Origin of the sequence: Chlorogloeopsis sp. ULAP02, assembly GCF_038404745.2 — a bacterium.
Lineage (GTDB): Bacteria > Cyanobacteriota > Cyanobacteriia > Cyanobacteriales > Nostocaceae > Chlorogloeopsis.
In genome coordinates this window covers 1-57,671 of sequence record NZ_JAYKTT020000087.1, presented here as the reverse complement: position 1 = coordinate 57,671, position 57,671 = coordinate 1, and the positions used below count along the sequence as shown (strand labels likewise).

At 40.0% G+C, this 57,671-nt stretch carries 48 protein-coding genes and 2 pseudogenes (1 of these 50 running past the window's edge); 22 read left to right on the top strand and 28 right to left on the bottom strand.

Annotation, left to right across the window (positions count from 1 at the left end):
• Window positions 1-1,615: the 5' portion of an elongation factor G gene (locus U2718_RS31795; RefSeq protein WP_341993964.1), read on the bottom strand. 434 nt of this gene lie to the left of the window's left edge; 1,615 of the gene's 2,049 nt are visible here — the first part of the coding sequence; its start codon is at window positions 1,613-1,615; its stop codon lies beyond the left edge, outside the window.
• Window positions 1,616-2,227: 612 nt separating this feature from the next.
• On the opposite strand from U2718_RS31795, the gene U2718_RS31790 reads away from it, so the two are divergent.
• The 4 genes from U2718_RS31790 (at window position 2,228) to U2718_RS31775 (ending at window position 5,225) form a co-directional block, all read left to right on the top strand.
• The gene (locus U2718_RS31790) at window positions 2,228-3,193 is read left to right on the top strand and encodes a tetratricopeptide repeat protein (RefSeq protein ID WP_341993965.1); all 966 of its coding nucleotides are present in this window, start codon (window positions 2,228-2,230) and stop codon (window positions 3,191-3,193) included.
• Between the two features lie 90 nt (window positions 3,194-3,283).
• Window positions 3,284-3,823, top strand: coding sequence for a phosphate-starvation-inducible PsiE family protein (locus U2718_RS31785; RefSeq protein WP_341993966.1), 540 nt, complete (start codon window positions 3,284-3,286; stop codon window positions 3,821-3,823).
• 175 nt (window positions 3,824-3,998) lie between these two features.
• Entirely contained in the window at window positions 3,999-4,241 is a 243-nt protein-coding gene (locus U2718_RS31780) for a hypothetical protein (protein WP_341993967.1), read from the top strand.
• A gap of 543 nt (window positions 4,242-4,784) precedes the next feature.
• Window positions 4,785-5,225: a hypothetical protein gene (locus U2718_RS31775; protein ID WP_341993968.1), complete on the top strand. Its 441-nt coding sequence runs from the start codon at window positions 4,785-4,787 to the stop codon at window positions 5,223-5,225.
• An 83-nt stretch (window positions 5,226-5,308) separates the two neighbouring features.
• Here the strand turns inward: U2718_RS31775 and U2718_RS31770 are convergent, their stop codons facing one another.
• Window positions 5,309-5,743, bottom strand: coding sequence for a nuclear transport factor 2 family protein (locus U2718_RS31770; RefSeq protein WP_341993969.1), 435 nt, complete (start codon window positions 5,741-5,743; stop codon window positions 5,309-5,311).
• Between the two features lie 341 nt (window positions 5,744-6,084).
• Window positions 6,085-6,597 (bottom strand): orange carotenoid protein N-terminal domain-containing protein, encoded by a 513-nt coding sequence (locus U2718_RS31765; protein WP_341993970.1) that lies wholly within the window; start codon window positions 6,595-6,597, stop codon window positions 6,085-6,087.
• Between the two features lie 204 nt (window positions 6,598-6,801).
• Here U2718_RS31765 and queG point away from each other — a divergent pair, with 204 nt between their 5' ends.
• Entirely contained in the window at window positions 6,802-7,758 is a 957-nt protein-coding gene (gene queG, locus U2718_RS31760) for a tRNA epoxyqueuosine(34) reductase QueG (RefSeq protein WP_341993971.1), read from the top strand.
• Entirely contained in the window at window positions 7,755-8,390 is a 636-nt protein-coding gene (locus U2718_RS31755; RefSeq protein ID WP_341993972.1) for an HAD-IA family hydrolase, read from the top strand. The genes queG and U2718_RS31755 overlap by 4 nt, the downstream gene beginning before the upstream one ends.
• A gap of 156 nt (window positions 8,391-8,546) precedes the next feature.
• Here U2718_RS31755 and U2718_RS31750 read toward each other — a convergent pair whose 3' ends face one another.
• On the bottom strand, window positions 8,547-8,918 hold the full coding sequence (locus U2718_RS31750) for a hypothetical protein (protein ID WP_341993973.1): 372 nt from the start codon (window positions 8,916-8,918) through the stop codon (window positions 8,547-8,549).
• A 218-nt stretch (window positions 8,919-9,136) separates the two neighbouring features.
• Here U2718_RS31750 and U2718_RS31745 point away from each other — a divergent pair, with 218 nt between their 5' ends.
• Window positions 9,137-9,667 carry an orange carotenoid protein N-terminal domain-containing protein gene (locus U2718_RS31745; RefSeq protein WP_016872653.1) on the top strand — a complete coding sequence of 177 codons (531 nt, stop codon included), beginning with the start codon at window positions 9,137-9,139 and terminating at the stop codon, window positions 9,665-9,667.
• A 281-nt stretch (window positions 9,668-9,948) separates the two neighbouring features.
• Here U2718_RS31745 and U2718_RS31740 read toward each other — a convergent pair whose 3' ends face one another.
• Both U2718_RS31740 and U2718_RS31735 read right to left on the bottom strand, forming a co-directional pair.
• The gene (locus U2718_RS31740; protein WP_341993974.1) at window positions 9,949-10,350 is read right to left on the bottom strand and encodes a GNAT family N-acetyltransferase; all 402 of its coding nucleotides are present in this window, start codon (window positions 10,348-10,350) and stop codon (window positions 9,949-9,951) included.
• 66 nt (window positions 10,351-10,416) lie between these two features.
• Window positions 10,417-11,142, bottom strand: coding sequence for an ABC transporter ATP-binding protein (locus U2718_RS31735; protein ID WP_341993975.1), 726 nt, complete (start codon window positions 11,140-11,142; stop codon window positions 10,417-10,419).
• A gap of 189 nt (window positions 11,143-11,331) precedes the next feature.
• Between U2718_RS31735 and U2718_RS31730 the strand changes: the two genes are divergently transcribed.
• A complete protein-coding gene (locus U2718_RS31730; RefSeq protein ID WP_341993976.1) occupies window positions 11,332-11,514 on the top strand; it encodes a hypothetical protein in 183 nt (60 codons plus the stop codon).
• Between the two features lie 129 nt (window positions 11,515-11,643).
• Here U2718_RS31730 and U2718_RS31725 read toward each other — a convergent pair whose 3' ends face one another.
• Window positions 11,644-12,861: an ABC transporter permease gene (locus U2718_RS31725; protein WP_341993977.1), complete on the bottom strand. Its 1,218-nt coding sequence runs from the start codon at window positions 12,859-12,861 to the stop codon at window positions 11,644-11,646.
• Entirely contained in the window at window positions 12,858-14,363 is a 1,506-nt protein-coding gene (locus U2718_RS31720; protein WP_341993978.1) for an efflux RND transporter periplasmic adaptor subunit, read from the bottom strand. The genes U2718_RS31725 and U2718_RS31720 overlap by 4 nt, the downstream gene beginning before the upstream one ends.
• Before the next feature lie 340 nt (window positions 14,364-14,703).
• On the opposite strand from U2718_RS31720, the gene U2718_RS31715 reads away from it, so the two are divergent.
• Entirely contained in the window at window positions 14,704-15,594 is an 891-nt protein-coding gene (locus U2718_RS31715; RefSeq protein WP_341993979.1) for a tetratricopeptide repeat protein, read from the top strand.
• A 193-nt stretch (window positions 15,595-15,787) separates the two neighbouring features.
• Here U2718_RS31715 and U2718_RS31710 read toward each other — a convergent pair whose 3' ends face one another.
• Window positions 15,788-16,186 carry a response regulator gene (locus tag U2718_RS31710; RefSeq protein ID WP_289789859.1) on the bottom strand — a complete coding sequence of 133 codons (399 nt, stop codon included), beginning with the start codon at window positions 16,184-16,186 and terminating at the stop codon, window positions 15,788-15,790.
• 232 nt (window positions 16,187-16,418) lie between these two features.
• Between U2718_RS31710 and gyrA the strand changes: the two genes are divergently transcribed.
• A complete protein-coding gene (gene gyrA / locus U2718_RS31705; protein ID WP_341993980.1) occupies window positions 16,419-18,953 on the top strand; it encodes a DNA gyrase subunit A in 2,535 nt (844 codons plus the stop codon).
• A 438-nt stretch (window positions 18,954-19,391) separates the two neighbouring features.
• Here gyrA and U2718_RS31700 read toward each other — a convergent pair whose 3' ends face one another.
• Entirely contained in the window at window positions 19,392-20,096 is a 705-nt protein-coding gene (locus tag U2718_RS31700) for a hypothetical protein (RefSeq protein ID WP_341993981.1), read from the bottom strand.
• A 589-nt stretch (window positions 20,097-20,685) separates the two neighbouring features.
• On the opposite strand from U2718_RS31700, the gene U2718_RS31695 reads away from it, so the two are divergent.
• The gene (locus U2718_RS31695; RefSeq protein WP_016872644.1) at window positions 20,686-20,865 is read left to right on the top strand and encodes a chlorophyll a/b-binding protein; all 180 of its coding nucleotides are present in this window, start codon (window positions 20,686-20,688) and stop codon (window positions 20,863-20,865) included.
• 237 nt (window positions 20,866-21,102) lie between these two features.
• Here U2718_RS31695 and rpoD read toward each other — a convergent pair whose 3' ends face one another.
• Window positions 21,103-22,284: an RNA polymerase sigma factor RpoD gene (gene rpoD / locus U2718_RS31690; protein ID WP_289789862.1), complete on the bottom strand. Its 1,182-nt coding sequence runs from the start codon at window positions 22,282-22,284 to the stop codon at window positions 21,103-21,105.
• Window positions 22,285-24,242: 1,958 nt separating this feature from the next.
• Window positions 24,243-26,183 carry a DNA topoisomerase (ATP-hydrolyzing) subunit B gene (gyrB, locus tag U2718_RS31685; protein WP_341993982.1) on the bottom strand — a complete coding sequence of 647 codons (1,941 nt, stop codon included), beginning with the start codon at window positions 26,181-26,183 and terminating at the stop codon, window positions 24,243-24,245.
• Between the two features lie 332 nt (window positions 26,184-26,515).
• On the opposite strand from gyrB, the gene miaA reads away from it, so the two are divergent.
• The gene (miaA, locus tag U2718_RS31680) at window positions 26,516-27,478 is read left to right on the top strand and encodes a tRNA (adenosine(37)-N6)-dimethylallyltransferase MiaA (RefSeq protein ID WP_341993983.1); all 963 of its coding nucleotides are present in this window, start codon (window positions 26,516-26,518) and stop codon (window positions 27,476-27,478) included.
• Window positions 27,479-27,495: 17 nt separating this feature from the next.
• Entirely contained in the window at window positions 27,496-28,257 is a 762-nt protein-coding gene (locus U2718_RS31675) for a GDSL-type esterase/lipase family protein (protein ID WP_341993984.1), read from the top strand.
• 55 nt (window positions 28,258-28,312) lie between these two features.
• On the opposite strand, the gene U2718_RS31670 is transcribed toward U2718_RS31675, so the two are convergent.
• From U2718_RS31670 to U2718_RS31635, 8 genes and pseudogenes are all read right to left on the bottom strand, one after another.
• Window positions 28,313-29,062: a Uma2 family endonuclease gene (locus U2718_RS31670; protein ID WP_341993985.1), complete on the bottom strand. Its 750-nt coding sequence runs from the start codon at window positions 29,060-29,062 to the stop codon at window positions 28,313-28,315.
• 35 nt (window positions 29,063-29,097) lie between these two features.
• Window positions 29,098-29,808, bottom strand: a pseudogene (locus U2718_RS31665) (DevA family ABC transporter ATP-binding protein).
• Between the two features lie 167 nt (window positions 29,809-29,975).
• Window positions 29,976-31,139, bottom strand: coding sequence for an ABC transporter permease DevC (gene devC, locus U2718_RS31660; protein WP_341993986.1), 1,164 nt, complete (start codon window positions 31,137-31,139; stop codon window positions 29,976-29,978).
• Between the two features lie 230 nt (window positions 31,140-31,369).
• Window positions 31,370-31,576, bottom strand: a complete 207-nt coding sequence (locus tag U2718_RS31655; protein ID WP_341993987.1) for a hypothetical protein — start codon at window positions 31,574-31,576, stop codon at window positions 31,370-31,372.
• Window positions 31,557-31,976 (bottom strand): DUF6463 family protein, encoded by a 420-nt coding sequence (locus tag U2718_RS31650; RefSeq protein ID WP_341993988.1) that lies wholly within the window; start codon window positions 31,974-31,976, stop codon window positions 31,557-31,559. The genes U2718_RS31655 and U2718_RS31650 overlap by 20 nt, the downstream gene beginning before the upstream one ends.
• Window positions 31,977-32,041: 65 nt before the next feature.
• Complete coding sequence (locus U2718_RS31645; RefSeq protein WP_341993989.1) at window positions 32,042-33,328, bottom strand: ABC exporter membrane fusion protein; 1,287 nt, start codon at window positions 33,326-33,328, stop codon at window positions 32,042-32,044.
• A gap of 39 nt (window positions 33,329-33,367) precedes the next feature.
• Window positions 33,368-33,970, bottom strand: a complete 603-nt coding sequence (locus U2718_RS31640) for a TetR/AcrR family transcriptional regulator (protein ID WP_341993990.1) — start codon at window positions 33,968-33,970, stop codon at window positions 33,368-33,370.
• A gap of 71 nt (window positions 33,971-34,041) precedes the next feature.
• A pseudogene (locus U2718_RS31635) lies at window positions 34,042-34,371 on the bottom strand (Uma2 family endonuclease); the annotation flags it as partial.
• 157 nt (window positions 34,372-34,528) lie between these two features.
• Between U2718_RS31635 and glcD the strand changes: the two are divergent.
• The 4 genes from glcD to U2718_RS31615 all read left to right on the top strand — a co-directional run bounded on the left by glcD (window position 34,529) and on the right by U2718_RS31615 (window position 41,251).
• On the top strand, window positions 34,529-36,016 hold the full coding sequence (gene glcD / locus U2718_RS31630) for a glycolate oxidase subunit GlcD (RefSeq protein WP_341993991.1): 1,488 nt from the start codon (window positions 34,529-34,531) through the stop codon (window positions 36,014-36,016).
• Between the two features lie 757 nt (window positions 36,017-36,773).
• Entirely contained in the window at window positions 36,774-39,038 is a 2,265-nt protein-coding gene (locus U2718_RS31625; RefSeq protein WP_341993992.1) for a GAF domain-containing protein, read from the top strand.
• 258 nt (window positions 39,039-39,296) lie between these two features.
• Window positions 39,297-40,292: a peptidoglycan-binding protein gene (locus U2718_RS31620; RefSeq protein WP_341993993.1), complete on the top strand. Its 996-nt coding sequence runs from the start codon at window positions 39,297-39,299 to the stop codon at window positions 40,290-40,292.
• A gap of 410 nt (window positions 40,293-40,702) precedes the next feature.
• Window positions 40,703-41,251, top strand: a complete 549-nt coding sequence (locus U2718_RS31615; protein WP_341993994.1) for a DUF1349 domain-containing protein — start codon at window positions 40,703-40,705, stop codon at window positions 41,249-41,251.
• An 81-nt stretch (window positions 41,252-41,332) separates the two neighbouring features.
• Here U2718_RS31615 and U2718_RS31610 read toward each other — a convergent pair whose 3' ends face one another.
• Both U2718_RS31610 and U2718_RS31605 read right to left on the bottom strand, forming a co-directional pair.
• Window positions 41,333-41,959, bottom strand: a complete 627-nt coding sequence (locus tag U2718_RS31610; RefSeq protein ID WP_341993995.1) for a TenA family protein — start codon at window positions 41,957-41,959, stop codon at window positions 41,333-41,335.
• A gap of 357 nt (window positions 41,960-42,316) precedes the next feature.
• Window positions 42,317-43,087 carry a pentapeptide repeat-containing protein gene (locus U2718_RS31605; RefSeq protein WP_341993996.1) on the bottom strand — a complete coding sequence of 257 codons (771 nt, stop codon included), beginning with the start codon at window positions 43,085-43,087 and terminating at the stop codon, window positions 42,317-42,319.
• 1,049 nt (window positions 43,088-44,136) lie between these two features.
• On the opposite strand from U2718_RS31605, the gene U2718_RS31600 reads away from it, so the two are divergent.
• Window positions 44,137-44,835: a hypothetical protein gene (locus U2718_RS31600; protein WP_341993997.1), complete on the top strand. Its 699-nt coding sequence runs from the start codon at window positions 44,137-44,139 to the stop codon at window positions 44,833-44,835.
• 296 nt (window positions 44,836-45,131) lie between these two features.
• On the opposite strand, the gene U2718_RS31595 is transcribed toward U2718_RS31600, so the two are convergent.
• From U2718_RS31595 to U2718_RS31580, 4 genes are all read right to left on the bottom strand, one after another.
• Window positions 45,132-46,922 carry a glycosyltransferase family 2 protein gene (locus tag U2718_RS31595; protein WP_341993998.1) on the bottom strand — a complete coding sequence of 597 codons (1,791 nt, stop codon included), beginning with the start codon at window positions 46,920-46,922 and terminating at the stop codon, window positions 45,132-45,134.
• A 5-nt stretch (window positions 46,923-46,927) separates the two neighbouring features.
• Window positions 46,928-48,235 carry a glycosyltransferase gene (locus tag U2718_RS31590; RefSeq protein WP_341993999.1) on the bottom strand — a complete coding sequence of 436 codons (1,308 nt, stop codon included), beginning with the start codon at window positions 48,233-48,235 and terminating at the stop codon, window positions 46,928-46,930.
• Window positions 48,236-48,628: 393 nt separating this feature from the next.
• Window positions 48,629-49,597 carry a GDP-mannose 4,6-dehydratase gene (locus tag U2718_RS31585; RefSeq protein WP_341994000.1) on the bottom strand — a complete coding sequence of 323 codons (969 nt, stop codon included), beginning with the start codon at window positions 49,595-49,597 and terminating at the stop codon, window positions 48,629-48,631.
• 319 nt (window positions 49,598-49,916) lie between these two features.
• Window positions 49,917-50,276, bottom strand: coding sequence for a hypothetical protein (locus tag U2718_RS31580; protein ID WP_341994001.1), 360 nt, complete (start codon window positions 50,274-50,276; stop codon window positions 49,917-49,919).
• 232 nt (window positions 50,277-50,508) lie between these two features.
• On the opposite strand from U2718_RS31580, the gene U2718_RS31575 reads away from it, so the two are divergent.
• Window positions 50,509-50,688 (top strand): hypothetical protein, encoded by a 180-nt coding sequence (locus tag U2718_RS31575; protein ID WP_341994002.1) that lies wholly within the window; start codon window positions 50,509-50,511, stop codon window positions 50,686-50,688.
• Between the two features lie 298 nt (window positions 50,689-50,986).
• Here U2718_RS31575 and U2718_RS31570 read toward each other — a convergent pair whose 3' ends face one another.
• Window positions 50,987-53,065, bottom strand: coding sequence for a cation:proton antiporter (locus tag U2718_RS31570; protein WP_341994003.1), 2,079 nt, complete (start codon window positions 53,063-53,065; stop codon window positions 50,987-50,989).
• A gap of 856 nt (window positions 53,066-53,921) precedes the next feature.
• On the opposite strand from U2718_RS31570, the gene U2718_RS31565 reads away from it, so the two are divergent.
• The 3 genes from U2718_RS31565 (at window position 53,922) to U2718_RS31555 (ending at window position 57,477) form a co-directional block, all read left to right on the top strand.
• A complete protein-coding gene (locus tag U2718_RS31565) occupies window positions 53,922-55,868 on the top strand; it encodes an alpha-amylase family glycosyl hydrolase (protein WP_341994004.1) in 1,947 nt (648 codons plus the stop codon).
• A gap of 164 nt (window positions 55,869-56,032) precedes the next feature.
• The gene (locus U2718_RS31560; protein WP_341994005.1) at window positions 56,033-56,767 is read left to right on the top strand and encodes a glutathione peroxidase; all 735 of its coding nucleotides are present in this window, start codon (window positions 56,033-56,035) and stop codon (window positions 56,765-56,767) included.
• A gap of 338 nt (window positions 56,768-57,105) precedes the next feature.
• Window positions 57,106-57,477: a hypothetical protein gene (locus tag U2718_RS31555; protein WP_341994006.1), complete on the top strand. Its 372-nt coding sequence runs from the start codon at window positions 57,106-57,108 to the stop codon at window positions 57,475-57,477.
• Window positions 57,478-57,488: 11 nt separating this feature from the next.
• Here the strand turns inward: U2718_RS31555 and U2718_RS31550 are convergent.
• The coding region (locus U2718_RS31550; RefSeq protein WP_411813399.1) for a hypothetical protein at window positions 57,489-57,671 on the bottom strand (183 nt) is incomplete at its 5' end.

The window sequence follows — 57,671 nt, the reverse complement described above, 5'->3', positions numbered from 1 at the left end:
CAACAGGGAAACCCAAAGGCCCATGTGCTAAAAATTCTCGCACACCTGTTTCCACACCAGGAATGTACTGTCTGGGAACGACGCCGCCAACAATGGTTTCGTTGAAATTAAAACCTTCGCCGCGTCCTAAGGGTTTGATGTCGAGATAAACATCGCCAAACTGTCCGTGTCCGCCACTTTGGTGCTTGTAGCGCCCGTGAACCGATGAAGTTGCTTTGCGGATTGTTTCTTTGTAAGGTACTTGTGGCAAGTGAGTCGTCATCGGCAAGTTATACTTGCGACGCAGGCGATCTAGTGCCACTTGTAGGTGAATCTCGCCTTGTCCCCAGAGGATAACTTCGTGAGTGTCACCATGTTGTTCCCAAGCCAAAGATGGATCTTCTTCTAACAGCTTGGTGATGGCACTACTCAACTTCACTTCATCGTTGCGTTTTTCGGGAATAATGGCTAGGGCATAAACTGGTTCTAGTTGTTCGACTTTGGGTAATTGCACTGCTTGCGAGTTTGTCGAAAGTGTATCTCCAGTCTTGATGCCTTCCATTCGGCTTAAAGCAACAATTTCTCCAGCCCCAACTTGATTTACTTGTTGTAACTGTTGCCCCATGAGACGGTAAATACCGCCAGCACGAATGCCATTGAGGACTATGCCATCGGTTAATTTACCCTGCCAAACACGCACCAAAGATAGTTTGCCACCTTGAGGTGTGTAGTAAGTTTTTAATACCTGGGCTAAAGTGCTATTGTCTTTGATTTTACTTAAACGACGTTCTGCTGTTGTTTCTGGTTCGGGGGCTTCTCGTAATAAGGCTTCTAGTAAAGGTCTAACGCCATAATCTTGTTCGGCAACACCAAAGAATACTGGTACTACCAAATCTGCCCCTAATTCCATTTTTAAATCTTTAAGGATTTCCTCTTGGGGCGGTTCGATGTCTTCTAAAAGTTCTTCTAGTAAGTGATCGTCAAAGTTGGCTAGAGCTTCGAGCATTTCTGCCCTAGCGGTGTGTTCTTCTTCTTTAAGTTCTTCGGGAAACGGTACAGGATCAGCAGGTGCGCCTGAATGATAATGATAGGCCTGCTCAGTGACTAAATCGATAAAGCCAATTAGCTGCTCCCCTCCCATGATTGGGTATTGGTGCGCTACTAAAGGACGGCTAGAAACAGCTTTGAGGGCATGTAGTGTTTCTAGGACATGGATGTTTGCCCGATCCATTTTGTTGACAAAGACGAGGTGGGGAATTTCCCAATCGTCGAGGAATTTAAATAGGGGGGCAAGGGTGAGGACGCGATCGTTGATGGGTTCGCAAACAACAATTGCCGCATCGACTCCTATCAGGGCGTTGTAAGTTTCTTGAGCAAATTCTACACTTCCGGGACAGTCAATAAAGGTGAAGCGAGTGCCGTTATACTCGGTGCTAGCAGCGCTAACTTCCACACTCATTTGGCGATCGCGTGCTTCTTGAGCACTATCTCCTACGGTGTTAGCATCTTTGACACTGCCCTTGCGGGAAATAGCTCCTGTTACAAATAACAAACTTTCTAGTAAAGTCGTTTTCCCACTTAAATATGGGCCGACAATTGCAACATTTCGCGAACCCGAATTTACTTTTTCGTTCATAAAACCTCCCTTGCGGTTAGCCACATCTAGCCGCGTTATCCTTAATTGATGCAGGGATCAAAACGGTTATTTAACGAATTATCCCGTCTTTAATTTGACATTAACTCGCCTTTAACCAAGCCGCAAAAAATCGTATATTGTTGTAAGATTAAACTCGATAAAATTAAATTTTTACAAATTTTTATAGAAGAGATTTAAGTTTAATGAATAGATTTTAACTAAACTCAAATATTTGTAAATAAATTGTAATCTAAACTGTTGCGAAACAATAAATCTATGCAAGCATCACTATCAAGAAACAAGGCAGAAGGCAGAGAGAAGTTTGTAGACGCCGGAGGCGTCTTCCCGTAAGGGTGCGGAGGAAACCTCCGTTCAAAGCTTCGGAGAGGCAGAAAGAAAGAGGATTTGACTCATGCGTAGCGAGTTGTGATTGGCAACACTGGGGTTGCTCTTAAGGAAAAGATAGAAGGAAAATAAACAAGTGTTGTTTGCATTCATTACAGTTCAGTTTGACTATTCAAATTAAGATGCTCGATTAAAAATATCGTATTTTTGAACTGTTAAGTTTGATATTAGTAAGTAGCCCTTGCTGAACTGCGTACATCAGAACGGATGAAAAAAACTTTCTTTACCTACCTACGGAAGCCACTACGCGTCTACTGCCTTCTGCCCTCTGCCCTCTGCTTTCTGCCTTATTTTCAAATCAGCAGTCTTTTCTATTCATCTTCATCTTTCGCTTCTTCCCCTGCTCCACATCGCCCGTTGTTGGCCCAGAATAATTCTAAAAACGCTGTAGACTATTTAAACCAAGGATTGCAGTCTGTTCAAAGTGGGAAAGTAGAAGATGCGATCGCGGCTTTCTCAAAAGCAGCCCAGTTAGATCCCACTCTTGCCCCAGCTCACTATAATTTGGGATTAGCACTGCGACAATCAGGACAATTACAACCAGCCGCAGATGCATTTTATCGAGCTACTCAAGCCGATCCTAAGTTTGCTCTTGCCTACGCGAATTTAGGAGGAGCACTGTTAGAAGGAAGAAATCTCCAGCAAGCAAATGATTACTTGCAAAGAGCTTTAGAAATCGATCCCCAACTTGGAGTTGCTCATTACAACTTGGGTTTGGTAAGACAAGAGCAAAGAGATTGGGAAAAAGCGATCGCATCCTTTAAAAAAGCAATTGAATATAGCAAAAATGCACCTGAGCCAGCCTATCATCTGGGAATGTGTTACCTTCAGCAAGGCAAAATTAATCAAGCTAAAGATGCCTTTCAAAAAGCAGTAAAAATTAATCCCAAATATCCAGAAGCTCATTACAGTCTTGGCTCAGTTTTATATAACCAAGGTAAATTGCAAGATGCATTAGAAGCCTTCAGAAAATCAGCTCAAGCAAATTCTAGTTATCCCAACGCCTATTATGGTGCAGGGTTAGTTTTTATACAATTAAGACAATATGCAGACGCAACAAAAGTTTTACAGTCTGCTAGAGATTTATACAAAACTCAGAATCATCTTGAATGGGTAAGCAAAACTGAGCAATTATTACAACAGATACAAAATATGAATAACCAGCCTCGCTGAGGCACAATATTTCAGAATCAATCAAAATAGAAGGTGTTGGGTAAACTCGCTGGTGTGTTCAGAAATTGTCCCAGTACCAATGGAAAATTCATGAGAAAGCGTTCTAAAAGCCAATTTTTGTTATGCGATCGCTGGCTGAACCGACATTGGCTTGTCCGCAACATGGAGGCTTTCCAAGATTTAATCGTGATTGTCCTCTGTTTTAGTTTATTTGCTCTTATGTTTATGCAGTTGTGGGGAATATTTATTGCCCTTACACAACAATTTGACTATAAACTTGTGACTGCCAAAATCCTGTTCATCTTGATTTTGGTTGAGCTTTTTCGATTGTTAATGGTTTACTTACAGGAACACAGCATTGCTGTAGGCGTAGCCGTTGAGATAACAATTGTATCCGTGCTCCGAGAGGTGGTTGTTCACGGAGCATTAGAAATTTCTTGGATTAAGGCTGCATCAATTTGCGGCTTATTATTTATTTTGGGTGCGTTATTAATTGTATGTGCTAAAACACCACATATGGATTGCATGAGCGCGAACACCAAATTTTGCCCGATTGTCTATCTTGAAGAAAACCAAAAGCAAAAAGATTTTGAATTGGAGCATTCTCGTCAGTCTGAAGAGTTTGGTTGAATACCTGAAGATAGACAAAATATTACCTTCACGCTACAAATTAGCGCATCAAGACTCAGCATGATTTTTTCATGCCTACACTTTAGTTGTATTCTTGCATACGCTTTTCGACAGATGAATGCCTGTTTGAGGAAAGGTAGAAGAGAAGTAGAAAACTTAAAAGAGGGTAGAATCTATGACTCAAACTGCGGATAAACAGTCTCAAAATCCTATTAGCAACCTAGAGTATGACTTTCTCACCGTGTTGCAAAATAAAGGCGAAGCAATTAAAGCTTACGATAACTATATCCAAGATGCGCAGGAAGCTGGCTCTCAGCCTTGTGTAGAGTTGTTCCAAAAATTGCGTCAGTCTGATATTGAGCAAGCACAGGAAATTCGCCACCATCTTCAAGAAGTAATGCAGAAAGGTAAGATGTAACTTTGCGAATCATCACTAGTTAGTGTAAGCCTGGGATTAAGATTCCAGGCTTAATGTGTTATATGTTACTGATAATAATATTGGGTTAAGTACTGATCAAGAATTAAAGCTCTCCTCTATATTTATATATAAGAATATACCTAGATGTTTAAAAATAAAAGTTAACTACAGTTAGTATAAACTAACACTTTAAATTTCATCTTTTAAACTTAGTTAGAGCTTAAAATTCTTAGTCTTATGAAGAACTGTTAAGCAAAATAATAACATTTGCTAAATTTATTTGATTTATAGTTGAGAGTTATCACATATTAAATACAGTGATTAGCTCTTGCCAATTTTGCTGAAGCACAACTCCTAAAACAAAACAGCTTATATAGGAGCTTGCTTTCCAGTCATAAGACATTAGTTAAGGCATTAGCAGTGAATCAAAAAATTTAACTTGTCTTAATGGTGTTAGTTGTCATAATTACGACAGTGAACACTGTAAAAAGTGTCCAGCATTGATGTCACTTAAGTATTAAATAATAAGTTTAATTATTGCTTATGGAAGCCTTCTTTTGTTTGTCACCACGCTATCGCCTTGATGATGAACTACCTTGGCTAGAAGGAATAGATCCTAATCGTCAGTATTGGATTACGGTAAATGGAGACAAAAATCTAACAGTATCGCTTCCTGGGTTAACGGTTTCTTCCAAAAATGAATTGAAGCAAATTATCCAGCAATTTCGCTCGTTACAGCCAGGAGAGCAAATGACCTTGGCTAGAATTAATAAAACTTGCATAATTCGCTGTATTGCTTCTAATTGCTACGCTATAGAATCTGAAATTAATAATGCCCCTGTCTGGCATTTGTTCGATCAAGAAACTCTAAACAGTCTTTTAATGACTGCGCATCCTGATTGGCAGTGTGCTCCTAAAGACATTGAGTTAGGACGGAGATTACTAATGCAATCCTTTCAGCAAGTGGCAGCTAGTAAGAGTTAAGAATTGTTAGTGGTTAGTGGCTAGTGGCTAATAATTATTGGTTAGTGGTTAGTAGTTAATTCATTTAACTACTAATTTATTTTTTATCGCCGTAAATTTAGTAACTCGCGTGGAGAGGCTAGAAGTTTAATTTTGATGTAAAGAATTTGCTTTTGTTGGTTGAGGATAAACTGCCATAAAACGTTGACACCACACCAAGAAGTTTGCGCTTTGCCTGTTACTTGAATTTGTATCTGTCCATTTTCCCCATTTTCCAGAGTTTCGACTATTCCTTGGCGGGGATAAGCTTTAATATCTTGTGCTTCTTGCTTGAGGTAAGTAGCGATCACATCTTGTCCAATAATTCCAGATTCAAAAGGTGGATGCATAGTACCATCTTCTGCAAATAAAGCAGCAGTTGCATCAAATTCCCCTGCATTTAAGGATTGAAAATATTGCAGTACGGTTGGTTCGTTAATCCCCTCAATCGTGAAATCTCCTAAATCATCTACAGATTTTGACGATTGCGATGAAAGCATAATATAACTCCAGAATATTATATTTACATCAACTTACAGGTAACAGTCGATTTAAAGCTTGCTGCTGAAGATGTATTTTTTGTTGGTTGGTAGGGGAGGGTTTTGCTGATAATCTTGCCGTTCAAACTGAGAATTTGTCTTCTAAACCCGCCCGTACAGTGGTTAGTGGGTACAGACGCGATTAATCCCGTCTGTACAATAAGTGGTTAGTAGTTCTCCCCATTTCCTCTGCCCCTCCGCTCCTCTGCGTGAGATAAAAAATGCTCCTTATATTCTTTCCAGGAAATAGGAAAATATAAAGAGCAATTTGTGTTGGAAATAAGGGGAGTTTTACAAACTGATTAGTCAGCTAGTGGATCAACACCCATATCGGTAACAACCTTACGAAGAACGGTTATTTGTTGACCGAAATCTAGTTGCTTGAGTGTTTCCAATACCTGTACACCATCACGAGAGAGTTGATAGTTTGGTGGCATGGGTACAACAAAACCCTTAACCATCAGCTCGGATAATTCATACCAGAAAGCCAACTTGGTGTTAGCACTCAAAACACCATAGGAACGGGAAAACTGTGTATTTTTCTTGGCAGCCAAGTCGCGCATTACTTGTAACTGCTCTGCATGAGACATTTGCTTAATTTGATTTAATAAACCTTCGGCTAACTGTAAACGGGCAGCACCTGTGGCAGCGGGTGTAATCGAACGTCCCATTTCGGTGTAGGCATACCAAAGTACAGCCAGTTGATCGTCTACGCTCAAGCTGGTAAATACAGCTATAGTGGCTGCAACAGCGTCACTTTGGGTGCTGAAAGCACTAGAGAAAAAACTTTGAGTTGAATCAGCGGCGAATGTCATAATTTTGTCTCCACAGTCGATCTAGTTCAGTACGCTGGGAGTTACTGAGAGGATATTTTTTACTCCCGATTCAATCTTGCATTACTTCTTTACAAATTGCAAATAAATTTTACAAATACAATAGCCAAAAAAGAGCAAATGTATGCATTGAGAGAATAGTATATAATTTAGGTGCCGCTTTTCTGGCAAACTTTTATAAGATAAATGAATCAATTTTTGGGAACAAGCAGCAATGAGGTCAAACAAAAAGCCTTAGAACTGGGATTTCATAAGGTAGGAATAGCTGCTATAGGTGAAGTAGAAAATACAGAAAAGCAACGGTTGCAAGCATGGATAGCGCTGGGTTATCACGCTGACATGGAGTGGATGGCTTCCCCTAAGCGTCAAGATATTAAGTTGGTAATGAGTGAAGCGCGATCGCTAATCTGTGTTGCTCTCAACTACTACACATCTCATCAACGTCCGGAAGGCAAGGAGTATGGCAAAATTTCCCGTTATGCCTGGGGGCGAGATTATCACAAAGTTATGCACAAAAAACTAAAAGCGTTCTCTTGTTGGTTGCAAGGACTAAGTGGAGACATTCAAGCTCGTTATTATGCAGATACAGGGCCGATCCAAGATAAAGTATGGGCGCAACGAGCGGGTATTGGTTGGATTGCTAAAAATGGTAATGTGATTACGCGGGAATTTGGCTCTTGGGTATTTTTGGGAGAGATTTTGACAAATTTAGAATTAAACCCAGATACTCCTCATACAGAACATTGTGGTACCTGTACTCGTTGTATGCAAGCTTGTCCTACAGGTGCGATTACCCAGCCGTTTGTTGTTGATGCAAATCGCTGCATTGCCTATCACACGATTGAAAATCGACAGGAAAAATTGCCAGAAACAGTAACGCCTTACTTGCAAGGCTGGGTTGCTGGTTGCGATATCTGCCAAGACGTTTGTCCTTGGAATCAGCGTTTTGCGCGCATAACTGATGTGACAGAATTTCAACCGTATCCTGGGAATATTGCGCCTAAGCTGGTAGAATTAGCGCAAATCTCAGATCGGGAGTGGGATAAAAGATTTCCGGCATCAGCGTTGCGGCGAATTAAGCCAGAAATGTTACGACGGAATGCCCGCGCTAATCTAGACGCATTCTACTTAGTACAAGAATGATCCAAAAAGTAATTATTTTTGATTTTGATGGTACGATTGCTGACACAGTAGATGCGCTTGTAAATATTGCGAACCGTTTAGCCAAAGAGTTTGGCTATGTACAAATCACTCCAGAAGAACTAGCTCTGTTGAGAAACTTAACTTCTAGAGAAATTATAAGTTATTCAGGTATTTCTCTTTTTAAAATACCTTTTCTAGTTAAAAGAGTCAAAGGAGAATTAAAAAATAAAATACCGGAATTGAAACCAATTCCGGGAATCAAAGATGCATTGACAGCACTTAAAACTGAAGGTCATCGTTTAGGGATTATCACATCTAATTCCAAAGATAATGTGACAGATTTTCTAAAAATAAATGATTTAGAAGAGCTATTTGAATTTATTTATTCAGGAGTAACTATTTTTGGTAAAACAACTATTATTAATAATCTTCTTAGACAAAAACAAATAAAATCCGAAGAAGTTATTTACGTAGGAGATGAAACCAGAGATATAGAAGCATCAAAAAAAGCCAATATCAAGGTTATTGCAGTAACTTGGGGATTTAATTCGCCAGAAGTATTAGCCAAGCAGAACCCCTATTTTTTAATTCATCATCCCAGTGAACTGCTAGAAGTGATTAATAGTTGTTAATTGCTTCTAGTTAGGTTAACAGAATTAGGCAAGCGCTATACACAGCTTCTCTACTAAAACAATCCGGAAAAAGAACTCAGACAAGAGAAGTCAGAAGTCAGAAGCCAGAATATTCTGAGTTCTGCATTCTGAGTTCTTCTCAATTATTTTCCCAACTTACTTAGGTTGTCCTTTGTCTAAAGCTTGTTTTAATAAGTCATCATCAACTTTAGTTACACCTTGATCTCTTGAACCGCCAACCTCCTTAGCCATTTCTTGATAATCATCGGGATCGCCGGTTGGTTGTGCTTCTGTTTTCGTCTCTTGCGCTTCAGGCATTTGATATTCAGGCGCAGTTGCTGCTTCGGCTGCTTTTGCACCTTCGCCTGTGCGATCAATTTCACTAACACTAAATTGTTGTGCAGCTTGGTAATCTGCTTCCATGTCAACTTTTGGAGCTTTCTCTTCACCACTAGCTATATTTTCGGCAGCTAATTTAGCATCTTCAGTAGATGCTTGAGAAACATTAGGCTTAATTTCTTCTGGCATAATAAACCTCTCTAGTAATTTTTCTATCACTGCCGAGATTCTATCAAAGTGAACCTATACATCCTTGATACCCCTAGATAGATTCTTCACCTCTATTAACGGATAGATAAAAGCACCAAGATTAAATTTGCAAACCTCTTTCTAGGGGAGGGCGATTCATCTTCTTCAACTTTGTTACGCCTTAATGGGGACTGTAAAATTACTCAGGAAAAAAATTTATGACTACAGGTTACAATAAGTCTGCGCCTCAAGCCCTAAGCGAAGAAACTCAAAAAGCCGTAGAATCTTTTAACACATTGGATACTGATGCCAAACTAGCTTGGTTATATTTTGTTTATGAAAAAATGGGAGACTCTATCACTCCTGCTGCTCCGTCTGCGGCAGAACCAGAATTAGCACCAACATTACTTGCCGACTATTACAAATTATCTGATGAACAGCAATTACAAATTATGCGAGAAATTGTGAACTGTGAAAATACAGAACATTCTCGTGCCTATGGTGCTCTCAAGGAAAACAACCAGCTATTTATTTGGTATGCTTGGGCGGAAGCTATGGGAGATGATGTAGTTGATATGCCAGATGATTACAACGCTTCTGATGCAATTAATAATCTTCTTTCGCAAATAGAAAAAATGGATTTTGAAGAGCAAATGTCTGTATTGCGGACAGTTGTAGGTCAAATGGGATACAGTGATGTTAAGCCAATTGAAACGCAAGCAGAAACTGGTAAAACATCAAGTCTTTAAGATAGTAGTTAGTAGGGGCGGGTTTATTTTAGATATTTCGTGAGCTTGAGAGATTACTAATAAAACCCGCCCGTACAGTAGTTAGTAGATAGTTTTTTAACACCGATCGCTAACTACTACATAAAAGTGAGGATACTGCCATGTAACTCCTCTGACAAATTCGGTTCTTGTTTTATTTATTGATTTTATTAAGTACTCAAACAGAATTAATTATACATATTGTTTCTCTATTGCTTATTGCAAGAGTGCCTGTTTCCATAAGTGAATTTAATGTTGTTCAACTACTTATTCAACCATTTACCAACTACCATTTGCAGACAGGTTTCTTTTTCTGAAAAGCCAATTTTTTTGTAAAAGTTAATAGCATCATCCGTAAATAAACAGATATGCTGCCCTGGTAATTCTGCTAATAGAATTTCCATCATTGTGCTGGCAATTCCTTGATGGCGATAAGGTGTAAATGTCCATACATCGACTATATAACCATTACAAACACCATCAGATAAGACGCGGGCAGTTCCAACAATGCGATCGCCTGCATAAGCTATACAAGTCCGATAACTGTTAGCAAAGGATTCCTGCAGTTGTTTAGGACTTCTGCCATTATCGAAATTATCTTGACTGAGAGTTGCTTTCATCTCTTCCCAGTCAACATTTTCGAGATTGCGTTTGTAAGTTAGCATACGCACAAAAATAGCAACACCTAATATTGTAACACAAAATACTACAAAAATTGTAGTATATCAAACTTAGGATGCTGCCATCTGACTCAAGTCAGCCGGAGTCAAGTGAGAGTGTATAACTTCACCATCGCGAAACCAGATAATACGTTGAGTTTGGCGGGCAACATCTGGCTCGTGAGTTACCATTACCACTGTGATACCAGTAGCATTTAATTCGCCAAAGATATTTAATACTTCTTGGGTAGTACGCGAATCAAGAGCACCTGTAGGCTCATCCGCTAAGAGTAATACAGGACGGTTGACAATGGCACGGGCGATCGCTACTCTTTGTTGTTGTCCACCAGAAAGTTGAGTGGGTTTGTTGTGGAGGCGTTTTTCTAAGCCCACTCGCCTTAGTGCTTCAGTTGCGCGATCGTTTCTTTCTGAAGCTTTGACACTAGCATATACCATTGGCAACATCACATTTTCTAGGGCTGTAAGTTGCGGCAAAAGGTGGAATTGCTGAAAAACAAATCCGATTTTTTTGTTGCGGATGTGAGCCAATTCGGTATCGTCCATTTTTGCCACATCAACGCTATCCAGGTAATAATGTCCTGATGTGGGGCGATCCAAACAGCCAATGATATTCATGGCTGTAGATTTACCAGAACCAGATGCTCCCATAATCGAGCAATATTCACCCTGGTTGATAACGAGGCTGACATCGTTGAGTGCTTTTACTTCTGTTTCACCACTGCCGTAAATTTTGAAGATATTTTCTAGGCGAATGATTGATGATTTTTTATTTGTCATTTAGCTATTCTTTGGATAGGACAAGAGTAAACAAATTTTTAATATAAGTTTCTAGTTCTTAGCTTCAATGATGAAGCTCTAAACTCGAACATTGAAGCTTTGAACTCAAAGTTTCTTGTTCCAAGTGAGAAAGTTCTTGTTTCAAGTGAAAAATTTTATGTTCTGAACTTGGATACTGAAGCTCAAAGCTTGAAAAGTGAACTACTGAGGTTGGATGCTCATGTTACAGAGACGATCGCCCTATTCAAACTCAACATCCAATGCGTTCGCGTAGCGGCTCCCTCGGAGCACCCCCTGTTTTTACTTGAATGCAAAATGCGATCGCGTAGCGGCTCCTTGGGAGCATCGCTTGCATTCAAGACTATTGTTTAATTCACTCTTCGACACCCCACTTTCAAGACATATATCAATAAAGAAACATGCCGATGTTATAACGAAACGTGCCGATGCTCCTTAGTGAGGCTTCAGCGCTAAAGCGCTTACTACAAACCTTTCACAAAATTATGCACTTCTAAGAGCTACAATCGGATCGAGTTTGGCAGCGCGACGAGCAGGAACAACGCCAAAGAATAAACCAATAGCGCCAGAAACACCAACTGTCAGAGTAATTGCCATTACAGAAATGCCCGCCTCTAATGGTGTTAAGGCTCCTACCAACAAAATACCACCCACGCCAATCACCGTACCAACTAAGCCACCCGCAGCAGAGAGAATGATAGCTTCAATCATGAATTGAACCAGGATATCTTGCTCGGTTGCACCTATTGCCTTACGTAATCCAATTTCTTGAGTGCGTTCGGTAACAGAGACAAGCATGATATTCATAATGCCAATGCCACCGACAATCAAAGAAATAGCAGCGATCGCCGCCAACATAATTGTCAAAGCACCAGTAATTTGTCCGACAGTTTGCAAGGCATCTTTTTGAGAACGGATGCTAAAGTCGTCTTCACCTGTGATTTTATGTCGCAAGCGCAGTAAATTGGTTATTTGGAACTCTGCTGCATCTACACTATTAGAATCACGTGCGGAAGCAACGATGTAATCTAGGGCAATACCATAGGGAGAATTGCGCCCTACAAGTCGGTTGGCTGATGTTGTGATCGGGATTAATGCTGCTTCATCATAATTAGCACCCAAACTAGAGCCTTTCGCTTCTAGTACACCAATAACTTGAAAGCTACTATTTTTAATCCGCAACTGCTCTCCTACCGGATTTTGAGTACCAAACAGTCTCTGTGCCAAGTCTGCACCTAACACGGTAACTTGATTGTTGCGCTTTATGTCTATATCTGTGAAAAACCGCCCTTTCCCAGTTTCAAATTCCCTTACCATTGGGAAACTAGGGGTTGTACCAATGATGCTGACATTGGTATTACGGTTACGATATGTGACTACCTGTCTTGTGTTCAACTCTGGGGCAACTCCCACCACCGTTGGTACTTGAGTAGCAATTGCCTCAGCATCTGCTAATACTAAATTTTTTGGTACATCTCTGGTAATACGTTGAGTTTCCTGATTACCTGGAATAATAAATAGGACATTTGGCCCTAAAGATTCCAACTGTTTATTAACAAACTTTTGCCCTGCTTCGCCAACACCGATCATGGCAATTACTGAGGCATTACCAATGACAATACCCAGCATCGTCAGGGAGCTTCGTAACTTATTTGACAGCAGGGTTTTACCTGCCATTTGCAGACTTTCTAGTAAGTTCATGTTTGTGATTGTGCTTGTTCTCGCTTGTAGTTTGGAGGTGGATTGAGGAATATGCGATCGCCTGCGTTTACTCCTTCTAAAATTTGAGTTTGGTCTTTAATTTGCGCTCCTACCACCACCGAGCGAAACTGGGGTTGATTTTTGGCATCCGGTACCAAAACTCCAGTATTTCCTTTTTCAGTCACAATCGCTACAGTCGGTACTAATAAAGCATCATTTACCTGATCGCCCAAAAACGTCAAATCTAAATTTAACCCCGAACGCAGTTCTTGCTCGCCTGTATCTATAGCTATCCGTACCTGAAATAAAGTCACACCTTCTTCCTTGACGGCTTCAGGGGCAATCAGGCGCACACGCCCTTTAAAGACGCGATCGGGATAGGCATCTGTAGTAATTTCTACTGGTTGTCCCACTTTGATTCTGCCAATATCAGCTTCTGGGACTTGAGCTAGTACTTCTAAACCTTTTGCTAAGGCAACAATCGAACTAGAAGTAGCAGAGGCGCTCGAAGAAGCTGAAGTTGTAGGTGCTACATACGCGCCATCGTTGGCATATTTTTGCGTCACAATTCCGGTAAAGGGAGCGCGAATCAATGTATCTTCCAACCTCACCTGGGTGGCTTTTAACTGTGCCTGTGCCGCAGCTACAGCAGCTCGACGTTGAGCAACTACTTCAGAACGGGTGCCATTTTCTAGAAGTCGCAGTGCTGCCTCTGCCTCTGCAACAGCTGCTTCACGTTGAGCGATTTCTTCTGGACGCAAACCATTACGCAATCTTGCTAGTTCTTGTTTTGCAGCTTGCAGGCTGGCTTGAACTTGTTGAAGGTTGTCTTTGGCGTTACGTTCTTCCGTTAGAGCTTCATCAAGATAATCGCGAGATACCGCACCTTGAGATGCCGGATATTGTCTGCGCTGCACTCGTTGAGTTGCCAATTCTAAGCGAGATGTGGCTTGTTGCAATTGTGCCTGATATTGATTTACCTGAGCCTCGGCTTTAGCAATTTCTTCTTGACGACTTCCTGCCCGTGCTTCAGCGAGTTGTGCCTGGGCTTGAGCCAGTCGCGCTCTGGCTTGGGCAATTTCTTGGGGACGACTGCCAGCTTGAGCTTCAGCAAGTTGCGCTTGAGCTTGCTCTAGGTTGGCGCGGTATTGGAGGATTTGTGCCTGAATCTCTGCACTATCCATCACAGCAATAACTTGTCCTTGTTGGACGCGATCGCCTTGTTCAACTCTTAAGGAGGCAACAATTCCAGGCTGCTTAGGACTAATATTCACACTTTGAACTGGTACTACTCTACCACTGGCAGTTATTCGCAACGTGATGTTGTTTGCTTGTACAGGTACAGTAAGTGCCGCAATGTCTTCTTCACTTGCATCCCGATTTACAAGTGTATAGGTTGTAGCTGTACCAGTAACTAAGACACTGGCTGCCACTAGCCCAATTAGCCACCGAGAGGGATGCTTAATTTTACCAATTAGGGGAATTTCTAAATACGCAGTCATAACAGCAGCCTGTCAAAAATTTTTCGTTAGGGATAGTAAGGTTGAAATAGGGGAGAAAAATAAAAATTGTTTGCAAATATTTGCGCATAGCCAAGAATACTTAGCTTATTTGTGGAACTTTATTTAGTTATGTGAGTTCAATCTTGCTAGGGGAAAGATTATAAATAGTTAACTTATATTTTCTTAATTTTTTTTCATAGTAGCCTTTCCAACTAGTAATTTGCTTCACCTAAACGGGTGACTTTGGTTGTCAATTGCACAATTATTTCCTTTCCCACTAGAGCGCAGATCGTTTAAGCTAGCTGGAAGATTATTGAATTTGTGGTAGAGAGGCGATAGTGTGCCTAAACGAATTGGTTTGATTTCTCTTGTTGTTGTCTGTAGTTTGTGGAGTATCCCGAAAGCTACTCATGCACAGGCATTAATACCTCATACGTTGCAACTAGACACAGCCAAGTTGGAGCAACAGGGACTGAGTCTAGCACAGGAGGCAGCTCAACTGGCACAGTTTCAACAGTATGAAATGGCAATGCCGAGAGCGCGGCTGGCAGTTCAACTAGCTCCCAAGAGTGATAAAGTCTGGTTTCTCTTAGGCGGCTTATATTTACAAACCAAAAAGGTAGATGATGCGATCGCCGCCCTTAAAAAAGCACAATCTCTCAATCCCAAAAATGGCGATGTTCTTTTCGCTTTGGGTTCGGCTCACTTTCAGCAGCAAAAGTACCCAATCGCTGCTAATTATTTCCAAGAAGGTTTAAAGTTAAAACCTAATGATCCAGAGGGATTGTTTGATTTGGGTAATGCTTACTATATGTTGGGTCGATTACCAGATGCGATCGCCCAATACAACAAAGCTGTTTCCCAAGATAAAAAATTCTGGCCTGCCATTAACAACATTGGTTTAATCAAGTACGAGCAAGGCGATGTCCAAGGAGCAATTAAACAATGGCAAGCTGCACTCGCTATTGACAAGCAAGCGGCAGAACCTTTGTTGGCTCTAGCAGTAGCACTTTACACTCAAGGCGATCAAAAACAAGGGCTGGCAATGGGTGAAACAGCACTTCGCATTGATGATCGCTATGGTGATTTAGATTTTCTCAAACAAAATCTTTGGGGGCAACGCTTGCTATCTGATACCCAGAAATTCCTCCAATTACCTCGCATTCAAGCAGCCCTACAGCAAAGAGGAGCAAATCAATCTGCCCCCACTGCCCCACAACCTGCTCAGTAATTGGGTATTTGGCATCGGGGATTGGGTACTAGGTATTAAGATTTCTTTATTCCTAGTCCCTAGCCCCTAGCCCCTAATTTGCCACTTGCTCAAATATGCTATCTAGTAGTACATATATATTATTTAGACCAGAATAGATAGCCCATCGTTCAGGTGGGCAACTACATCTGGTTTGGGTTCTGAATTATTTCTGTTAGTCTTTAGGTAGCAATGCCACGATCTGTTCAACAAACTGTTGATGGTCAATCACAGGTTTGGAGATGTAGCCATCAGCGCCACTTTGTTTTAAAAAATTCTCGCGATCGCCCTCCATTGCGTGTGCAGTTACGAGAATAATTGGCAAGGAGGCAGTTTGAGGATCAGATTTCAACATTTGTGTAATTTTGATACCGTCAACTGACTTACCTTGAAAAACACTTCTTGACAGAGAAACATCCATTAAAATAATGTCTGCTTCCCCCGCTTGGGCAATTCTCATTACCTCTTCTACATTTTCGGTGTGTTTTACTTCCAGACCACCACGTTTGGTCAAAATTTTGGAAAAAACGCGAGCATTAATCAAGTCGTCTTCGACAATCAAAACAGTTTTCATGAGAATTTGACTTATAGGGGTGAGGGGGATAACCACCTGATCTAATCCAATACAGTTATATGCCTCCTTTTAGACAATCAATGTGTATCCCCGACATCAAGGATAATACTACTGCTTCTTATCCTATGACTATCAAGATTTTGTAAGGAGAGGCATTTCATCCGCTATGCTGTGGTTGCTGTAGTGTTCAGTAACGGCAAATTTTGTGTAGTGAAAATTTAGGGAAAAACTCATGGCAAAACAGTTAAACCTTCTCTCTACGGGACAGGTCATCTCCACAGCCTTGCATACTGAGATGCAACGGTCTTACCTTGAATATGCCATGAGTGTAATTGTCGGGCGGGCGTTACCTGATGTGCGTGATGGTTTAAAGCCTGTGCATCGGCGAATTTTATACGCTATGCACGAGCTAGGACTTACACCTGATCGCCCTTATCGAAAATGCGCCCGTGTTGTGGGAGACGTGCTGGGTAAATATCACCCCCACGGTGACCAAGCAGTTTACGATGCTTTGGTGAGGCTAGTGCAAGAATTTTCTAGCCGTTATCCCTTACTGGCAGGACATGGCAATTTCGGTAGTGTGGATAATGATCCACCAGCGGCAATGCGTTACACAGAAACGCGCCTCGCACCGATTACTCACGAGGGAATGCTGGCAGAAATCGGTGAAGAAACGGTGGAATTTATCGGCAACTTCGATAATTCCCAGCAAGAGCCCACTGTATTGCCAGCACAGCTACCATTTTTGTTGCTAAATGGTTGTGCCGGTATTGCTGTGGGTATGGCGACAAATATTCCACCCCATAATCTTGGCGAAGTTGTAGATGGGTTAATTGCTTTAATAGATCAACCCGACTTGCCAGATGAAAAGTTAATGAAGTTAATTCCAGGGCCTGATTTTCCTACAGGTGGTGAGATTGTCGGTGATGCTGGAATTCGTGAGGCTTACACAACAGGAAAAGGCAGTATTGTCCTGCGCGGAGTCGCCCAAGTCGAGGAAGTTTTGGGTGGCAGAGGTAGCAAGCGACGGACGGCAATTATAGTCACAGAATTACCTTTTCAAGTGAATAAGGCTGGCTGGATTGAGAAAGTAGCAGATTTGGTGAATCAAAGTCGCTTGCAAGGAATTGCTGATATTCGCGATGAGAGCGATCGCCAGGGGATGCGTGTAGTCATAGAACTAAAACGCGATGCTAACCCTCAAGATATTCTCCAGCAACTCTATCACCAAACTGCTTTACAGACGAATTTTGGGGCAATTCTCTTGGCGTTGGTGAATGGACTACCAGTTCAGTTGACTCTACGCCAATTGTTGCAAGAGTTCTTAAATTTCCGAGAACAGACGCTTTCACGCCGCTATTCTTATGAGTTGGGTAAGGCAGAAAATCGTTTGCACTTAGTGGAAGGTTTATTGAAAGCTTTGTCTTGCATTGATGAGGTGATTGAAATTTTGCGGCGAGCTAGTGATGGCAGTACAGCAAAAATTAACTTGCAAAGTCGTTTGGATTTGAGCGAAGTACAAGCAGATGCAATTCTAGCGATGCCACTACGACGTCTCACAAGTTTGGAACAGCAAAATTTACAGCAAGAGTATGAGCAATTGCAGGAGCAAATTGCTACTTTGAGACGCTTACTAAGTGACAGAAAGGAATTACTAAAAGCCTTAAAAAAAGACTTGCGTACCCAAAAGCGCAAGTATGGTGATGAACGTCGCACTAAAATAATAGTTGTCACTCAAGAGGAGACAAAAGCACAAGCAGACAAGGGAACAAAAAGACAAGGAGACAAAGAGCAAGAGAATTCAAAATTCCAAATCCAAAGTCCAAAACCAGAAACGCCTCCAGAAGAAGTGATTTTGGAATTCACTCAACGAGGCTATGTGCGCCGTACTCAGCCAAATGGCAGAAAATCGAAGACTGATAACGGTTTGTCGGATAATGACTTTGTCCTCCAGACTACATTGACAGATACAGAAAAAGATTTATTGGTACTTACCAGTGGTGGTAAAGTTTACCCCGTAAAAGTTGGAGATATCCCCCCCACTACTGGGCGATCGCCACGGGGAACACCACTGATTACATTGCTTACAAACACTGCCCAAGAAGCTACAGAAGCAGTAGTTAGCCGCTTTTTGCTTCCAGAAGATCCAGAAACTGCTGATATTATTCTACTTACCAAACAAGGAAGAATTAAGCGTTTATCTCTGGTGGAGTTTACTAATTTAAGCCGTCGTGGAATTACAATTTTGAAACTCAAAGAAGACGACGAATTATTGTTAAGCCAATTTACATCAATAGGTAAGCAAGTAATTTTAGCTAGTTCTGGTGGAAGACTGTTGCGATTTGGGGTGAATGATGAGCAGCTACCAATTATGGGTCGTACTGCTATGGGACTGCAAGCTTTACGCCTACGTCAGCAAGAAGAGATAGTTGGTGGTGTGACTTTTGATGTTGAAGAAAATTTATTATTAGTGACACAATTGGGATACGCCAAACGTTTCCCAGTCAAGTCTGTGCGTCTAGCTAACCGGGGTGATATCGGTACTCAGACCTTAAAATTTGCTAGTAAAACTGATTATCTAGCTGGAATGGTTTTGGCAAAACCAGGTACTGAAGTAGCGCTAGTAACCAATCATCAACGAGTACTGCGGCTTTCAGTAAATACAGTGCCTAACTTAAGCAGAGATAGTATGGGTGAAAATATGCTTAAACTTAATCGCGACGAAAAAATTATCACCGTTGCCGAACTGGGAATAGAAAGCAATTGATGGTTAAATCTAAAGCAAAAAACTTTGGGTAACTAAAGGCGCTTGTTCAATAGCGCCTCAATTTGCTAAGTTACAGGAATTATACCAATTCTCCAAATTAAAGGCTACACATAGTTTATAGTAGCGCTTAAGCGCAATTACAAACCTTTTTCCATCTGTAGCCAAAATTTAGGGAAATCGTATTCCCACTAGTTACGGAATAATAAACCACAGAGAAGCCAGTGCGTTGGGCGGCTAACCTCCGGGAAGCTGCTACGCGTCTAGTGCTGACTTGTAGCAACTGGCGCAACGCAGGGAACACGGAGTCAAGAGGATTTTAGAGGGATTTTGTCTAAGTTCTAAGTTAATTTGCTAAACTTTAGCAAGATATTGGTCAAGCGGTTACATCCGCAACATTTTGAGGTAAAGGTAATCTAAGGATTAATTTGTTTGGCTTTACTAAAATCTATTATCTTTTGTAGTTTCAATTCTCAGTATACGTTTAAGTTGTTCTGCACAAGTGACCGCGAAGTAAGTGAGCCAACTAACTATTCCCAAAAACTTTAAGCCATCTTCCACTAGGTATTGGTCTTCATTTTCAAGCCAACCTCCAAATGGAAGTGAATCAAAAATTGCTGAGAATCCAAAAAAGCCTAAAGCAAGAACGAGCAAGATAAAGTTGGTCTTCAAGATAACTTTTCTAAACTTGATTAGGTAAAAAGAAATAATTATTCCATATCCAAGTAAGACGAACTTTTCAGAAATATTAAGACGATGTGGAAACATTCCTTCATGTAAAAGGAAGAGATCATCTAATAACAAAATAGATGTAAGGCAGCCAGAAAAAAGAAAAAAACGACTAAATTCTTTATTGTTTTTTGTTTGTTGGAGTAACTTAAAGCTGAACCAAGGAATAACCACAGCAGCACACCACATTAATATCCCTAAGTTGGAAATTGCTCCCCAATAAGATGGTGCGTTAGCAATTGCCAATGGATCTCGTGTCAGGGTTGATATCGGTATTTTGGTTTGCAATTTTAAAATTGCAAACAGAATAAGTACTGGCACGTATATCAATAGCATGATTGATAGTAATGCTTTGAATTGAGTAAATCTAAGCTGTATCGCGTGCATTTCATCCTGCTGCTCACTGTTTTTTAACATCAACTCTCACCTTTGTTTACTTTTTTAGGCAGCACCAAAAATATGTGTCGATTTGACACATTCATCCTCTGAACTTGTGTGAGATAACCCCTTGTAATTTACGAATACATTGGATTAAAAAGTTCAGTTAATAAAAGATTAAGGTTAAATTATGCCGAGATTAATTTGAAGTTAATGAAATTCTAGTAAATTTATCGATAAGTACGTGTCTATTTTTTGTGTTGTATTAATTAATACATAAAATTATAAATTATAATCAATTATTGATAATATTTTTGTTATTAAAGACTTGTTTTGTTGTAGCTATTAAACTATCAATAGCCTTAGGATATCGCTCTTTTGAGATTTTTCACAGTCATCAATTCTAGAAAACTTATCAACTATTTTTCTATTTGCCTATGGAATTAATGCAAATCTCTCTCAATTGTTAGATAATAGTGAGAGTTCAGCCTTTGACTTCTCTCTACATAGAAATCATAAGTAAATGTTATACAAAAATCTCAAATAAAAGTTGCACTTCTTAAAATAGTTGTTATATTAATTAACAAAAGCTTGCAAAACTTAGTAAATTTATTTTGGAGTACTACCCATGCAAGACACAACAAAGATTACTGCCCCTGTAACAGATGATCGTAATGCTTGGCGTTGGGGCTTTACCCCACAGGCAGAAATTTGGAATGGTCGTTTGGCTATGATCGGCTTCTTAGCCGCTGCTTTGATTGAATTATTTTCTGGTCAAGGCTTTTTACACTTCTGGGGTATTCTGTAGTATCAAGCCCAGTTGAACCTTATTCAATTCGGGCTGAGGCGAGGAAGCGCAGAGCTTTTCTGATCAGCGATAGGCGTACATGACGACTCCGAAAAGCCGATCCTTAAAACGATAAATATAAATGGATAAATAATAAAGCCTGGGATTGTTAATTCACCCCAGGTTTTTACCGTACTTGGTTATTTATTTGTCATTGACTGTGGATAATATGGTTAGCTAATGACCCAAAATTAATGACTAGCGGATATATTCTTTGAGAACGCTATTGCGATTAGGGTGACGTAACTTACGCAGTGCCTTCGCTTCAATTTGACGGATGCGTTCGCGGGTGACATTGAAAATTTGTCCTATTTCTTCCAATGTTTTCATCCGCCCGTCGTCCAAACCGTAGCGCAGTCGCAGAACATCACGTTCACGAGGGCTAAGGCTGTCGAGGACTTTTTCCAAATCTTCCCGCAATAGATTTTTGGAAACTTGATCTTCTGGGGTTTCGCCATCAGACTCAATAAAATCGCCCAGTCGAGAATCCTCTTCTTTCCCTATGGGCGTTTCTAATGAAATTGGTAACTGGGCTGATTTAGCAATAAACCTCAGTTTCTCGATCGTCATTTCCATTCTTGTAGCAATTTCTTCCTCAGTGGGTTTACGTCCCATTTCTTGAGAAAGCAGTTTGGTAGTCTTCTTAATTCTAGAGATGGTTTCGTAGAGGTGGACGGGAAGGCGAATTGTGCGAGATTGATCGGCGATCGCTCTGGTAATTGCCTGACGAATCCACCATGTAGCGTATGTAGAAAACTTATAACCTTTCTCGTGATCAAACTTTTCGGCGGCACGAATCAAACCGAGGCTACCTTCTTGAATCAAGTCTTGGAAAGATAAACCACGATTCATATACTTCTTGGCAATTGAAACTACAAGTCGCAGGTTCGATTGCACCATTTTGTCTTTCGCTCGACGCCCAATATGTAGACGATGGCGAAATTGTGGCAGCGGCATTTTTGCTGCTTCAGCCCATTCACTATATTGAGGTTCGCGATCTAACTGCTGTTGCAGGCGATCGCGTACTCGCTCTAATTCCAATAAGTCTGCAATTTTTCGTGCCAGTTCAATTTCTTCGTCAGCTCTGAGCAGGCGGATTCGACCGATTTCCTGCAAGTAAAGGCGAATCGAATCTTCAGTGTAATGCTTTTTCTTGCTTTGTGACCGACGACGCGATTTTGCGGCTTTCCCAGACTTAGCGTCGTCCTCATCAGACTGAGGTTCTAAAAATTCTTCGTCGAGCTCGCCTTCATCGCTGATCAGCAAGTCCTCTTCTACTTCATCATCCAGCAAGAGTTCTTCTAACAGTTCAGGCTGATTCATCTCAATTTCTAGGTCAGGCTGATAAATGTTGTCGAGTACGTTGTTAGCCTGGTTCATGCCGCGTTCCTCATGCTCCTTGCAGAATCAATTACTCAAGATATTTTTGTTGCTTTTATTTAAGCGAGATGTTGCCTTTTTTATAAAAGGCTTTTTAGCTAATTTAGCTAAAAATTTTCCGGAAGTTTAACCCCTTTTTTGGAAGGACACTGATATAGACCCCGGTAAAAGACTTAAAAATGAGTGCTTGGTAAGTAATAAATGTTTAGTTTATGTGTTTCTCTGCCACCGCAGTACCCACCAAGTTAAATTCTCATTTTAGTAAATGCCATTGTGTTGCTAATCAACACATTTTTTAACTGAACTTATCTAAATAAGACTCATCTTGCTAAAAAATTTACAACTCCATAAGAATAAATCTGACTGTTGGAAGATTTTTGTGTAAAGACTGTTCCGATTGTAGCCTGTTTCACAAAAATTGCACTGCTTTTGTGTTTTTTCCATAGACTAATTAGGTAAGGTAAAAGCTGTTGTAGCAAAAACGCACTGAGAACGGTACTGATACGTTTGAATTTTCTCCAAATCTTGTTGTAACTCTCGCTGTATCATCATTACTTTAAAAGATAAGTAAAGTTACTTGTATTTGTTCTCATGTGCTAACTACAACATTCTAAAACAAGGCATTTCATGTTAGTTAACTCTACCGACTATAGCGTACTTATTTTTACATTTACTTCATAAAGTACTGACTTTAGATTTTGTTTCATCTGCTAGTAACAGTTATCTTCATATTATTTTGAGTGGCGTGGCGTAAACATTAATTTCCAAATTTGCGAATTGTAGTACTTTCATAAAGGCACCCTAGCTTTACAAAGGCCAGTCACCTAGATTGAAAGTAAAGGCTTGGCAGGAGAGGCTAGAAGACCAAAATTGATTGGATGCAATTGATGCGGTGTTTATCGCTAGTTAGAACACTGCTAAAATTTCCACCCTTTGCAACTTGACAAACTGTTTTTATTGTATATACCGATATTTTAATCAATTCAGACAGGATTTGACAGCCAAGACTATCGATATTAGCCCAGTGAAAGCAAAATTGCATAGAATTAATGCAAAATATACACTCCCATGAGTCAGGGTTTAGATAAATAAGTTTTATAGAAAGCAACTAAAGCAAATTGGATGATTAGCAGTTAAGTGCATACACGAGCAACTGGGATTTGATAAATTTTGAAATCTTGTTAGGCAAAGATGAATTTTGACTGAGTGTGGTGAGCATATTTTATATAATGTACTTTTTTAAGCTCAATATAGTCTATCAGTATAGAGGTCGAGCTAAATTGGACTGATTAGAAATCGTTGTTCTTGTACTCATCAAAACCACAGCACAAATATGAGCGGTGAAAAGCAAGATCACGTCACTCCGTCAAAACTAAAGCTCTTGTCCTCACCCAATCGTAGTTACCGAGTTGTAGTGGGAAAAACAAAAATACGTTGCTGTTGACTGAAATACTAAAACTTTTAAAATACTTATTAGATACTCGATGATTGATAATTTCTAATTGTTTGTAAACAGAAAACAGTATTCATTAAAGACCAGTTTGTGAGGTATAAATTATATCTCAGGTTAAATATAAATTTAATATTTTATGATTGTTAAACAATTTAAGTTAAGTAACTGACGTTTATGAGCGTACATAAATAAAGAGGATAAAATAGTAATATTTATTACAAGTAATGCTTAGAGTGACTGTTAATATTCAATACTGTTAAATTTTTGCAGTTGCCTGCATTCTTGATAAGAAATCATAAACTTATCTAAGAGGCGCTTTTTGTCAGATAATGTTGAATTTTAGTCTTGAAATTTTACAAAAACAACAAAATCCTGGTGATTTGTCTTCTGAGATTAAATTGGCCATGCTGCAATTTTTAGAATTATTGGTAATGGGTAATAGGTTTTCACCCATTGCCCATTTATTTTTGTCCACAACTAACCTGGTGGATCATTTGAGATGTATTTAAATGTCTAGATCTGTGAGATCGAGTTTAGAACCATAGGTTTCAATAAATTCACGACGGGGTGCCACGCGATCGCCCATCAAAATTGTGAAAATGCGATCGGCTTCGGCTGCATCTTCAATTTCCACTTGCTTAAGGGTACGGGTTTCTGGGTTCATAGTAGTTTCCCAGAGTTGATCAGGCATCATTTCACCCAAACCTTTGAATCGCTGAATGGTGTAGTTGGCGTTTTCAGGAAACTCGTGTCGAATCAGGTTGTCTTTTTCGCGATCGCTGTAGCAATAATAATGATTGCGTCCTCGCTCTATTTTATAGAGTGGTGGGCAAGCGATGTAGACGTAGCCTTGTTCGATGAGTGCTCGTTGATAACGATAAAAGAAAGTTAACAACAAGGTGCGAATGTGTGCTCCATCCACATCAGCGTCAGTCATAATCACAATTCGGTGGTAGCGCAGTTGGGAAGCATCGAATTCTTCACCTTTGACACCCAAACCCAGGGCAGTGATTAGAGACTGGATTTCATTGTTTTTATAGATTTTAGCATCGTCAGTTTTTTCGATATTGAGGATTTTACCGCGCAAGGGGAGGATGGCTTGGAAGCGGCGATCGCGTCCTTGCTTGGCACTTCCACCTGCGGAGTCGCCTTCCACCAGGAAAATTTCTGATTCTTTAGGGTCTCTGGTACTGCAATCTGCTAATTTACCGGGTAGTGGCGAAGATTCCAAAACTGACTTACGGCGCACTAATTCTCGCGCGTGACGGGCAGCTTCTGCCGCTTTAAAGGCTTGGATGGCTTTATCTAAAATGGCATCGGCAATAGGGGGGCGAAATTCTAGATATTCGGTGAGAGCTTCTCCTACTAAAGAATCAACGATTCCCCGAACTTCGGTGTTACCAAGTTTAGTTTTAGTTTGCCCTTCAAATTCTGGATCTGGGACTTTGACAGAAATGACGCCAGTCAAGCCTTCGCGAACGTGTTCGCCACTGAGGTTAGGTTCGTTTTCTTTTATTTTGTTACGCTTGCGGGCGATCGCATTTAGAGTACGCGTCAGAACTGCCTTCAAACCTTCTAAGTGCGTACCGCCATCCACCGTGCGAATATTATTAGCAAAACCCAATACATTATCTGTATAGGCATCAGTACACCACTGCAATGACACTTCGACTTGAACGTTGTTACGTTCTCCCTGCACGTAAATAATTTCTTCATGCAGTGGTTGCTTATCGGCATTCATATAAGCAATATATTCGCGAATACCACCCTTGTATTCGTAGGTTTCTACTTTAGGCTGATCGCTTTTTAGTAATTCCAAGCGGTAGTCAGTAAAAGTAATTTTGACACCCGCATTGAGATACGCTAATTCCCGCAAACGGCTTGCTAAAGTAACATAGTCAAACTCAATACCAGTAGTAAAAATTTGGGTATCTGGTTTGAAATTGACAGAAGTGCCACTGCGATTCTCTTTGTAGGGTTTTGCTGTCAGTTCGGTGACGGGAACACCTCGTTCGTAACGCTGGGCATGAACCTTCTTATCTCGCCAAACCTTGACTTCTACCCACTCTGATAAAGCATTGACAACGGAAATACCAACCCCGTGCAGTCCTCCAGAAACTTTATAGCCGCCGCCGCCAAATTTACCCCCAGCGTGCAGTACGGTTAATACAGTTTCCAATGCCGATTTTCCTGTTTGTGGGTGAATATCAGTAGGAATACCTCGACCATCATCTGTTACAGTAACAGAACCGTCGGCGTTGAGATCCACCTCCACATGGGTACAGTATCCCGCCAAAGCCTCATCAATCGAGTTGTCCACCACCTCGTACACCAAATGGTGAAGTCCTCGCGGCCCTGTGGAACCAATATACATCCCCGGTCGTTTGCGGACGGGTTCCAGACCTTCCAGAACTTGAATCTGTTCGGCACTGTAACTACTCGTCATGTAAATTCTCCTGATAAGTGGGGGTGAAAATCGCCAAAAGGCGAAAAAGTCTAAAACACTCCAAGATTCTAACACAAAAGCCTTATAGGCGACTTTAGAGCAGTTTGATGAGAAATTCAAATAGGGGTTCCAACCCCTATGCAGAGAGTGGGGACAAGGGGACAACAAAGCAGAGGAGCTTCAGGGGCAGAGGAGAGGGGGAGAAAAATCAACCACTAACCACTAACCACTAACTACTGTACGGGCGGGTTTAAAAGAGAAATTGTCGGTTTGAGCCGAAAAACAATCAAAAAAACCGCTCCTACTAACCAATGACTAGTGACCAATGACCAATGACTAAATTAATTGTGATTTGTGGTGCAACAGCAACAGGTAAGTCGGGTTTAGCATTAACTATAGCAATGCAACTAGGTACTGTAATTCTGAGTGCAGATTCTCGTCAAGTATACAGAGAGTTTAATATTGGCACAGCTAAACCAACCGCAGCCGAACAGAAATTAGTACCCCACTATTTGATTGATATATGCGATCCCAAAGAAATTATGACGGTAGCAGATTATCAGGAGCGGGCGCAAGCATTAATATCAGGACAAGGGGACAGGGAGACGCGGGGACAAGAGGACAATGAGAATAATTCTCTCCCCCTCTCCCCCTCTCCCCCTCCCCCCCTTCTCTTAGTGGGTGGTACTGGCTTGTATATACGCTCGATTACGCAAGGAATGAAAATTCCCAGGGTAGCACCTCAAAAAGAATTGCGATCGCAACTCGAATCTCTGTGCCAAGTTCAGCTGTATGCCATGCTACAACAAGTTGACTCTGTTGCAGCCCAAAAAATTCATCCACATGATTCAGTCAGAACTTTAAGAGCATTAGAAGTCTTTTATGTTACTGGTCGTCCAATTTCTGAGCAACAAGGAGAAAATCCTCCCAAGTATCCAATTTTGCAAATTGGTTTAGATTGTGACTCCGCTCATCTCACCCGTCGCATAGCCCAGCGTAACGAACAGATGATGGCAGATGGCTTGGTAAGTGAAGTTGAGTATTTATGCCAAAAATATGGTGCCGACTTGCCTTTGCTTAACACTTTAGGATATCAAGAGATAAAACAATATTTAGTAGGAAATATTTCTTTGGATAAAGCTAAAGAATTAACAGTTTTGCATACGCGCCAATTTGCCAAACGGCAGTGTACTTGGTTTCGTGCCTACTCACAAATTGAGTGGTTTGACGTAGAAAGTCCAGATTTATTAGACAAAGTATGGCTGCGAATTTGGAAATTTATTAATAATTCTTAAAATGTCGAATTGTAAATATGAATAATCAAATCATGTTTTTATTGTGGATTTCTGCCATTATTAATATTTTATGTTTTATTATTGGCGGTTTAATTTTCCTTAAAAAAGACAATTATTACTATTTGTTCTTGAAAACATTAAAATTTTTGAATCTTCAAAAAAATCTCTATCTTGATTATCCTGCCTACTATTGGCATAAGAAGAGTCAATTTGAATTATTGCCTCGATCTGAATCTGAAATTATTATGTTGGGAGACAGTATCACGGATGAAGGTGAATGGATAGAGTTATTGGGAAATATCAATGTCAAAAATAGAGGTATTTCTGGTGATACGATAGAGAGAATATTATATCGCCTCAGTATAATTATATCATCACAGCCTAAACAAATATTCTTAATGATAGGAATTAATGATTTAATAAATAGCCGTAAATCCGTTACAGAGATTTTAGAAAGATATCAGGAAATTTTAAAAGAGTTTCAAGAAAAGACGCCATATACAGAAATTTTTATTCAAAGTGTGTTGCCTGTTAATAATAAAATTTATATATATTGGCAAGATAATAAAAATGTTATCAATCTTAACTTAGGGTTGCAAAAGCTTGCTCAAAACTTTCATTACCAGTATATAGATTTATTTTCTCAACTTTTAGATTCTGAAAACCAATTAAATGCGAAATATACAGTTGATGGTTTACATTTAAATGGTAGCGCATACTTAATTTGGAAGTCAGCAATTGAAAAATATGTAGCTGCTTCCGAAATACAAAAAAGCTGAAAATTTATATTTGTAATCTTACACTGATTTGATTAGCGCTTTATCTAAAAATTTTCTACAGTCCATCTGGATCTATTCCCATAGCACGCAGTCGTTCTGCTAGTAATTGAGCGTGTTGTTCTGCAATTTGCGCACGCTGTTCAGCCATCTCGGCACGTTGTTTTTGCTGTTCAGCACGTTGTTGAGCTACTTCAGCACGTTCATCTCCTGTTGGGAGAACACTACCATCTTGATAGCACCAGCGCAACCAAATATCCTGTCTGCTTTCAAATTCTCCCTGCCAGAGAGTTAACCCTAAACCAACTTGCTCTAACCAAGTTTCTAGTGTTTCAAAGTATCTCGCCCCCCGAAGTTCATAAATGCGTAACTGCTGCTCTCCTAATTGTCGAGTTGGATCATAGACTACGTAGTAACTAATCCGCATTTGTTCATAAATTCTCATTTTGCTTCCTAGTTCATCACTCTCTTTGTTGGAAACAATTTCGATTGCAACTTCTGGAGTTTTGCCAAATTCCCAAAGCATATAGCAACGGTTTTGCTTTTCCCACCAGTTCTCAGGCACTTGCACATTCAGACTCAAGAAGACGTCTGGCACAATAGGGGATTGTTTGTAAATGTAGTAGATGCCGACATTTGCTGCTGCTAAGAAAATCTGATTTTGTAAAGAACTATAAAGGGAGCTAACTAAGAGACGTTGTTGTTTTTCAGAAGCAAAATTATCCACTGGTGTGTCATCTTCAGTTACTAACCGATTAGCATCAGGTATATAGAAATTGTCATCATTGATTATAAGTTGCTCAACCATGAGTTTATTTACCTCTTGAGAGCTTGATTTTTACGTTAGTTGACTGAGTTCAAAACATCTGCATCTACACTATCATTTTTAAGATGACCATCTTCCATGTAGATAATGCGATCGCCTATATCTAAAATCCGGTTATCGTGGGTAACCATTAAGATAGTACAACCCTGTTCTTTTGCTAATTTGTGCATCAATTCCACTACATCTCGTCCAGATTTTTTATCGAGTGCAGCAGTTGGTTCATCTGCTAAAACAATTTTGGGATGACTTACTAAAGCACGAGCGATCGCTACTCGTTGTTTCTGTCCACCTGATAAGTTTTTGGCATAATAATTGACGTGATCACCTAAACCAACTTGTTCTAAAATAGCTGTGGCTTTGGCATCTAAATCTTCATCTAAAATTTCTTCATGAAGTTCTAACGACATTCGGACATTTTGCTTTGCTGTCAAAAATGTCATGAGGTTATGCGCCTGAAATATATAGCCAATCTGACGGCGAATTTCTGTTAATTGTCTCTTTTTAGCTCCACACATTTGTTGCCCTAGTATCTTCAAGCTACCTTCTTGTGCAGAACGTAAGCCACCCATTAAAGTTAATAATGTAGTTTTACCAGAGCCAGATGGCCCAGTTAAAATTACAATTTCTCCTCAATAAATATCTAAGTTGATATCAAATAATACTTGCTTACGCAGCGAACCTTGCCCAAAATAATGATTGAGATTTTGGATAGAAATAATGGGTTCCATATTGATTGTTAATTGTTATTTGTTAATTGTTGATAGTCGTTAACTATTAAATAGGTGGTTTTCCTCCTGCCTCCTGCCTTGAAAGAGGGTTTAGGGGTGTAGGGGAAAGAATCCTTTTCCATACTTGGTGGTGTACGAAGTTCATCGAGACTGCCTTCTACTTAGCCTCAAAACATATCTGCTGGATCGGCGGCTCTAAGTTTTCGCAGAGCGATTGCTCCCGAAGCGCTGCACATAATCATCGTCAACAGCAAGACAAAAATTGCACGATTGAGTTTCATGCCAATTGGTATTAATGTCGCAGCGTAGGTAATTTGGTAAAGCCCGACAGATAAAAGCACTCCAGGGATAAAGCCTAATGCCGCTAGTAATAAAGCTTCTTGCATGAGCATAGTCATGAGATAGCGATCGCTATATCCCATCGCTTTTAATGTGGCGTATTCTGGCAGGTGATCGGAAACGTCAGCGTAGAGAATCTGGTAAACAATCACAATCCCAACGATAAATCCTACCGCTGCTCCCATTCCGAAGATAAAACCAATCCCTTGATTACTCCAGTAATCTATTTCTGTTTGGGCAAATTCTTGAGGAGTTAATACTTTGACATCATTTGGCAAAGCTCTTGTGAGTTGCGATCGCACAGCTTGCACATCTGTACCTGGCTCCAAATTAATCAGCCCAACTTCAATTTGATTTGGCTTGCGTTCTGGAAATAGCTTGAGAAAAGTAGAATCGCTGCTGATAATGTTACCATCAGCACCAAAAGATACGCCTAGCTGAAATAAGCCTACCGTTTGTACAGTTTGACTATTTACTTCAGCTTCCACACTGCCATGTTGCTTTACTAAATCAGGGATAGCGCCGTATTCTGGGCGAGAAGCAAGATCAAATAGTACCCGATCCAGTAACTGAAGTTGCCCTAGATTTTTATTTACCTCTGGGTTATCAAATGGTGGGTTTGCCGGATCTATCCCCCATACTAAAATACTCCGAGTCATGCGAGTTTCAGGATTGCGCCACTGGGCAACGTTGATGTACAAAGGACGAACTGATTTAACGTCATCGTAAGCTAAGGTTTGCTGTAACCTTTCTCTAGGAAAGCTTTTGACAGAAATCAAAGATTGAAATTGGGGATTAATTAAAACTAAATCCGCTTGCAGATTTTGATGAGCTTGGGTTGCACTATCTAGCAGCGCGTCTAGTAGCCCCATCTGTACAAACATCAGCATATCCGCAAAAGCGATTCCCGCTAACGCCACTGCCAAGCGTGTTTTTTCTTTCTTTAGCTGGAGCCATGCCAACGGGGTGCGGCGAAATAGTTTGCGAAGCATGATAACACCTGTTTGACGAAATGAAAATTTATATCGAACGTTCGTTATTGATGCAGACATATTAAACATCTTGCAAAAATCGACATTGCGCTCTCCAGATGAACACAGATACACAGTGATGAATTATCTGTGTTTATCTGTGTCCATCTGTGGTTGAATTTTTTTAATAGACTTTTGTAAAAGGTTTAATTTGCGATCGCTCAAGTTGTACAAGATTAGAAGTCATAATTTCACCACAGCAAATCATTGAGAAATTGGTAAACACGTACAAAGTCAATCCTTGTCATTGCCAGCATGAACCGTACTTTTTCTCTATCCTGTTGAATTCCACCAGAGTAAATAATTTTGCAACCAGTAATAACTAAAGTTATCCAAGGATAGGTTCTGCGGAGCAGCCGAAACCAGATAAAGGAAGTTCTACAAGACTGAATTTTCATGTATTTCTTCCCTGGTTTTAGTCAATCGAGTGCTAACTTTTTGCGATTCAATGAGTATGAGAACTGCTGGCATAATTAAAAGCCAGAAACCAGAAATCGGCTCAATCACTATTCCAACCACAGAAAATCCTAAAAGATTCCAACCGAGAAAAGCTGGTGGGCTGCTTCCCTGAGCTTCTGCCCAACAACATAGCTGTCCTAAAATAAAAAGTAGTGGACTAATCATCATGAACCAAAAGGCATCTTCTCGGTCAAAATAAGGAGAAAGTGGATTAGGAGCAGTTGTATTGAATACCCCATTGCGAACTATCTCTGAAAGGGGTTCAGTAAAAAGACAGATACCAACTAGGATATGAATGATGCTAATGGTGATTAAAAGATATCCGCTGACTTTAAACATCTCAAACCTCCTTTGATAGATTGCAGATATATCAAACATTCGTTATAAATTACAGCAAAAAAACTTTACAACTCAATTGCTGTTTGCACCTGCAAGTTGGTGAGAGCAGTAACTTGCTTGCCATCTTCAGGGTTGAGGCGAATTCTCACTTCTACAACACGGCGATCTAAATTTTCTCCTGGTTGATTGCTGAAGACATTCTGTCTATTCACCTGCAAGCCAATTTCGGAAACTTTTCCCTGCAATTCTCCTGAAAATGCTTGACTGGTAATTACTGCTTGCTGCCCTAGTTTAATTTTGCCGATGTCAGTTTGATAAACTTCCGCCACTACTGCCATCTGCTGAGTTTGCCCCAAATCCGCAACGCCTACATCAGCAATTTTTTCTCCGGCTCGCGTGTGAATTTTGAGAATTTGCCCGGCGATCGGGGCGCGGATGTAAGCTTGTTCGAGATTAGTTTTTGCTTGTTGTAGTGCCGCTTTAGCATTGTCTACTTCTGCCTGGGCTGCCTGTACATCTACCGGGCGAACTTCAGCAATTTGGTTAAGAGTCGCTCTCGCAGAGTTTAATTCTTCTTGGCGAGATGTTTGAATGCGTCTAAGGTTTGCTCTGGCTTCGGCAAGTTGTTGCTGTCGCGATGATTGGATGCGTTTGAGGTTTGCTTGGGCTTCGTTAAATTGTTCCTGTGCAGTTTGTAAACTCAGGCGTTTGCTATCTCTCAATGATGCTGAAAGCGCACCTTCTTGATACAGTTTTTCGTGGCGTTGGTATTCCATAGTGGCATTTCGCAATTCTGCTGCTAACCGCGCGATCGCTGCTTGTTGGGCTTGAATTTCTGTCTTTTGTTCTGCTGCTAATCTGGCGATTGCTGCTTGTTGTGCCTCTATTTCTGTTTGTCTTTCGGCTTGCAAGCGGCTAATGTTTGCTTGTTGTGCCTGAATTTCTCCAGTTTTGGCTCCAGCTTTTACCTGTGCTAATTTTGCTTGAGCCACTTTTACCTGCTCTTTTGCCTGCACTACGCCATCTTGCAAGCGTTTTTGCGAATCCAAAATTGCTACTACCTGCCCCGCTTGTATATTATCGCCCTGTTTGACAAGTATTTTAGCCACGCGATCGCCATCCAATGCTAAAGGTGCAGACAGGCGAATCACTTCCCCTTCTGGCTCCAAACGCCCAAGGGCTGCAACTTTTCTTACTGGAGGCAGTGTTTCTGGGCTTGGAGACTCAGACTTACCAGCTAAGTCAAATCGAGAGATGCCATATAAAGCGATCGCTCCGGTAATTGCAGCAGCAGTTAATATCAAGCCAATAAGTCGCCTAGTTAAAGATTTTGAGATGGATTGTTCAGCCATATGTGTTGTTTACTTAAATTAGAAAAAGGGGGATGTATATCATTTATTTTTCCCATTCTCAGAACCTGCTTGAGCTTGAGTGTTGAGATAAGCTGTTAACATTTTTGCTAGCAGTTCACTCTGCTCGCGATAAGAAATAGCATCACCCTCAAACATTCGCGCCGAGATCAAGCCGTTGAGAAAACAATAAACAAAGTTAACTAACGCTTTGTCTTCAATTTCCAAATACTCTGTTAAAGCCTGTTTAGTATCTTTTGAGGCTTTCTTAATACTCGGATTCTTCAAAATTTCAGTTCGCTCTTGCTGCTGATAAAAGTCAAACATCAGCAAAGTTTGTTTAAAAAAATAGTCTTCATTCTTGGTTGCAAAATTCATTAAAGCTTCGATGCGCTCTGGTAAAGCTTTGGCATCTCTAGCCCCAGCTAGAAAGTTGAGAATATCTTGCTGTGTCAGTTCTTCGATTAACTGAAAAAACAAAGCTTCCTTGCTAGGAAAGTAATGATATAACGTACCTGTAGAAACACTGAGTCCTTGGGCTATCTCTCGCATAGTGATTGCGGCATAGCCCTTTTGGGCGAACAAGTCAAAGCATTTCATTAACAACTCTTTGCGGTATTGCTCATGATCAACTATCTTGGGCATTACAAAATTTATTTATATCGAACGGTAGTTATATTTTATCTTAATAGAGAGAAACAATTCTTTAGATTTTTTTATAGAGTATCTAAATCTATTCCCATCGCACGCAATCGTTCTGCTAGTAGTAGAGCGCGCCCTTCGGCTTGTTCGGCACGTTGTAGGGCTTGTTCCTTTTCCAAGCGTTCTTGATCAGCGCGTTCATCCCCAGTTGCTAACACAGTGCCATCTTGATAGCACCAACGCAACCACCCATCCTGCCTACCTTCAAATTCTCCTTGCCATAGAGTCAAACCGAATCCGAGTTGCTCTCACCAGGCTTGTTGTGTTTCAAAATAACGCCTTCCCCGAATTTCATAAACCCGCAGTACTTGCTCTCCTAATTGCTGGGTGGGATCGTAGACTAACTAGATATTATCCTTAAAGGTATAGAGGCGATCGCTATTGGATGTTAAATTAAACAGCACGTCTAAAGAAGCTTGGGTGTAATAAAAATATTCCTCGTACACCCCTACCGCCGCTACGAAAAATTAGAATATCTTCTTGCAACTATAAGAATTACCTATGCTTATCCAAGATACACAAAAACGTAATTGGCAACCCATTATTAAAGAATTCGAGGCTGTACTTGGCAAAAATGGTGTAGTACAACGCCGCGAAGAACTTATCACCTATGAATGCGATGGATTAACCAGCTATCGCCAGCGCCCAGCAGTGGCGGTATTACCCAGAACTACAGAACAAGTGGCGGCGGTAGTAAAGATATGCAATAAATATTCTGTCCCCTTTATTGCTCGTGGTTCTGGTACTGGTTTGTCGGGTGGTGCTTTGCCGATTGAAGATAGCGTTTTAATAGTTACTTCTTTAATGCGGCAAATACTTGATATAGATTTAGAAAATCAGCGTGTGATTGTTCAACCAGGGGTAATTAATAGTTGGGTAACACAAACTGTGAGTGGTGCTGGTTTTTATTATGCTCCTGATCCTTCTAGTCAAATTATCTGTTCTGTAGGTGGCAATGTTGCTGAAAACTCTGGGGGAGTACATTGTCTCAAATATGGTGTTACCACAAACCACGTATTGGGATTAAAAATAGTTACTCCTAAAGGCGACATCTTAGACTTGGGTGGAGAAATCCCCGAAATGCCTGGTTATGATTTGACGGGTATATTTGTTGGTTCGGAAGGTACGCTGGGGATTGCTACAGAAATTACGCTCCGAATTCTCAAAAGTGCAGAATCAATCTGTGTTTTACTGGCAGATTTTACAAGTATTGAAACGGCAGGAGCGAGTGTTTCTGACATCATCAGTGCGGGAATTATTCCTGGTGGGATGGAAATCATGGATAATCTCAGCATCAACGCCGTGGAAGATGTCACAGCCTTAAATTGTTATCCTCGCGATGCAGTCGCAATTCTGTTAGTAGAAATTGATGGTTTGGAAGTAGAAGTTGTGGCAAATAAACAAAGGGTAGCAGAGATTTGTAAACAGAATGGAGCACGTAATATTACATCTGCAAGCGATCCTGAACAACGACTGAAGCTATGGAAAGGACGCAAAGCAGCCTTTGCCGCCGCTGGGCATTTAAGCCCTGATTATTATGTACAAGATGGGGTAATTCCTCGTACTCAGTTACCCTATGTACTGCAAGAAATTGAGACATTAAGTCAGAAATATGGTTATCGTATCGCTAATGTGTTTCACGCCGGCGATGGCAATCTTCACCCGCTGGTTCTTTATGATAATTCTGTTCCAGGTGCATTAGAAACAGTGGAAGAATTAGGCGGAGAAATTCTTAAATTATGTGTAAAAGTTGGTGGCAGTATTTCTGGTGAGCATGGCATCGGTGCAGATAAAAAATGCTATATGCCAGAGATGTTCACAGCAGCAGATTTAGAAACTATGAAATGGGTACGGCAAGTGTTTAATCCTCAGGGTTTAGCGAATCCCGAAAAGATTTTCCCGACTCCGCGCACTTGTGGAGAAGCTGCAAGAGCTATGGGTGAGGCTGCTAAGAAGTTTGAAGCGATAGAAGGGATGGAGCGTTTTTAACAGCCTGATGGGAACAGGGAACTCTTAACAGGGAAATAAATATTTTGATCACGAGCGTTGTTGGCATTTGCCCGTGAGAGTCTAGCTTGGTGTGGAGGCAGTTCCTTTTTCATGCTTGGCGATGAAGTTTTGTCGTTGGAATTGCTTACTCTGACACCATTAAAAAATAATTGCGACAGATGAATTTACCGAACCCTGATACAGAAGGCTATTTCTAATCCAAAATCCAAGATGGTATGACTTGTTAAGGGAATTGCTTTACTGCACTTAGTTCTGTACTCTAAGAAAAGTAGCCTACCTTCCCTTGAAGCTGCACTCTGGACATCTACGCATCTACACAACAAGTGTGACAATTTCTACGTTTAGCTCCCTGATTGGGAATGTTATGTAGGACGATAGGCTCACTTAAACAATTACGTGTCCTTAAGTTATAACCTTATGAAGATTTATGAAATTTATCTACGTCATCAAATTTTGATAATTTTTTGTGCAAAGATTTTAAGACAATATTGAAAATCATTGATATGGCGTTTTGACTGAGCTGCAAATGTGGCATAGCTTTTAATTGGCAGGACTAATTAAACTTACCCCCATAGGTTTTACTAGCTTTCCAACTAGAAGCACACATTATTCAATTCAGCATCAATCAACGCTAAAAATACTTTGCCTTAGGCGCTAAAAAGTATCTACCACAACTTATATATATGTATGAGAGAGCGCCTAGTAGACTCAGCTACCATACCCCAGGGACTCTCGCATGAATATTAATCCATCTGAATCTACCACAGAGTTGGCACAGCCGTCTTGTCATCATTTTCAGATCAATACAGATATAGAAAATAAGAATCATCAGCAGTTTCTTTGCAACATTTGCAATTGTGTGCAGGCATCTGTATTTGTGATTGATGTTCTGGAGGATGGTAACTTTCGGTATTTAGGGATCAATCCAACTCATGAGCGTTGGATAGGCATGAGTTCAGAGGAACTGCAAGGTAAAGCACTGGAGGAGGTGCTTTCACCAATAGATGCGGCGAAGGCGCGTCAGCACTATGCAGATTGCGTACGCTTTGGTAAAACTATTTCCTACGAAGAATGCTTGGAATTTCAAGGAATTCCTACATGGTGGAGTACAACTTTGACTCCTTTATGGGATGAAAGTTCACGTATTTACCGCTTGATTGGCACTAGTACTAATATTAGCGATGCCTCACGGCAAGCCGCTACGCGTCTACGCAAACAATCAGAAGAAGCACTCCGCCGTCATAGCGAGCGGGAAAAGCTATTAGGAACAATCACCAAAGGGATTCGCGACTCTTTAGATTTTGATGCCATGCTCAATCAGATAGTCACGGAGCTACGGCGATTTTTGATGAGCGATCGCGTGTTGATTTATTGCTTCCAGAATGATAGTAATGGAGTCATAATTGCAGAATCTACAATTGCTTCCAGTAGTCCGCTGGTGGGGATCAATCTTCAAGTTAGCTGTTTTATTGAAAGATACTTAGAGTCCTACAAGCGTGGTTGTATTCAAATTGTTGAGGATATATATGCAGCAGGATTGCATCCTTGTCAAATTGATGTTCTGGCTTCTTTGCAAGTAAGAGCTAATTTAGTAGTGCCAATTATGTTTCAGCAAGATTTATGGGGATTATTAATTGCCCAGCACTGCTGTGAACCACGACAATGGCAGCAAACAGAAATCGATTTGTTAGAGCAATTAGCAACTCAAATTGGAATTGCCGCCCAACAAGCAAAATTGTATCGGCAAGTACAAGCTTTGCAAGCTCAGTTGAAATTGCAACAGCAAACTCTACAAGTTCAAGGCTTGATGCAACGCTTGAATGAGCAAATTCGTGACAATCTGGATATAGATCGAATTTTAGAAACAGCTACACAGGAGTTGGGACGAATATTGCAAGCTGATCGCTGCCAAATTGAACTATATAATGCTAGTAAAACCCTGGCGACTGTTGCCCAGGAATACACCACCACTCCTCCTTTGTGCCAAGGAGCAGTTAGAGTGATTGAAGATTTTCCAGAACTGTATCAGCCACTGTTGCAAAAACAATCCTTGCAATTTGGGAAAATTATGCGGGATTGGAATCCAAGGTTAGTTGTAATCACACAGTTAGCTTGTCCAATTTTTGATATACAAGGACTAACGGGAAATATCTGGCTGACTAGGGCAACAGAAAAAGAGTTTGAGGCATGGGAAGTGAATTTGGTGCAGCAAATCGCAAATCAATGTGCGATCGCTATTTGTCAATCTCGTCTTTGCCAACAAGCTAAGACACGGTTAACAGACATTGAAACCCTCGAAAATCTCAAACACGAATTCCTCAGAACCCTTTCTCATGAACTGCGAACACCAATTACAAGCATTTGCCTTGCTGTTCAAACACTAGATAGCATCATCAAACAAGAAAATATATTAGATACAGAGCTAGTATCGCAGCTTTTACAGATTCTCCAAAGTGAGTGTGGGCGAGAAAGCAAATTGATTAATGATCTGTTGACGCTTACATATCTAGAAGCCGAAATCGAACCTTTAACTTTAATCGCAATCGATTTACAATCCTGGCTTCCTCCTATTGTTGAATCCTTTCGAGAACTTACCGCCTGCCACCAACAAAACTTAATTTTGGATATCACTGGTGAGCTTCCTCCCCTAGAAACTGATATTACAGACTTAGAACGTATTATCACAGAACTGTTAAATAACGCCTGCAAATATACGCCTGCTGGTGGTTCTATTATTATTTCTGCTTCTGCTGTAGGGGATACCGTACAGATTAGCGTTACTAATTATGGCATTGGAATAGCAACCAACGAACTTTCACGCATTTTTGAGCCTTTTTACCGGATTCCCCAGAATGAGCCGTGGAAACACACAGGTGCAGGAATGGGATTGGCATTAGTACAGAAGCTGGTAAAACATTTAAAAGCTTCAATTTGTGTAGAAAGTCAAGAAGCTTTTACTACTTTCACTCTCAGTTTACCCAGAGAAATTAAAGTATCATAAATAATTGTCTAGTAAATATACTGTTAATTATAGTGTAAATTATAGACTTAGTTACGAGTCAGCAACTATAAAGGATGCTGAATAGATTTATACATTGTATTTGATGATGTAGCAGTCTGATTTCAGATCTCAAACTAGCAAACCAATTAAAAATTAGTAATTAGCAATTGTCTACACATGGAAAATATTAATTTTTCCCCTTTATCTCAAGTATCTAAAACCCAATTTGACTGCAAATTTATAACTAAGCAGCACATTTTGTCTGTAGCAGTTACCATAACAGTTTTTAATTTCGCAGGGCAAGCATTGGCACTGCAACGAGGAGATAGCAGTTCGGAAGTTAGCAACCTTCAAAGATGTTTACAAAGCTTAGGGTACTTTCAAGGGCCGATCAATGGTAATTTTGGTGTATTGACTGAAGAGGCTGTCAAAAACTTTCAGCGAGCAAATAACATAGGTACGACAGGAAAAGTAGGGTTGCAAACTCAACAAGCCTTACAATATGTGTGCCAAAATGGACAGTCTCGTCAAAGCTATACTTTCACTAATACTGGTGATCGCTTTACCTCTTATCTTAGTGAAGGTGATGCTGGGCCAGAGGTGTCAGAATTGCAAAGAAAATTACAACAATTGGGCTATTTTCGGGGAAATCCTACTGGCTATTTTGGTAGTACAACTACAAATGCTGTAATTCTTTTCCAGCAACATAACCAACTCACGCCTAGTGGTGTTGCCGACGCACAAACCTTGGCAAAAATATCCAGAACAATGGGAATTTCTAATTCTGGTTGTTCAATAAATAACGGTTATATATGTCTGGGTGAGAAGAGTTCGAGAGTATCAGCGGTGCAACAACGTCTACGCCAGCTAGGATTTTTTACAGATCAGATTACAGGTTATTATGGTGCGACAACAAAAAATGCCGTGGCGCAATTCCAGCGAGATGCTGGGATGTATTCAACTGGAAACGTAGATTTTTCAACTTGGCAAAGATTAGGATTAAGTACAAATAACCCCACTGTAATTCAAAATCCTACGCCTGCGAATCGGAATCGGTATGTAGTCATCGTGCCAATTCGTAGGGCTGATACTCTTCCTAGAGTGCGTCATTACATTCCCAAAGCTTTTGTAGCTAAATCTAAATTGGGAAATTATGTAAATGCTGGAACATTTCGCGATCGCTCTGAAGCAGAAAAGCATTCTCAATTTTTACGTGAACTCGGTTTTGATGCTCGCGTAGAATATTTCCAATAAAAGTTTGAGTTCTACCAATTTTGGATTTTGGATTAGAAATAGCCTTCTGTATCAGGGTTCGGTAAATTCATCTGTCGCAATTATTTTTTTAATGGTGTTAGAGTAAGCAATTCCAACGACAAAACTTCATCGCCAAGCATGAAAAAGGAACTACCTCCACACCAAGCTAGACTCTCACGGGCAAATGCCCACAACGCTCGTGATCAAAATATTTATTTCCCGGTTCCCTATTCCCTATTCTCTGTTCTCTGCTATACATAGGCGAGTTGTTCGCTTTTGTAACGAAAAAACCTTAATCACCTGTTTGGGTGAAGTTTTCTCATAGCTAATTTTCCTAAATGAATATACTACTTGTAGAGTAAAAATCGAGAATCTATTTTGTGCAATTTGACCGAGGGGAGGGTCGGATTATGCTGATGAGATGGTACAATGAACCACCAAGTTGGGAGCAACAAGAAGACTTGATTGTAGTAACTTCTGGAGCTAATACAGATTTTTGGCGTAGATCTGATTGCGGTTATATCCGTGATAATGGTAATTTCTACTATCAAGAAGTTAAGGGAGATTTTACTGCACGAGTCAAAATTAGCAATCAGTATCAAAATTTACACGGTCAAGCAGGACTCATGATTAGAGTCGATGAGAAAACTTGGTTGAAATCTAACATTGAATTTGTAGACGGGATGCATTTTGTGAGTACAGTAATCACAAACGAGGAATCCAATTGGTCAGTTGTGCCATTATTAGATAAATCTCCTTCATTGTGGTTGTGTTTACACCGCAGAGGTAACAGCATAGAGGTGCAATATTCACTAGATGAAGAAAGTTACACTATTCTCACCACAGCACACTTAACTGAAGAGGAAGCAGTGCAGGTAGGATTAGTATGTGCATCTCCGGAAAATGAAGGCTGTCAAATAACGTTTCAAAATTTTCAGATTGAAGCAATAAAAGAGTAAACAGGTTAGGAGAAACTGTCTTAAAAACAGAGCAAGGGAGAGTAAGAGAGAATTTTTCTGTTTATCTGTTCTCCCTATTTTCTATGCCTTTACTTCCCATGCTGCTTGAAAAAAATCTCGCTCACACAACATGGCATAACGGTAAGTCGAATCAATCAAGGTAGAAGCAGTTGCGTAGCGTTCAACTAAACTTTCTAATTCCTGTGCCAATGACTGAAAATCACCGCCACTGTAAGCACGAATCCAGTCTGCATACTGATGATTGGGAATACCATCTTGAGCTAATTCTTCTCCTAAAAAGGCATAAAGACGCATACAAGGAGACATCGCCGCAGCAGTTAAGCCTACATCTTTTCCCCAAGCAGTAGCTAACAAAAAGTCTGTATAACGACGGGTAGCGGCTCCTATTTCCACAGAATGCAAATTAACATTCCACTTAGCTGCGTAGCTTTCATGTAGCCATAGTTCTTGCAGCACACCTCCAGCTAAATAATGAAATGTATTAAAACCTTGCCAGTCTGGAGCTTTAGCAGCAGCGATACTGTAGGCACGGGCAAAGGCTTCTAGAAAAAATGCATCTTGTCCTACATAATAAGCAAATTTATAGGTTGCTAGAGTACCATTTGCAATACCTTGGACAAAGGGATGTACTAGACAAGCTTGTGCTAGTTCTTGATTTGCTTCCCACAATTGGTTAGAAATAGTCATTAGTTAGTGGTTAGTAGTTAGTGGTGAGCCAGCACTGCGAAGAGAAGTCGGAGCGGCGGCTTCCGCCGTAAGCGAAGCTCCTCCGGAGGAGGCTCTGAACTTCGGGGAGGATAACACGAGCGCAGGTGACTGGCATAGACGCCCGGTAGACAGGCGTAGCCTGGCTTCTCGGAGAGTAGGCGGCTTCTCGTAGAGTACCCGGAGAGTTAATAGGGGCGGGTTTGATAAATAATTTTTCACTGAAACCAACAATCTATCTTCTCAACCCGCCCGTACAGTAATTAATTGTCTCCTTGTCTTCCCCTCCCCGCGTCTTTGCGTCTCCGTGTCTTTCCATCCTCCACTCTCCCCCTCTTCCTAAAAGGGTGTTAACTGAAGAAACAGTGAAGTAATTCCTCCCAAAAAGTCCATAAAATTTGGTTTACCACGATCTACTTGGGCTGTTTGGGGTGTTTGCAGTTCTTTCATAAAAGCTTGTGCGGTTTGTATGCCCTCGCTATTTTTTTGGCTGGTAAATAATTTTTCGGCAGTCTGGGCGTCTTGAAAAGCGCCTTGTCTGTCAAATAGTTGGTAGCGGGCAACACCGCGAGCTAGGTAAACGATAGCATAGTCTGGTTTGATAGCGATCGCTTGCTCAAAATAATCGATGGCTTGTTGGTGGTTACCTTTTTGTGCTTCAGCGACACCCCAAGCATAGAAATCTTCTGATTTGGCAATTTGTAATGGTACGCCCAAGGCACCTTGTAAATTAGCGCTACTGAGATTCACACCAGTCATTTCTGCATTTACTAAATAAGTACTTCTCAAATCTGTACCCACTAGAGTCGCCCCATTCAACTTTGCTCCACTTAAATTGGCACCAAATAATCCTGCACCGCTTAAGTTGGTGCTACTTAAGTCAGCACCACTGAGGTTTGCACGGCTGAGGTTTGCACCTGCAAGATTAGCTCCTCTCAAATTCGCATTACTCAAGTCAGCCATTACTAAACCAGCACCACTGAGATCACAATCACGACATTGTTTGTTTGCTAGCAACTGCCTGATATGTTCTGAGTTTGCAGCTACAGCTGTTTGTATAGTGCTGATTGTAGTTAGAACTGCGGCTATAGCTATAATTTTGTTTTCCATAATCGGTGTAGTAATATCTGCGCTTTCTACTTAAGAATTAACTTACTTGTAGACACATTTATACCTCAAGTTGATTTTTCTGGCATCAATTTTTGAGGCACTACTGCTCAACGCAATGTCCTTTCTATAACAGAAGGGATAAGAATTTTTATCAGTGGTGCTGTACTACAAGTTCATCAGCCACTAATCTAGATTTGATAGTCTCTATTGCTACTTACATCAATAAATAATGGATAACGACTTGGTTCTTTTTTTGATCGGCATTATTGTTCTTGTGCTGTATCTTGTTTTTTCAGCTTTAACTGAGATGGGTACTAAACTTCCTTGGAAAAAGTAGCTGCTGTTTGGGAAACATAGGTAATTTTCAGGATTGTAATCTGCAAGTAAAGACACGAAATTACCTCCGGAAAATCTTGTGGTGTAGACGTCTCTACACCTTTTTTTCGTAAATACATTACATATTATGTTGAGAATTGTTTTCTCAATTCATGACTTTATAGATAAAAAACTGGCATTGTCAATTTTGCACTTTGCACAGTAGTGGTATGATTTTATTTAATTGTGAACTACATCTATAATTTATTGCTACTATTTCATCCTTACAATTAGCAAGATAAAATTCTTTTATTTTCCGCAAGTATGTTAGTTAATTTATTCTTAAATAGAAAAATCTTTATTTTTAAATAAAAAATATAGTCCAAAACAGGACAGAGTAAAAAACTGTAAATATTTTGTGTCGAAATCTATCTTTTTTTTCATAAAAAATAGCAAATAAAATCAGTAGAAATACTATTATTTATGCTTTGATAATATGTATTAGACATTAAACAATACATCAACTAATTAGAGTGGGAACAGAGCTAAAGCAGTAATCTAGTTTATTTAAAACTATTCTGTTATAAATTCCTCTGCTCTTTAAAAAGCCAATCTACAAATAGTTTTTTCTAACATCAGTTATCTGGGTAAATTACAGATAAAATATCAACTTTACTCAGAAATTATTGGCTTTGCAATTTATATATTCAATCCAAAAAACTGGAGGTACTTCAATGGGTTATTTAACTACACTAAATAACTTCAATAAAGTTATAGCTTTTAGTGCATTTTTCTCTGTAATTTCTTGTTTTGTTCCTAAGTCTGTTTCAGCTACATCCTACTTAAATTATACTTTTGTTGCCAATCAGGGAAAAAGTACCTTTACTTTTGTTCTCAACACTTCTGTAAAAGATTTACAGTCCTCATCTGAAAGAGGCTTTTATCCGAGAGCTATTATTAAAGCTCAATATGTATGTGCAGAGGAAGTCAATGATTTATGTCCTGGTACTATTAAGTTCAAACCAGGTAGTATTAAAGCTTCTCGAATATCTGAATCTGACATAACCAGACAAGGAAATGAATCACTTGATTCTAGCTGGGTTGGAGGTACTAAATATCACGTTAGCCTACAAGAAATAGGCACTTCAACTAAGCTGCAATTTATCGTTTATAGCAACTATAAGGATGAAATAGGTGATTTACCTAGCAGTGGATTCAATGGACTTGTATCAATTGCGGTAAATCATGAAGACTTTACACCTGCGTCGCAAGGCTTAATAGTCAATGCTGCTCCAGAAAGTACTCCAGAAGATACGACATCTAATCTCTTAGGTGTTGGAGCTATAGGTACAGTATTGTTCTTAAAACGCAGAAACACTTCTAAAAAATCCGCTCAAACTAAACCTAACTCTCTTGAGAAAATACAACAATAGGGTGCGTTGAAGTAGCGCATAACGCACCGTACAATTGTGGTGCGTTATGCGATTTCTCTAAATTTTGGTTACAGATGGAAAAAGGTTTGTAATTGCGCTTCCGTGCTACTAGAAACTATGTATAGCCTTTATTTGGAGAATTGGTGTTACGCTCTTAAATCTTTGCATAGCCGTGACACAACGGCAATAAAATTTTTACCTCCCCTACTTAATTAACCTTAACCTTTCTAAGAGGAGGGTGGGGTAATGTACTGTTATGAAATGCGCTGTAAATAAAGTCTGTTTCTGTTTTTTTACTAAAAAAGCTCAAAATTAGCTGTTTTTAAGGATAGATTTTGATTATAGTACGGGTCTATCTCTAAGCTTTCAAAGTAATTCTTCCATTTATTATTTAATTGATACCATTCTCCTGGTCTTAACCCTTTTTGTCTACTAGCTGATTCATAATGTATTAATTGGGCATAGGGAGTTACTACATTACGATATCCGGCTTGATATGCTCTTAAACATAAATCAACATCATTGTAGTTTAAGGGAAACTGCTCATCTAATCCTTGCAACTGGTGAAATATCTCTTTTCGCATCATCAAACACGCAGCAGTCACAGCTAAGTAGTTTCTGTTAACAATATTTGAGCAATAATAACCGGAAAACTCGTTATCAAAACCATAAAATGCATGGCAAGGATTTCCTTCGAGAATCAGCACTCCTGTATGCTGTATCCTTCCATCCGGAAACAAAAGTTTTGCACCCACTGCACCAATTTCTATCTGTTGTGCAAGTTCTAACATCGATTCCAACCAATCAGGAGTAATAACTTCTGTATCATCATTTAGCAATAACAGAAATTCTCCCTTAGCTTTTGCTGCGCCTTTGTTAATTCGCATCGAAAAATTAAACGGTTCAGCACAGCGCACTAGTTCCAAGTTACTAGCATTGATTCTTTCTAAAATTTCTTTGGGAATATCATAACCATCTACCACAATAATCTCAAAGTTGCGGTAGGTACTCACCTGTTGAATGCTGCGAATGCAATTTTCTAGCAGACACAGTGAACCTGAAGGAGTTTCTATTGTTGTACCAGCACTGGGAATGATGATACTAACTAAGGGATTGCCAATGATGTCACGCCGAACTCTGTAAATTCCAGGATTAATTGTTTCCTCTACACGCCCTGGATATTGACTACGCTCTAACATAGATTCTAAAGCTTTTCTACCAGCAGTATAAGCCCAAGGCTTTGCTTGAGAACCAGAAGCAGCGGAAACAGATATGCTGCGCCAGTGGTAAAGAATTTTTGGAATGTGGTAAATGTTCTTGGTTTTTTCTATAACTCTTAGTACCAAGTCGTAATCTTGTGAGCCGTCATACTCACTACGAAAACCGCCAATTTCACGGATAATACTAGTCCTATAAACACCTAAATGACAGGTGTACATGCAAGAATAAAAATATTCTGGCGACCAATCTGGCTTAAAGCAAGGTGAAAATCGGCTGCCATTCCCATCTATTTTGTCTTCATCGCTATAAATAAAATCTACTTCTGGATGCTGATTAATTAATTTAGCATTTTCAAATAAAGCATCAATTGATAATTCGTCATCATGATCTAAAAGTACAATATATTCTCCTGTAGCTACTTCTAAAGCAGAATTACTGGCGGCTGAAATATGCCCATTTTCTGTACGAAATATAAATTTGATGCGTGGCTCGTGTTTACTGTAATTAGTCAATATAGAACGAATATGAGGATAGGTAGAAGCATCATCTGCAATACAAAGCTCCCAGTTTGTATAGATTTGGTTGCGAACTGATTCAATAGCTTTTTCTAACCATTTTGCCTCTACATTGTAAACAGGCATAATAATTGAGAATTTCGGATGCAGTTGCCATCCCTTAATTTGTTGATTAGCAGATGTGATATCTTGCTGGGTAAAAGTATTTTTTTTAATCCATTTTTGATACGCTATCTTATTTTTCAATCTAGATGTAGCGATTTGATATATAAAACTTAATAATCTTAATATTCCTCGTCTTTGGTAGAGCCTTTGTATTTTTTGGATTTTACTATTTGTATTAATTTGCATATTTTTTAACTTTTATGATTAAAATTAATTCTTGATTTAAGCTTTAGCCATTGATTTCTCAGTTGCCAAAATTTACTATTTTCTATCTCTTTAATTAAAGCTTGTAAGCGATAAATTTCTGCATTTTGAGATTGCAATTGTGTTTGCAATTGATAAATATCTGAATTGCTATTACTGACTTGAATTATATACTTTAATCTGCTTTTAATTTTCTTTCCAATTACTTTTGGACTTAACACAGACTGAATATCTTGAGCTGCTTTTGCACCAACTTGTTTTGCTTTTTCATAATTATGAAATACGTATTGCATTAAATCTGCTGCATGATTAATATCTGGCTCTGCCCATACATTTCCTTTTTTGTAAGCACCATAATCTTCTGCTAATCTTACTAAAGAATACTTGACAAGAAAGCTATTGCCAATATTCATAAATTCAGTATTAGCTGAGTAGGCAGTTGCTATGACTGGTTTGCCATAGAACATGGCTTCTGCCATCGTTAACCCAAAACCTTCAGAACGATGCAAAGATACATAGCAATCACAGTGGTAGATGAGCGCATTAAGTTCATCTTTGAGTAAATAATTATCTATTAATTTGATATTTTTAAATTTTTCTGCTAAAGCTTTCAATTTCTGAAGTTGTTCAGGAAAATATTTAGCGTTAGAAAATTTAATTACTAGCAATACATCTTGATTTTCTTTACCGAATGCTAGTTGAAATGCTTCAATAACTGCCAAGGGATTTTTACGTTCAAAAATACTACAAAAATCAAAGATAAATAGGAAAATAAATTTATTCTCAGGTAAACCTAATGCTTGTTTAGTAACTGAAGGTTGCGGAAGGGAGATACTATGCATAACCTTCTGTACTGGAATAGGAGATACAGGTGCAATCGCTTCGACACAGTAACTACTAGGAGTCCAGATTTCATGAAAAAGATTAAGAGCAGGTAGCCATTCTTTCGGAAATTCTGGAAGTTCCCATGCCCAAAATCCAATGTTATATTTTTTCTGAAAATATGCGGGGCTAGTAGAATTAATAAAAGTGTGGATCATATCTACATTAACTTGCACAATGTTTACTGGATAAGGATTTTTATCAGAAAACTCAGTGTAAGTAGAGTCTAATTTCCTGTGCATGGTATTAAAATTGCAATTGTTAATTACAAAAGGAATACCAGCAGCTTCTAAAGCTCTAATAGTTCCTCTGACTCCTTCACCTAGTCCAAATTCACTATTTACATAGCCTGAAATATTAACACCAAGGGGAAAATTTGCAACCTTAGTTGAGATTTCAGATGTTGATTGCATAATTGTCCTCCTTTATCTAAATATCTTTTGGGATTGAAAATCGCTGACTAGATCTGAGCGCCCAACTAGCGCCTTTTTCGCCGCAAGCAACAAATGAAAGAAACACTTACTATTGTCTTTCCTACCTGCGCTCTTGCGCGGAGCGACTTGGTGCAATCTGTCTTGTGTTTCTTAAAAATTATATTTTCTAAAATCACGATGCTTGTTTTTACAGAATTAACTGATGAAAGCGTTACCTGTAAACCTGTAGAAAACAAGCAATATTTAACTTACATAAGTAGATCGGTACAAATATAGTTAACGAGTTAAGGTTGTCATTAGTCATTAGTCAGAAGTTTTAGCTATCTTACACTCCTTAACGCGTATCGCTTTTATCCCGCCTACTTATCTTAATTACGGATTGTCGCTCAATGCCTTTAAATCGCAATCAACCATTAACTCTACTAACTGTTGAAAGGAATACTGGGGTTTCCAACCTAATTGTGCTTTAGCTTTGTAAATACAACCAACTAACTGTACAGGTTCATCTGGGCGGTAAAAAGCAGGATCGACAGATACATAATCCTGCCAATCTAATCCCAAACAATTAAAAGCACACTCAACTAACTCCCGTACTGAGTGAGTTTCACCACTACCAATAATATAGTCATCTGGTTTTTCTTGCTGGAGCATCATCCACATCGCGCACACCGCATCTTTGGCGTAGCACCAGTCACGTCGAGCATCTAAGTTCCCAAGCTTCAATTCATTGGCTAAACCTAGTTTAATCATCGCCGCAGTACGGGTGATTTTGCGAAATACAAACTCTGTTCCACGCCGTGGAGATTCGTGAGTGTAGGTAATACCGCAACAACCAAATAGTTTGTATTGTTGACGATAATTGACTGTCATCCAGTGGGCGTATGCTTTGGCAACACCGTAGGGATTACGCGGGCGAAAAGCAGTGCGTTCGGTTTGAGGAGATTCATCGGGTTGACCAAATACTTCACTACTAGAAGCTTGGTAAAATTTAGCATCTGGCTTACAGCGTCGGATTGATTCCAAAAGACGGGAAACACCAAGGGCTGTATATTCGGCAGTCAGGGCGGGTTGTGTCCAAGATAAAGGAACATAGCTTTGAGAAGCAAGGTTATAGATTTCATCCGGTTGACAATCACTCACAACATCCATGAGCGAAGATTGATCGAGTAGATCGCCAGATACAATTTGAATCTGGTTGAAAAGGTGATTAATCCGCTCTAGATTGCTGGTGCTAGAACGACGGACTAAACCATATACTTGGTAGCCTTTTTCTAAAAGAAGTTCGGCGAGGTAGGAACCGTCTTGCCCAGTTAATCCGGTAATTAGAGCTTTTTTGGTCATACTTGCTAGAGATTGACTTTATAGTAATTTATACAGCATTGTCATTTTTACTATTAAAGCAAGCTGCACCCTCTTTTGTTATTATCAAAACCATAATTTACTGTTCAGACGGATCAAAAATTCTTAAGTTTCCTACTTCCCCGCTGCTTTGAAGTTCTGACTCCCAGTCAAGCCAAATCAATAATTTTGGTTGGTGATGTATGCGATCGCAGTAATTGCACTCGCGTTATATTAATCAGGCTAAAGGGAAAGGGTAAAAGAAAAACCCCTCCTCTTTACTCCTATGAAACTTTACATATTTTGGTTTAATCGTGCCTACTTACTTTGGCAAAACTGCGCTTTGACGCACAGTACGTTTGCGATCGCTTTTACGAGTACCTCCAGCCATCTGATACTCATGGCTGTTGTTACCATATTTATAAGCAATGCCACGCAAAATTTTCTCAGAATAGTCTGCCAAATCTTGCTCATTTTCGACGATCTGGGTTAGTAAGACATCAATAGTGGAAAGGGTGGTATTGTATAGTTCTAGAAATTGTCGAAGGCTTTCGATTTTTTCAGTATAATCATTGACTGTTAACCCCTCTCCAACATCGAGAGTTGGACTAATAGATTTAATGCTTGCTAGACGTACTTCGGCTCTGCCAAGAATACGTGAATTGCGTTTTTGTCTTGCCATAATTAATACTTATTTTCTAAAAGACTCATAACTCCATAGTGGACAATTGTTGAAAAAGTTGTCATTCGTGAAATTATTGATTTTGATCAAAAAGAAATCAGCAGTTAAAAACTACGCCTACACAAACAAAACCTGCCTTCGCAAGTTTCAAATTCTTCATTTTTGTCAGTAGCAGTAGGATGCGTTATCGCGCCAGCGTAACGCACCGCAAATCTAAACCAAAATTAATAACGTGAAGGCGGAAACTGCTACAGACTGGGCAAAACATGGAAACGTGAAGGTGGAAACTGCTACAGACTGGGCAAAACACGGAAACGTGAAGGCAGAAGTTGCTACAAGGAAGGCAGAAGTTGCTACAAGGAAGGCGGAAATTGCTACAGGGAAGGCGGAAGTTGCTACAAGAGTGTGTTAACGAAGTAACCCACCTCCAAATTCGGTGCGTTACGGCTAATTGATATTCTCTCCAAGGCTCAAATTCTTATATCGCCGTAACACACCCTACTACAAATAGGAGTTTTTTTAATTGGAAGTCCCTAAATTTCAAGCTGCAAAGCTAATTGCTCTTTGTAGGGATGACATCGCAGAGGGTGCGATCGCTTACATTAGGATTTGACAGTAATCAATATGTCGCCTAGAGCAACTCTAGAGGATTAAATTATCGTAATCTTGAGCAACTAATTGCAAAAAGTCACTATAGTGACTTTTTGCAATTAAGAGTGGGGTTCTCCTAACAAAACAGTTGAACAATTAAGTTCTCTAATTACCTCAGTTGTTACTTCACTAACAGCTAATCCGCCAGCAGTACGATAACGAGTAGAACGCATCACAACTAAATCAAATCCCTCGGCTTCGCGGATAATTACTCTAGCAATATCATCATTGGCAATGGTTTTAATACTAGTATTTGCTTGCAACTTGCTTTGAGCAGCAATCTCCGAAAGCTGCAACTCAAACTTGCTAACTTGGATTTGAGGTGTTCGGCGATCGCACACGTGTAATAAAACTACTTGCGCTTGATTAACATCAGCTAAAACTTGAGCAAACTTAACAGCACCTATGGTTTGTGGTGTTAAATCTCCCACTGGTACCAGAATGCGCTGAATTGTTGTCGGACTATTTAAAAGCTGTGTAACTGCTACCGGACAATGAGAAGACCAAAAGACGCTATCAATTACATTACCAAATAAACGAGCACGTAAGCCTGTATTACGCGACCAACCCATCACTACTAAATTGGCGTTTTCTTCTCGACTGGTGCGGCTAATTCCTAACGCTACATCGTCATCAATCCGAATTGCAGGCGAAGCTTCCACCCCAAATTCTTGACTGATTTCTAAAGCACCTTCCAATTTTTGCCGACACTGGCTGAGTAATGTATTTAATCGCGGATCGTCCATATGAACCCGACCAACTGCAATTGAGAGTGGTACAATCCTTCCAGATTCATGACGTGCAAGCAGCGCTGCCATTTCAATCAGATAACGCTGGGTTTTGGGATTGTAAATTGGAACTACAACAGTGAATGGGCTAGCTGTGGGTGTTTGATTTTTCACTTCTTCACCCATACTACTTTGCCACCAAGTTGAGAGTTTATCTGTGGCTAAGTCTATTTGTGGAACTATGAGTGAAGTTGCAAATCGTGATGTAATTATAGGGCCAACAATTGCAGTCACCAGCATCAGTACAATAACACTGTTCAGAACACCCTCATTAATTAATCGCTCTCCAGCAGAGTTTAAGCTTTCATAGGCAACTAAAGTTGCTGCCAGTGTAGCTGCTACTTGCGGTAATGATAGTGACCACATTGTTAGCAATTCTGCATTATTATAGCGGTACAGCACTTTGGCTAGGAATGCTGCGACAAATTTACTGCCAATTAACCCTGCTACAATTGCTACAGTCAACCAAACTGAACTAAGAGTTTTAAGAAAAGCTGGAATATCAATTAGTAGTCCCATGTCTACAAAGAAACAAGGGATAAATAGAACACTGCCGACAAACTCAACTTTTTCTCGAACTGGGCTACGTCCTAAAACATCGTTGACAGCTAAACCTGCTAAAAACGCACCAACAATTTTTTCAACTCCAATTACCTGTGCTCCTACCGAGGCTATAAATAATGCCAACAATATGAATAAAAATTGGTTGCCTTGTTCATCCCCTGAGCGACGGAAAAATTCTTTTCCTAGCCAATCAAAGCCAAATAAAACCACAACAGAGTAAATTGCTAATCCAGCTAAAAGCATAAATAAACTTAAAGCTGTGAATTCTCCAGCGTGAATTCCCACACAAATTGCCAAAACGAGCAAAGCACCCGTATCGGTAAAAATCGTAGCACCAATTGTGACTGTCACAGCTTCGTTTGTGACTACACCCAAACGACTAACAATCGGATAGGCTAAGAGAGTATGAGAGGCAAGCAAAGAACCAATCAAAACCGAAGCATTCCAACCAAAATTAAATAAACGCCCAATAATAATGCCAGTAATTAGTGGTACTAAAAAAGTCAGTGTTCCAAATCCAATTGAGCGATTTCTGGTTTTGCGGAATTGCTCTAAATCAATTTCTAAACCTGCCACAAACATCAAGTAAACTTTGCCAATCTCTGATAGGAGTTTGATAGTTTCAGATTCAGAATTGAGAAGGTTTAGACCATTTTGACCCAGTACCACACCAGCCACTAACAAACCTACTAACCCAGGTAAACGAAATCGCTCAAAAATCGGTGGTACTGTGAAAATAACTAGTATAAGAATAGTAAAGGCAATGATCGGACTTTGTGCCAACAAGTTTTTACCCTCTTAATAAAAAAATGGGTAGGAAGATTATATCCTACAAGCGTGTGATCATTAGGCAAACTAAATTACACTAACTCCATTCACCGCATTAATTAGGACGATTCTTTAACTTAATCGCTTTATTTTAATCTTTAACTCTTAGTAAATATTAATTAGAGGGTGTTACGGCTATGCAAGATAAAAGTGAAGATTAGTCGTAACACACCCTACAATTTAAGGTTTACTTGATCAATCATCTCTTAATATTTAACTCTTGGTGAATTATTTAATTTCTTGACTTACCAGTTTGAATTAGTTTTCAATATTAATCTTGTTTGCTAAAAATTTAATATGGAATAACATTTCAGTAAGTTTGTGAAAATAAACCAAACTATATTACAAAACGTAAATAGGCTTGAAAGTTTATACTCAGCTTTTGCAAACACTAAGGGCAAATCCAGAGGGGGTTCCCGGCTTTGTAGCGACTGCCGTGCGGGTTAACAAAGATAAATTGTCGATTCTAGGGAAAGATTATCCATCAAACCTGCCCCTACTAGTGACCAATAATCAATGACAAATGACAGCCTTCGCTAGTTATTTTTAATTGCACAAAGCTACTTAATATTTAATTATTATTTTTTACTTTTCATGATTGATTTTTATATTATTTTTAATTATATTATAAAACTTAATGAAGTTCATATCTATCTAAAGTTTTAATATAAAAACTAACTTGAGACAGATTTATTTTTTTTTTATTTAAATAGATACTGTCGAATGACAGAAGTATGTAATAGAGCAATAATATTGTACAAAATTACACTTCTGCGATCGTTCCTTGATATATTGCTTGGTTTATCACTTCACTATGGTAGCAAATCCTCCATCTCAAACTTCAGAAGCTCAATATAAAGTAGAAGATCCAACAGCAGAAGTAGAAGCAATTATTCAATCACCAAAAGCAGATTCAGATATTGATTTAGAATTTCTGTACACAAGAGATATTGAGTTTCGCCAAGAAACAATCTATTTTCTTGTTGTAGATCGCTTTTTTGATGGTGATTCCAATAACAGCGAAGGGCCCAATCCTGAACTTTACGATCCAAACGGAGAAGATTGGGGCAAATACTGGGGTGGAGATTTACAAGGCGTAATTGACAAACTAGATTATCTCAAGAATATGGGGGTAACAGCAATTTGGCTAACCCCTTTATTTGAGCAAGTTGAACAATTATTTATTCAAAGTGCTGCTATTCATGGCTATTGGACGAAGGATTTCAAACGCTTAAATCCTCGCTTTATTTCTGCTGATGACGATCCTTCTCTCAATAACACCCAAGATACGAGAAATACAGTTTTTGATCGCCTGATTGAGGAATTGCACAAGCGTAAAATGAAGCTAGTGCTAGATATTGTCTGCAACCACAGTAGCCCCGATACAGGCGGTTGTAAGGGTGAATTGTACGATGATGGAGTTAAAATTGCTGACTTTAATGATGATAAAGACTATTGGTATCATCATTACGGCGAAGTTACCAATTGGGAAGATGAGTGGCAAGTTCAAAATTGTGAACTTTCAGGATTAGCCACTTTTAACGAAAATAATGTTCAGTACCGCAACTATATTAAATCTGCAATTAAGCAGTGGTTGGATCGGGGTGTGGATGCGTTGCGGGTAGATACAGTCAAGCATATGCCCATTTGGTTTTGGCAAGAATTTACAGGCGAGATGTACAACCACAAACCAGATGTCTTCATTTTTGGGGAATGGATTTACAGCAGCCCCGGAGATGATCGCGCTGTGGAATTCGTCAACAATTCTGGCATGACAATTCTTGACTTTGGGTTGTGCATGGCAATTCGGCAAGCTTTAGCAGCCTATGACGAAAAAGGATTTTATCTAGTTCAGAATGTACTGGATGAAGACTATCGCTACAACGGTGCTACGGAATTAATCACCTTTATCGATAACCACGATATGCACCGCTTTTTAACTGTCAACCCCGACCATGATATTTTACGATTGGCAGTGATTTTGTTGATGACGAATCGTGGTATTCCTTGCCTGTTTTATGGCACAGAACAATATCTGCATAATGATACCAATGGCGATCGCAATATCTACGGCAACAATGATCCCTACAACCGCCCGATGATGGAGAGTTGGGATATGGATACTCCCGTATACCGAGATATACGCAAGCTGTCGGGATTACGCCGTCTCAACCCAGCCATCTCTATGGGCAGCCAGTGGCAGAAATACATTACCCCAGACGTTTACTGCTATGTACGCCGCTATCGTGAGTCACGTTGTTTTGTCACTCTAAATAGAGGTGATGCTGTGACACTAGATGTAGTAGACACGGAATTACCAGACAGAGAACATACTTGCTTGTTGACAGGACGTAAATTTGAAGTCCAAGATGGGAAAATTTATAACCTGGAACTTGCTCCCAAAGAAGCGATCGCGATCAGCCATGTTGGGGAACGCGTCAAAGGACAAACAATTGTAAGAGTACAACTAAATGGCGTCCGCACCCAACCTGGAGAAACGATTGTTGTGATTGGAGATTGTCCCGAACTCGGTAACTGGGATATCGCTAAAGCATATCCCCTAGAATATATCAACTCCAACACCTGGTTTGGTGAAATTCCTTTCAACGAAAGTGCTGGTAAGCTCATCAATTATAAATACGCTATGTTGCGAGAAGGACGTTCTCCTCTGCGGGAAAATATTGTTTCTCGCCGCTGGGTAATTGCTAGCGAAGGTACTGTCAAATGGCGTGACACTTGGGCATCTGGAAGAGAGTCTTAGTACCAAGGGTGTAAGGTTTGATTTTGACAGGTTGCAGGTGTTCCAATCCTCGACTTTTTGAAAAAGTCGGGGATCTATAACCTCTCAGAGGAAATCTGTATATTGACATTCATACTCATACCGAATACGCTTTAGAAGGAATTCAAATCAAGGAGCTAAACTTAATGTTGCCAAACCACGAAGGACAAAAAGTACCTAACGTTACCTTCCGTGTGCGCCAGAACGATCAGTGGGTGAATGTAACAACTGACGAGCTATTTAAAGGCAAAACCGTAATAGTTTTTGCTTTGCCAGGAGCGTTTACCCCTACCTGCTCTTCAACTCATGTTCCTGGCTATAACCAGTTGGCAAAGACTTTCAGAGAAAATGGTGTAGATGATATTGTCTGCATTTCTGTTAACGATTCCTTTGTGATGAATGAATGGGCAAAGAATCAAGAAGCAGATAGCATCTGTTTTATTCCAGATGGCAATTGTGAATTTACTGAACAAATGGGAATGCTTGTGGATAAGTCAGACTTAGGTTTTGGCAAAAGATCCTGGCGTTATTCCATGTTAGTCAAAGATGGCACAATTGAAAAAATGTTCATTGAGCCAGAAGAACCGGGAGATCCATTTAAAGTATCTGATGCAGAAACAATGCTCAAATACATTAATCCCAATGCAGTGAAACCAAATTTAATTTCTCTGTTTACAAAGCCTGGTTGCCCTTACTGCGCTCGCGCCAAAAATATGCTGAAGGAACACAGTTTTGATTATGAAGAAATTGTTTTAGGTAAAGATGCAACAACTCGTTCTTTGCAAGCCATAACAGGTGCATCGACAGTTCCACAAGTTTTTATTGACGGCAAACTTATTGGTGGATCTGAGGCTTTAGCAGATTACTTGAATGGTAAGTAGAAGGCAGAAGGCAGAGGGGAGGGGGAGAGGGGGAGAGGGGGAGACAAGGAGAGGGGGAGAGAGGGAGAGGGGGAGAAATATCCTCTCCGTGTCCCCGCCTCTGTTCGTCCCCGCGTCCATTTCCTAGCCCCTGTTCCCTGTAAACTGTTCCCTACCCTGATGTACGCAGTTCAGCAAGGGGTACTTAGATAAAATATAAATTCCTTTGATCAGGCTTTCTTTACTTTGACAATCTTCATCCTAATCTGGGTGGAACACGCAGCTATTTTTCGGGTAGCGGGGTTTCGCCTGCTTGTAGTGAGAAACATCGCGCTCTCCAGCGCTTAACTATTGTAGATGTGGAAATTGAACCGCAACTGCTAGAATCATTTTTTCTGGAGGATGGGCAGTACAGTTCTGATGTCCAGAAATTGCTGTTTAAAGGAGAAGACTGGAAACTCTCGTTTTACCCCACGGTGACTCCAGCAATGCGATCGCTAGCGCAACAAATGTGGAATCCGCCTTATCATGGTGCAGCAACGCGGATGTATCTTCAGGCGAAGGTATTTGAATTAGTACAACTTGAGCATCCACCATCGCTATGTGAACTAGCGCAGCAGGTGGGAGTCAGTGTTCGCAACCTCCAGAGAGGTTTTCCCATACTTTTTAATACAATCGTTTTTAATCAGTCTTTCAGGATGTTTGAGTATTATTGCAGTTTCATCTTGTGACATTTACCAGCCTAATCTTTTAGCAAAAAATAGATGCTTGGGTGGTGTACACCATAGCAATAACCGTAGGGTGGAGAGAAATCCTGAAGTGAGGCATTCTGCCCTTGCACCTTAAGCGCATTGTGCAACTGCCGTGCATAATTTTCCATTGTCGGGAACTCCGGAGCTTTATCCACAATGTAAAGATTAGGGTT

Bases quoted from the DNA above. Each gene is read 5' to 3' on its own strand.
- U2718_RS31695 (WP_016872644.1), top strand. From the start codon at position 20,686: ATGCAAGACACAACAAAGATTACTGCCCCTGTAACAGATGATCGTAAT.
- U2718_RS31770 (WP_341993969.1), bottom strand. From the start codon at position 5,743: ATGCTTTCATCGCAATCGTCAAAATCTGTAGATGATTTAGGAGATTTC.
- rpoD (WP_289789862.1), bottom strand. From the start codon at position 22,284: ATGAACCAGGCTAACAACGTACTCGACAACATTTATCAGCCTGACCTA.
- U2718_RS31700 (WP_341993981.1), bottom strand. From the start codon at position 20,096: ATGTTAAAAAACAGTGAGCAGCAGGATGAAATGCACGCGATACAGCTT.
- U2718_RS31560 (WP_341994005.1), top strand. From the start codon at position 56,033: ATGTTGCCAAACCACGAAGGACAAAAAGTACCTAACGTTACCTTCCGT.
- U2718_RS31790 (WP_341993965.1), top strand. From the start codon at position 2,228: ATGAAAAAAACTTTCTTTACCTACCTACGGAAGCCACTACGCGTCTAC.
- U2718_RS31650 (WP_341993988.1), bottom strand. From the start codon at position 31,976: ATGTTTAAAGTCAGCGGATATCTTTTAATCACCATTAGCATCATTCAT.
- U2718_RS31670 (WP_341993985.1), bottom strand. From the start codon at position 29,062: ATGGTTGAGCAACTTATAATCAATGATGACAATTTCTATATACCTGAT.
- U2718_RS31735 (WP_341993975.1), bottom strand. From the start codon at position 11,142: ATGACAAATAAAAAATCATCAATCATTCGCCTAGAAAATATCTTCAAA.
- U2718_RS31595 (WP_341993998.1), bottom strand. From the start codon at position 46,922: ATGCAAATTAATACAAATAGTAAAATCCAAAAAATACAAAGGCTCTAC.
- U2718_RS31610 (WP_341993995.1), bottom strand. From the start codon at position 41,959: ATGACTATTTCTAACCAATTGTGGGAAGCAAATCAAGAACTAGCACAA.
- U2718_RS31785 (WP_341993966.1), top strand. From the start codon at position 3,284: ATGAGAAAGCGTTCTAAAAGCCAATTTTTGTTATGCGATCGCTGGCTG.
- U2718_RS31780 (WP_341993967.1), top strand. From the start codon at position 3,999: ATGACTCAAACTGCGGATAAACAGTCTCAAAATCCTATTAGCAACCTA.
- gyrB (WP_341993982.1), bottom strand. From the start codon at position 26,183: ATGACGAGTAGTTACAGTGCCGAACAGATTCAAGTTCTGGAAGGTCTG.
- U2718_RS31655 (WP_341993987.1), bottom strand. From the start codon at position 31,576: ATGAAAATTCAGTCTTGTAGAACTTCCTTTATCTGGTTTCGGCTGCTC.
- U2718_RS31755 (WP_341993972.1), top strand. From the start codon at position 7,755: ATGATCCAAAAAGTAATTATTTTTGATTTTGATGGTACGATTGCTGAC.
- U2718_RS31600 (WP_341993997.1), top strand. From the start codon at position 44,137: ATGGGTTATTTAACTACACTAAATAACTTCAATAAAGTTATAGCTTTT.
- U2718_RS31675 (WP_341993984.1), top strand. From the start codon at position 27,496: ATGAATAATCAAATCATGTTTTTATTGTGGATTTCTGCCATTATTAAT.
- U2718_RS31720 (WP_341993978.1), bottom strand. From the start codon at position 14,363: ATGACTGCGTATTTAGAAATTCCCCTAATTGGTAAAATTAAGCATCCC.
- U2718_RS31765 (WP_341993970.1), bottom strand. From the start codon at position 6,597: ATGACATTCGCCGCTGATTCAACTCAAAGTTTTTTCTCTAGTGCTTTC.
- devC (WP_341993986.1), bottom strand. From the start codon at position 31,139: ATGCTTCGCAAACTATTTCGCCGCACCCCGTTGGCATGGCTCCAGCTA.
- U2718_RS31590 (WP_341993999.1), bottom strand. From the start codon at position 48,235: ATGCAATCAACATCTGAAATCTCAACTAAGGTTGCAAATTTTCCCCTT.
- U2718_RS31745 (WP_016872653.1), top strand. From the start codon at position 9,137: ATGACTACAGGTTACAATAAGTCTGCGCCTCAAGCCCTAAGCGAAGAA.
- U2718_RS31710 (WP_289789859.1), bottom strand. From the start codon at position 16,186: ATGAAAACTGTTTTGATTGTCGAAGACGACTTGATTAATGCTCGCGTT.
- U2718_RS31580 (WP_341994001.1), bottom strand. From the start codon at position 50,276: ATGGCAAGACAAAAACGCAATTCACGTATTCTTGGCAGAGCCGAAGTA.
- queG (WP_341993971.1), top strand. From the start codon at position 6,802: ATGAATCAATTTTTGGGAACAAGCAGCAATGAGGTCAAACAAAAAGCC.
- U2718_RS31640 (WP_341993990.1), bottom strand. From the start codon at position 33,970: ATGCCCAAGATAGTTGATCATGAGCAATACCGCAAAGAGTTGTTAATG.
- U2718_RS31775 (WP_341993968.1), top strand. From the start codon at position 4,785: ATGGAAGCCTTCTTTTGTTTGTCACCACGCTATCGCCTTGATGATGAA.
- glcD (WP_341993991.1), top strand. From the start codon at position 34,529: ATGCTTATCCAAGATACACAAAAACGTAATTGGCAACCCATTATTAAA.
- U2718_RS31725 (WP_341993977.1), bottom strand. From the start codon at position 12,861: ATGAACTTACTAGAAAGTCTGCAAATGGCAGGTAAAACCCTGCTGTCA.
- U2718_RS31615 (WP_341993994.1), top strand. From the start codon at position 40,703: ATGCTGATGAGATGGTACAATGAACCACCAAGTTGGGAGCAACAAGAA.
- U2718_RS31750 (WP_341993973.1), bottom strand. From the start codon at position 8,918: ATGCCAGAAGAAATTAAGCCTAATGTTTCTCAAGCATCTACTGAAGAT.
- U2718_RS31625 (WP_341993992.1), top strand. From the start codon at position 36,774: ATGAATATTAATCCATCTGAATCTACCACAGAGTTGGCACAGCCGTCT.
- U2718_RS31740 (WP_341993974.1), bottom strand. From the start codon at position 10,350: ATGCTAACTTACAAACGCAATCTCGAAAATGTTGACTGGGAAGAGATG.
- gyrA (WP_341993980.1), top strand. From the start codon at position 16,419: ATGGCAAAACAGTTAAACCTTCTCTCTACGGGACAGGTCATCTCCACA.
- U2718_RS31565 (WP_341994004.1), top strand. From the start codon at position 53,922: ATGGTAGCAAATCCTCCATCTCAAACTTCAGAAGCTCAATATAAAGTA.
- U2718_RS31645 (WP_341993989.1), bottom strand. From the start codon at position 33,328: ATGGCTGAACAATCCATCTCAAAATCTTTAACTAGGCGACTTATTGGC.
- miaA (WP_341993983.1), top strand. From the start codon at position 26,516: ATGACTAAATTAATTGTGATTTGTGGTGCAACAGCAACAGGTAAGTCG.
- U2718_RS31605 (WP_341993996.1), bottom strand. From the start codon at position 43,087: ATGGAAAACAAAATTATAGCTATAGCCGCAGTTCTAACTACAATCAGC.
- U2718_RS31585 (WP_341994000.1), bottom strand. From the start codon at position 49,597: ATGACCAAAAAAGCTCTAATTACCGGATTAACTGGGCAAGACGGTTCC.